General features: G+C 26.7%; 45 protein-coding genes, 1 tRNA gene and 1 rRNA gene (2 of these 47 only partly in view). 28 read left to right on the top strand and 19 right to left on the bottom strand.

Features of this window, described 5'->3' with window-relative positions:
• A protein-coding gene (locus EXC38_RS03645) for a valine--tRNA ligase (protein WP_318025087.1) crosses the window boundary here: on the top strand, positions 1-1,598 show its 3' portion. Its footprint begins 3,274 nt before the window's first position; only the last 1,598 of its 4,872 coding nucleotides appear in the window; the start codon falls outside the window, past its left edge; its stop codon occupies positions 1,596-1,598.
• A gap of 26 nt (positions 1,599-1,624) precedes the next feature.
• On the opposite strand, the gene EXC38_RS02385 is transcribed toward EXC38_RS03645, so the two are convergent.
• Complete coding sequence (locus EXC38_RS02385; RefSeq protein WP_129694675.1) at positions 1,625-2,503, bottom strand: 5'-3' exonuclease; 879 nt, start codon at positions 2,501-2,503, stop codon at positions 1,625-1,627.
• Complete coding sequence (dnaE, locus tag EXC38_RS02380) at positions 2,503-5,484, bottom strand: DNA polymerase III subunit alpha (protein ID WP_129694674.1); 2,982 nt, start codon at positions 5,482-5,484, stop codon at positions 2,503-2,505. The genes EXC38_RS02385 and dnaE overlap by 1 nt, the downstream gene beginning before the upstream one ends.
• Before the next feature lie 387 nt (positions 5,485-5,871).
• Here dnaE and EXC38_RS02375 point away from each other — a divergent pair, with 387 nt between their 5' ends.
• The 7 genes from EXC38_RS02375 (at position 5,872) to pip (ending at position 14,229) form a co-directional block, all read left to right on the top strand.
• The gene (locus tag EXC38_RS02375; protein ID WP_129694673.1) at positions 5,872-6,741 is read left to right on the top strand and encodes a DnaD domain protein; all 870 of its coding nucleotides are present in this window, start codon (positions 5,872-5,874) and stop codon (positions 6,739-6,741) included.
• Positions 6,742-6,759: 18 nt separating this feature from the next.
• Positions 6,760-7,674 carry a primosome protein gene (locus EXC38_RS02370; protein WP_129694672.1) on the top strand — a complete coding sequence of 305 codons (915 nt, stop codon included), beginning with the start codon at positions 6,760-6,762 and terminating at the stop codon, positions 7,672-7,674.
• Between the two features lie 183 nt (positions 7,675-7,857).
• Positions 7,858-9,138: a PhnD/SsuA/transferrin family substrate-binding protein gene (locus tag EXC38_RS02365; RefSeq protein ID WP_129694671.1), complete on the top strand. Its 1,281-nt coding sequence runs from the start codon at positions 7,858-7,860 to the stop codon at positions 9,136-9,138.
• A gap of 19 nt (positions 9,139-9,157) precedes the next feature.
• Positions 9,158-10,054, top strand: a complete 897-nt coding sequence (phnC, locus tag EXC38_RS02360; protein ID WP_129694670.1) for a phosphonate ABC transporter ATP-binding protein — start codon at positions 9,158-9,160, stop codon at positions 10,052-10,054.
• A complete protein-coding gene (locus EXC38_RS02355) occupies positions 10,047-12,242 on the top strand; it encodes a PhnE/PtxC family ABC transporter permease (RefSeq protein WP_129694669.1) in 2,196 nt (731 codons plus the stop codon). Before phnC ends, EXC38_RS02355 begins: the two co-directional genes overlap by 8 nt.
• 1 nt (position 12,243) lies before the next feature.
• A complete protein-coding gene (locus EXC38_RS02350) occupies positions 12,244-13,167 on the top strand; it encodes a DHH family phosphoesterase (protein WP_129694668.1) in 924 nt (307 codons plus the stop codon).
• Positions 13,168-13,296: 129 nt separating this feature from the next.
• A complete protein-coding gene (pip, locus tag EXC38_RS02345) occupies positions 13,297-14,229 on the top strand; it encodes a prolyl aminopeptidase (RefSeq protein ID WP_197723427.1) in 933 nt (310 codons plus the stop codon).
• 47 nt (positions 14,230-14,276) lie between these two features.
• Here the strand turns inward: pip and EXC38_RS02340 are convergent, their stop codons facing one another.
• The 5 genes from EXC38_RS02340 to EXC38_RS02315 all read right to left on the bottom strand — a co-directional run bounded on the left by EXC38_RS02340 (position 14,277) and on the right by EXC38_RS02315 (position 19,378).
• Entirely contained in the window at positions 14,277-16,655 is a 2,379-nt protein-coding gene (locus EXC38_RS02340; protein WP_129694667.1) for a DEAD/DEAH box helicase family protein, read from the bottom strand.
• The gene (locus EXC38_RS03640; RefSeq protein ID WP_318025086.1) at positions 16,642-17,571 is read right to left on the bottom strand and encodes a DNA methyltransferase; all 930 of its coding nucleotides are present in this window, start codon (positions 17,569-17,571) and stop codon (positions 16,642-16,644) included. The genes EXC38_RS02340 and EXC38_RS03640 overlap by 14 nt, the downstream gene beginning before the upstream one ends.
• Positions 17,559-17,975 (bottom strand): site-specific DNA-methyltransferase, encoded by a 417-nt coding sequence (locus tag EXC38_RS03635; RefSeq protein WP_318025089.1) that lies wholly within the window; start codon positions 17,973-17,975, stop codon positions 17,559-17,561. Before EXC38_RS03635 ends, EXC38_RS03640 begins: the two co-directional genes overlap by 13 nt.
• 5 nt (positions 17,976-17,980) lie before the next feature.
• Entirely contained in the window at positions 17,981-18,352 is a 372-nt protein-coding gene (locus EXC38_RS03630; protein WP_318025085.1) for a type III restriction endonuclease subunit M, read from the bottom strand.
• Between the two features lie 123 nt (positions 18,353-18,475).
• Positions 18,476-19,378, bottom strand: a complete 903-nt coding sequence (locus tag EXC38_RS02315; protein WP_129694663.1) for a nucleotidyltransferase — start codon at positions 19,376-19,378, stop codon at positions 18,476-18,478.
• A gap of 145 nt (positions 19,379-19,523) precedes the next feature.
• On the opposite strand from EXC38_RS02315, the gene EXC38_RS02310 reads away from it, so the two are divergent.
• The 9 genes from EXC38_RS02310 to EXC38_RS02270 all read left to right on the top strand — a co-directional run bounded on the left by EXC38_RS02310 (position 19,524) and on the right by EXC38_RS02270 (position 29,330).
• Complete coding sequence (locus tag EXC38_RS02310) at positions 19,524-21,683, top strand: helix-hairpin-helix domain-containing protein (protein WP_129694662.1); 2,160 nt, start codon at positions 19,524-19,526, stop codon at positions 21,681-21,683.
• Positions 21,684-21,830: 147 nt separating this feature from the next.
• The gene (gene nusA / locus EXC38_RS02305; RefSeq protein ID WP_060823353.1) at positions 21,831-23,444 is read left to right on the top strand and encodes a transcription termination factor NusA; all 1,614 of its coding nucleotides are present in this window, start codon (positions 21,831-21,833) and stop codon (positions 23,442-23,444) included.
• Positions 23,431-23,727 carry a YlxR family protein gene (locus EXC38_RS02300; protein ID WP_109246764.1) on the top strand — a complete coding sequence of 99 codons (297 nt, stop codon included), beginning with the start codon at positions 23,431-23,433 and terminating at the stop codon, positions 23,725-23,727. Before nusA ends, EXC38_RS02300 begins: the two co-directional genes overlap by 14 nt.
• Complete coding sequence (gene infB, locus EXC38_RS02295) at positions 23,688-25,493, top strand: translation initiation factor IF-2 (RefSeq protein ID WP_129694661.1); 1,806 nt, start codon at positions 23,688-23,690, stop codon at positions 25,491-25,493. Before EXC38_RS02300 ends, infB begins: the two co-directional genes overlap by 40 nt.
• Before the next feature lies 1 nt (position 25,494).
• Positions 25,495-25,821 carry a 30S ribosome-binding factor RbfA gene (rbfA, locus tag EXC38_RS02290; RefSeq protein WP_004416833.1) on the top strand — a complete coding sequence of 109 codons (327 nt, stop codon included), beginning with the start codon at positions 25,495-25,497 and terminating at the stop codon, positions 25,819-25,821.
• A 7-nt stretch (positions 25,822-25,828) separates the two neighbouring features.
• Positions 25,829-27,652 carry a tRNA uridine-5-carboxymethylaminomethyl(34) synthesis enzyme MnmG gene (gene mnmG / locus EXC38_RS02285; protein WP_129694660.1) on the top strand — a complete coding sequence of 608 codons (1,824 nt, stop codon included), beginning with the start codon at positions 25,829-25,831 and terminating at the stop codon, positions 27,650-27,652.
• Between the two features lie 2 nt (positions 27,653-27,654).
• Positions 27,655-28,086 (top strand): 23S rRNA (pseudouridine(1915)-N(3))-methyltransferase RlmH, encoded by a 432-nt coding sequence (locus EXC38_RS02280; RefSeq protein ID WP_004416836.1) that lies wholly within the window; start codon positions 27,655-27,657, stop codon positions 28,084-28,086.
• An 89-nt stretch (positions 28,087-28,175) separates the two neighbouring features.
• Positions 28,176-28,265, top strand: a tRNA-Ser gene (locus EXC38_RS02275).
• 186 nt (positions 28,266-28,451) lie between these two features.
• Positions 28,452-29,330 carry a TMEM164 family acyltransferase gene (locus EXC38_RS02270; RefSeq protein WP_129694659.1) on the top strand — a complete coding sequence of 293 codons (879 nt, stop codon included), beginning with the start codon at positions 28,452-28,454 and terminating at the stop codon, positions 29,328-29,330.
• 35 nt (positions 29,331-29,365) lie between these two features.
• Here EXC38_RS02270 and EXC38_RS02265 read toward each other — a convergent pair whose 3' ends face one another.
• Positions 29,366-29,896 carry a cysteine hydrolase family protein gene (locus EXC38_RS02265; protein ID WP_129694658.1) on the bottom strand — a complete coding sequence of 177 codons (531 nt, stop codon included), beginning with the start codon at positions 29,894-29,896 and terminating at the stop codon, positions 29,366-29,368.
• A gap of 168 nt (positions 29,897-30,064) precedes the next feature.
• Here EXC38_RS02265 and EXC38_RS02260 point away from each other — a divergent pair, with 168 nt between their 5' ends.
• Positions 30,065-31,801, top strand: coding sequence for an APC family permease (locus tag EXC38_RS02260; protein WP_223213796.1), 1,737 nt, complete (start codon positions 30,065-30,067; stop codon positions 31,799-31,801).
• 139 nt (positions 31,802-31,940) lie between these two features.
• Positions 31,941-34,799: a cation-translocating P-type ATPase gene (locus EXC38_RS02255; protein WP_129694657.1), complete on the top strand. Its 2,859-nt coding sequence runs from the start codon at positions 31,941-31,943 to the stop codon at positions 34,797-34,799.
• 519 nt (positions 34,800-35,318) lie between these two features.
• On the opposite strand, the gene EXC38_RS02250 is transcribed toward EXC38_RS02255, so the two are convergent.
• Positions 35,319-36,182 (bottom strand): diacylglycerol/lipid kinase family protein, encoded by an 864-nt coding sequence (locus tag EXC38_RS02250; protein WP_129694656.1) that lies wholly within the window; start codon positions 36,180-36,182, stop codon positions 35,319-35,321.
• Positions 36,183-36,266: 84 nt separating this feature from the next.
• Between EXC38_RS02250 and lepA the strand changes: the two genes are divergently transcribed.
• From lepA to EXC38_RS02235, 3 genes are read left to right on the top strand one after another with little or no spacing between them, the layout of a single operon-like run.
• Positions 36,267-38,069 (top strand): translation elongation factor 4, encoded by a 1,803-nt coding sequence (gene lepA / locus EXC38_RS02245; RefSeq protein ID WP_129694655.1) that lies wholly within the window; start codon positions 36,267-36,269, stop codon positions 38,067-38,069.
• 13 nt (positions 38,070-38,082) lie between these two features.
• Positions 38,083-38,982, top strand: a complete 900-nt coding sequence (locus tag EXC38_RS02240) for an MSC_0882 family membrane protein (RefSeq protein WP_129694654.1) — start codon at positions 38,083-38,085, stop codon at positions 38,980-38,982.
• Positions 38,983-38,984: 2 nt separating this feature from the next.
• Positions 38,985-39,209, top strand: a complete 225-nt coding sequence (locus EXC38_RS02235; protein WP_004416848.1) for a YneF family protein — start codon at positions 38,985-38,987, stop codon at positions 39,207-39,209.
• Between the two features lie 230 nt (positions 39,210-39,439).
• On the opposite strand, the gene EXC38_RS02230 is transcribed toward EXC38_RS02235, so the two are convergent.
• Positions 39,440-39,886, bottom strand: coding sequence for a hypothetical protein (locus tag EXC38_RS02230; protein WP_129694653.1), 447 nt, complete (start codon positions 39,884-39,886; stop codon positions 39,440-39,442).
• A gap of 154 nt (positions 39,887-40,040) precedes the next feature.
• The gene (locus tag EXC38_RS02225) at positions 40,041-42,449 is read right to left on the bottom strand and encodes a coiled-coil domain-containing protein (protein ID WP_220096542.1); all 2,409 of its coding nucleotides are present in this window, start codon (positions 42,447-42,449) and stop codon (positions 40,041-40,043) included.
• 281 nt (positions 42,450-42,730) lie between these two features.
• On the opposite strand from EXC38_RS02225, the gene EXC38_RS02220 reads away from it, so the two are divergent.
• From EXC38_RS02220 to EXC38_RS02195, 6 genes are all read left to right on the top strand, one after another.
• Positions 42,731-42,937 (top strand): hypothetical protein, encoded by a 207-nt coding sequence (locus tag EXC38_RS02220; protein ID WP_040543619.1) that lies wholly within the window; start codon positions 42,731-42,733, stop codon positions 42,935-42,937.
• Complete coding sequence (locus tag EXC38_RS02215) at positions 42,888-43,067, top strand: hypothetical protein (RefSeq protein WP_129694652.1); 180 nt, start codon at positions 42,888-42,890, stop codon at positions 43,065-43,067. The genes EXC38_RS02220 and EXC38_RS02215 overlap by 50 nt, the downstream gene beginning before the upstream one ends.
• A gap of 188 nt (positions 43,068-43,255) precedes the next feature.
• Positions 43,256-43,359, top strand: a 5S ribosomal RNA gene (rrf, locus tag EXC38_RS02210).
• Positions 43,360-43,461: 102 nt separating this feature from the next.
• Positions 43,462-44,640, top strand: coding sequence for an acetate/propionate family kinase (locus EXC38_RS02205; protein WP_129694651.1), 1,179 nt, complete (start codon positions 43,462-43,464; stop codon positions 44,638-44,640).
• Positions 44,641-44,757: 117 nt separating this feature from the next.
• Complete coding sequence (locus EXC38_RS02200) at positions 44,758-46,590, top strand: ABC transporter ATP-binding protein (RefSeq protein WP_129694650.1); 1,833 nt, start codon at positions 44,758-44,760, stop codon at positions 46,588-46,590.
• Entirely contained in the window at positions 46,583-48,469 is a 1,887-nt protein-coding gene (locus EXC38_RS02195) for an ABC transporter ATP-binding protein (RefSeq protein WP_004416858.1), read from the top strand. Before EXC38_RS02200 ends, EXC38_RS02195 begins: the two co-directional genes overlap by 8 nt.
• Positions 48,470-48,501: 32 nt before the next feature.
• Here EXC38_RS02195 and EXC38_RS02190 read toward each other — a convergent pair whose 3' ends face one another.
• From EXC38_RS02190 to thiI, 8 genes are all read right to left on the bottom strand, one after another.
• Entirely contained in the window at positions 48,502-49,194 is a 693-nt protein-coding gene (locus tag EXC38_RS02190) for a pseudouridine synthase (protein WP_129694649.1), read from the bottom strand.
• Complete coding sequence (locus EXC38_RS02185; RefSeq protein ID WP_129694648.1) at positions 49,194-50,507, bottom strand: M20/M25/M40 family metallo-hydrolase; 1,314 nt, start codon at positions 50,505-50,507, stop codon at positions 49,194-49,196. The genes EXC38_RS02190 and EXC38_RS02185 overlap by 1 nt, the downstream gene beginning before the upstream one ends.
• A gap of 17 nt (positions 50,508-50,524) precedes the next feature.
• Positions 50,525-51,754 (bottom strand): endonuclease, encoded by a 1,230-nt coding sequence (locus EXC38_RS02180; protein WP_223213795.1) that lies wholly within the window; start codon positions 51,752-51,754, stop codon positions 50,525-50,527.
• A 147-nt stretch (positions 51,755-51,901) separates the two neighbouring features.
• On the bottom strand, positions 51,902-52,024 hold the full coding sequence (locus tag EXC38_RS03610) for a hypothetical protein (RefSeq protein WP_268812632.1): 123 nt from the start codon (positions 52,022-52,024) through the stop codon (positions 51,902-51,904).
• Between the two features lie 64 nt (positions 52,025-52,088).
• Entirely contained in the window at positions 52,089-54,905 is a 2,817-nt protein-coding gene (locus tag EXC38_RS02175; RefSeq protein WP_004416866.1) for a DNA topoisomerase (ATP-hydrolyzing), read from the bottom strand.
• A gap of 15 nt (positions 54,906-54,920) precedes the next feature.
• Entirely contained in the window at positions 54,921-56,843 is a 1,923-nt protein-coding gene (locus tag EXC38_RS02170) for a DNA gyrase/topoisomerase IV subunit B (RefSeq protein WP_129694647.1), read from the bottom strand.
• 68 nt (positions 56,844-56,911) lie between these two features.
• Positions 56,912-57,313 (bottom strand): hypothetical protein, encoded by a 402-nt coding sequence (locus EXC38_RS02165; RefSeq protein ID WP_129694646.1) that lies wholly within the window; start codon positions 57,311-57,313, stop codon positions 56,912-56,914.
• Between the two features lie 25 nt (positions 57,314-57,338).
• Positions 57,339-57,671 carry the end of a tRNA uracil 4-sulfurtransferase ThiI gene (thiI, locus tag EXC38_RS02160; RefSeq protein ID WP_197723426.1) on the bottom strand. The gene runs 822 nt beyond the window's last position, so only the last 333 of its 1,155 coding nucleotides appear in the window; its start codon lies off the right edge, out of view; the stop codon is at positions 57,339-57,341.

Raw genomic sequence — 57,671 nt, 5'->3', positions numbered from 1 at the left:
AGTTTGAAGGAATGGATCGTTTTGAAGCAAGAATCGAAGTTGCTAACTTTTTAAAATCTAAAGGTTTTATCGAAAGAATCGAAGATGTTATTTCTAATGTTGGTTATAGTGAAAGATCTAAGGAACCAATTGAAATATTAGTTAAACCTCAATGATTTGTTAAAATGAAATCATTATCGGAAAAATTACTAAAAAACCTTGAATCTTCAGAAGGAGTTAAAATTATTCCTTATCGTTTCAAAGACAACTTAGTTAATTGAATGGAAAATGTCCACGATTGAACTATTAGTAGACAAATTTGATGAGGACATAGAATTCCCGCTTGATACCGTGATAACGAAGTTTTAGTACAAGTTGAAAAACCTGGCGATGGATGAATACAAGAAAGCGATGTTTTAGATACTTGATTTAGTTCTGCTCTAGCACCATTTGTATTCTTAGGCTGACCTCAAAGCATTGAGAAAGTAAAAAGATATTTTCCGACAAGTTTACTAGTAACTGGTTATGATATTATTTTCTTCTGAGTTTCAAGAATGTATTTCCAAAGTTTAGAATTTATGGATGAAATACCTTTCAAAGAAGTTTTATTACACGGTTTAGTTCGTGATTCTCAAGGAAGAAAAATGTCTAAATCATTAGGTAACGGTATTGATCCAATTAAAGTTATCGATCAATACGGTTCTGATGTTTTAAAAATGTCTTTAATTTTTAATTGCACCCCCGGTTTAGATATTAATTTTGGTGATGAAAAAATTCAAGCTGCAAGATTATTCATTAATAAAATTTGAAACATTGCAAGATTAGTTAAAAATGTACCTATTAATTTAGAAGAAAAAATAGATTACACTAAATTAGATGAATTTGATAATTGAATATTATCCGAATTTAATAATATGGTTGACAATATAGACTCAGCAATGGAAAAATATGAATTTACCGTTGTGTACAAACATATTCAAGATTTTATTATTAATAAATTTTCATCTTGGTATTTGGAATTTCTAAAGTTTAAAAATAATAATTATTTTATTCATTATTTATTTAGAGAAATTTTAATTGCTCTTCATCCATATATGCCATTTGTAACTGATTATTTATTTCAAGAATTATATAAAGAAGAATTACTAGAACACGAACCAACAGTTTACAAAAACCAAGAAAATTTTGATTTATCAAATGCAAACAGTTTAATTGAATTAATTACTGTTTTAAGAAAATACCGTGAAGATAAACAAATTTCTAAAAATCAAACATTAAATTATTTTGCTGAAAATATTGACTTATCTGAAGCTATTCAATTAATTATTTTTAAATTGGCTAATTATACTTTAAATCAAAATAACGACTTTTCAATTGCTACTTCTTTTGGTAAGGTTTATATTAAGCAAAGACAAGAAGATAAAGAAAATGAAATTATTGAATTAAAGAAATTAATTGAAAAAACAAAGAAAGAAATTTCATTTAATGAACAATTTATTAATAACCCTAAATTTATGGCTAATGCTGATGCTTCAAAGATTAAAGAAAAACAAGACAAACTAGAGTTTCATAAAAATAACTTGCTACATTATGAAGAAGAACTAGTAAAAAAACAATAAAAATTTGGCCCAAAGAGGCCAAATTATTATTTTTTTATTAACTTTATAAAGTTTTTTCTTATTGAGTTCAATTGAAATCTATCCATTATTTCAATAGCCTTATCTGACATACTTAAATTATTAATATCAATATCACTTAAATCAATATTGTCTAATTCAAAATCAGTAGCTAGCCTTGCAATTTTTTGATCTCTAAACGCTATATCTCTAAACTCTTCAAACTTAGATGCTCAAGTTGGCTTAATATTTTCTAAATTATTATATATATTATCTAATGTTTTGTATTCATTTAATAACTTAGCAGCTGTTTTTGGGCCAATACCTTTTATACCAAAAAAGTTATCACTACTATCACCGACAATTGCCTTATAATCTACAACTTGATATGGTTCAAAATCATAAATAGTTTTAAAGTTATCTTTTGTTAATATGTGGATAGAATCTTTATGCTTCTTAACAATCTTTGTATGATCATCAATTAATTGATTTAGATCTTGATCGGCAGAAAAAATAACTTTTTCCATTTCATGGTGTTTTAAACACACTTTTGCAATAATGTCATCAGCTTCATATCCAGGTTTTTCTAAATTTTGTATATTAACTGATTTTAATAATTCTTTAATTAGATTCATTTGTGCAAAAAATTCGCTTGGCATTTTAATTCTGCCCTCTTTATAATGGTCATACATTTCATGACGAAAAGTTTTTTCTTTTGCATCAAAAGCAATAAAAATATGACTAGGGCTTTGGTCAACAATTAAATTAAAAAGAGTTCTAAAAAATAACAAGATTGTATTTGTTGAAAAACCTTCATCATTTGTTAAAACAACATTACTTTTATTCATTGCAAAATAAGAACGATATGCTAAATATGTTCCATCTATAATTAAAATTTTTCTGCTCATTATTTAATAACCTCACATTCTTTTAAAAGAATCTTATTCTCATCTTTTCGTATAAATTTAATTTTTACTATTTTATTTTTTAATTTAATTAGTTCCTCATTAACTTTAAACATAAAGGCTACAACCTTATAAGTAGAATCTTGAAAATCAATTCTTTGATAAGGTCGACCTCTTTTATCATTTCCGATAACCACATTAATACATTGAACAACCATTACATATTCATTTCCAGCCCTTGTGTCAATTAATCGGTTATTTTCAATTTCGTAATTTTGAGTAGTAAAATTGTTATAAATTTGGCCTAACAACTCAATTTCATTTTGTTCAAGGTCTTTATCATTATCTTCTTCACAATTCAATGGTTCGTTATTTATAATCTGATTGATAATATCTTCATTTTTCTTAAATAAATTTTGTTGCACAAAAATAGATGAGTTTGAAGATGGATCAATTTCGCTAAGCATTGTTTTTTGTGATAGTTTAAAGTTTCTTAATGTATTGGCTTTAATTAAAGTTTCAAATGTACTTTTTCCAAATGATTTTATTTTAAATAAACTTAAATAGCAATCTAAAAAATTTTTATAACCATTATTTTCTTTTCTGTTATTAATAATTAGTTTAACAATTTCAGGACCAATCCCTTTTATTAAACTTAAAGGTAAGATTATCTTATTATTTTGAATAGTTGCTATATCGGAAGATAAATTTATGTCAGGGCTTAAAACTGTAATGCCCATCATTTTTGCTTCATTAGCAAATTTTGATACTGTTGTTTGAGCACCATTAGCACTAGTAATGCAAGAAGCAAAAAATTCTAATGGAAAATTAGCTTTTAAATAAGCCATTTTAAAAGTTAACATTGAATAAGCAACAGCGTGTGATTTATTAAAACCATAATCAGCAAATTTTTCGATAGTATCAAAAATTTTTTTAGCAACTTCTTCTTTGTAATTGTTATCTAAAGCTTTTGCAATAAAATGGTTTTTGATTTCAATCATTTCATTAGCTTGTTTTTTCGAAATAATTTTTCTTAGTAAATCTGCTTCTTCAAATGTCATATTTGCAATTTTTTGAGCAATTTGCATTATCTGTTCCTGATAAATAATGATTCCATATGTATCTTTAACAATTTCATTATATTCTTGTGAAATTAAAGGAATTTCTTCTTGCCCGTTTTTTCTTTTTGCATAATTCGAAACATAAGCCATTGGACCTGGACGATTTAAAGAAATAATTGCACTTATATCATTAAATGAATTAACCTTAATTTGTTTTAATGCTCTAATCATTATTGGGCTTTCTACTTGAAATATTCCGGCAGTATTACCAGATGATAATAAATCAAATGTTTTTTTATCATTGTAATCTATTGTTTCCCAATTAATTTCTTTATTATATTTTGCTTTAATCTCATTCTCAATTTGTTTTATTGTAGAAAGAGTTTTAAGTCCTAAAATATCCATTTTAATTAATCCAAAATATTCTAGATATTCCATACTTAATTGTGTTTGTTGAAAATTATCGGCATTTTCAAAAGTTGGCACTAAGTCAATTATTGGTTTAGCTGAAATAACAATTCCAGCAGCATGTGTTCCAATTTGGCGGTAAAAACCCGAAATTCTAGTAGTTTGATTAATTACATTGTTTGTAAATGTATTATCTAATGGATTAATTTGGTCAAGCTCTTTAATAAGGTTTTCATTTTTAGACGCTTCCTTAATTAAACTTGTGTCATCAGAAGAGATTAATTTCGATACCTTATTAATTTTGACAGGGCTAACATTATACGCACGTAGAATATCTCTAATTGCAGATTTTTTTCCTAATGTTGAAAAAGTGATAATATTAGCAACACGATCATATCCATATTTATTAACTAAATAATTAATAACTTGATATCTCTTATCATCTTGGACATCAACATCAATATCTGGCATAGAAATTCTTTTTGGATTTAGGAATCTTTCAAAAATTAAATTATATTTTATTGGATCAATTTCTGTTATTCCGAGTACATAAGAAATTAATGAACCTGCAGCAGACCCTCTTCCTGGCCCTATTGAAATATCATTCTCTTTCGCTCAATTAATTCAATCTTGAATAATTAAAAAATAATCTTCAAAATTTAGTTCGCTAATAATATCAAATTCTCTTTTTAATCTATTCTTATATAAGTCATTTTCAAAAAGTTTTCTAAGATTGTCTGATTTTTTAATTTTTTCTAGAATAATAAAGCGTAAATAATTTTTCGAATCTAATTCCTTATTGTTCGGATATGTAAGTAAATGGTAATTATTTTTAGAAAAAGGGAAAAATAAATTTTTCACTAATTTATTTGTTCTTTCGATAATTTTTTTAATTAATATATCATTATTTTCAACTTCAAAAAATAAAGGATTATTAAGTCTAATTGGTTTATTTTTACCATTCATTTTATTAAGTAGTTCAATTATTGCAAAATCTTGTGAATCTAATGTATTAAAATTATTTACAATTAAAACATTCTGAAAATAAGAACAAAAATCCAAATATTCATTAATTTCTTCAATATTAAAACTAATATAATAATTATTATTTTGAATAACTTGTTTTGTTATTTTGTAATAACTTAACTCTGGATTTTCAACAATAATTATGTCTTTATTTTTTTCTAATAATTCTTCAATATTTATTCTCTCATTTTTTAATAAACGATAAGAAATTTTGTGTAAATCAGTAAAAGCTTTCTTATTCTTAGCAAATAAAATAAATCCAAATTTACTATCTTGAATAAATAAATTTACTTCTAAACCAAAAATTGGTTTAATGTTATTTTGTTGGCACTTTATGTTAGCTTCCCCCAGACTAAAAAAATTATTTTTTTCAGTAAAAGTTAAATATTCAACATTATCTAAAATGGCTTTATTTATTGCATCATCAACGGTAATTGTGCTTTCTAAAAATGAGAAAGTCGTATTTAAATGAAGGTTAAATAATTTCATAGTTTAATTATAAATAAATAAAATTTTAAATTTTAAAAAGACGAAATATATTATCCAAAAAACCAAAGATTAAAGGGTTAATTTGGCAGTTATATTTTATAAAATTGCTTTTTCTTCTTAAAATTAAATGATATTTTTATATTATCCATTTTTATTAGTTTTTAGGGCCTGAAATATAAGAAATTATTGACAATTTTATGTAGAAAACTTACTTTTTTTTTAAAAAAATTCTTAAATTTAAATGATAAATGATTATAAGTTTGTTTATAAAATGCACTAATTTTTTTGGCATTTTAAAAAAAGTAAAAAAATGAGACTTTTTATTCTTTTGGTTTCATACAATTTATTCCATCAAGCAAATAAATTAGAAAATAGAAGGAGGATAAAATGAATCAAATTAAATTTTTAGTTGATAACTCAGCTGACATTAATTCTAATGACTTAATTAATTTAAGAACATTTTATACTCCAGTTATTGGTAGTCTTGGTTTAGCCTTATATCACCATTTATATGATTTATATAATAATGATAAATTAGCAAAATACAATTTATCGGAAACTTCTGAGTTTTTAGTTTTAAGTGAAGAAGAATTAAGGGAGACTAAAAATAAATTAGAAGGTATAGGTTTAATTAAAACATTTCAAGATAAAGAAGGAAATTTATTATTCAAATTACTTAAACCATTAAATGCTAATGAAATTGTGAAAAATCCTTTAGTATCTAGCATTTTAAAAAATAAATTTGGTGAGGTTAAGTTTAATAAATTGATTAAAGAAAAAGCTCTTTATTATTATGAATGTGAAAAATATAATGATGTTTCAAAAAACTTTTTTGAAGTTTTTGCTAATGAAAAAATCGAATTAAACCAAGATGAGTGTTTTGACTTTAAACTAGTAAATGAAAATGAACTTGTTGATAATTTAACTAGTGAACAATATATTTGCCACTATACTAGACGCGAACTAAGCCCCTCACAAATTTTAATGATTAAGAAAGTAAAATCTTTGAACTTTAAAGATAAGGCAATTAATAATTTTGTTAAATATTCACTTTCAGTTAATAATGCAATAGTATGTAACTATATTGAAAAAATAGCTAATGATTTTGCTAAAAGAAATCTATTTGAAGCCGATTTAATTGATAATGAGTTATCGCAGGTAATATTATTTAAGAATAAAAATAATGCTAATTATGAAAAAAATAGTTCTCAAATTAGTAATATTTCTTTAGAAGATGGGTTAGCATGAGATGATTAAAATATAAAAAGGAATTAAATGAAAAAACAGTTTTTAAATGATTTAATATCACTAAAAAAAGAAATTGATGTTGAAAATCTAAGGAAAGAGGTTTTATCTAAAGATTTTATTCAAGAAGAAATCAAAAGATTAAATTTAAACGATTTTCAAATAAATAAAGGTATGGGTGTTTTGCAAAGATATCATGATTTTTATATTCAAAATCACAAAAAACCCGAATATAAATTATTTGTTGATATTTATGGTTTTTTAGCTGAAGACTTTAGCAATGATACTAATTTTTTAAAACATCAACAATTAGATAATTTTTGATTAACTTCAATAACAAATTTAGATCCAATAATTCAAAAATATTTTGAACCGGGTCAAAAAGACAATTTAATGTCTTCATGAAAAAAAACAGCTAAAAATTATATTAATTCCTTACCAAAAACCCAGGAATCAAGAGATATTGAAAATATATTTAAAAAAATGTTGAGCAAAGGTGAATTTGATTTTAATATTTTATTTTTGGATCCAAATATTGTCGTAGGAAATGAAATTTTAAAATACATCGCCTCAATGAATGCAATTATTAATAATAAAACAGTCGCTTTTTTAAATACAAACGATTTATTTAATTATATTTCTTCTCATCAAGAAGAAAAACAATCAATTTCTTACTATATTAATAATGTTGATATTTTAATATTAACAAATTTAACACTAGGGGTTAAGCCACAATGATTCTTAGATTTTTTAATTAATATTTTTGAATCCCGTAGAACACACCATAAGCCAATTCTGATCTCTTCATCGCGTGATGTATTAAATAAGAGTGTAAAATTACTTTCAAATTACTATTACTCGAAAACAGAGGAAAATGAACTAGAAAAGGTTTTCAAATCAATGGTAAAAAATTACTTTAAATTTATTAAAATTTCTAAGGATTAATATATAATTATTAGGCCTTATAAAATTTAAATTTTTGAAATAATGTACATTTTGTAAAAACACCGCTAATTGTGGCGTTTTTTTATTTCGATTTTTTTATTTTACTATAATTTTTTTTGTTAATTAAACAAGTACAAAAAACAAAATTACATTCAATTTAAATTTAAAAATTTGAGGGAAAAAATGAAAAAATCAACAAAAAAATTCTTATTACCATCTATTATCGCAACTTCAGTTGTTCCAGTTACATTTGGTTTAATTTCATCGCAATGTACACCAACAAGTACAACACCTGAAACAATTAAAACAAGTGGATATGCTGACTCATTTATTAAGTTAGCAAACAAAAGTATTACAGTAGCAGGCGCATGATCAGATGCTAGATTCTATGCTGGAGAACACGCAAATGAAATCGAAGTTATCGGTGCAACGAAATTCATTTCAAACGACGGTGTTCAAGCTAGAGTTGGCCTAAAAGACGGAGATATTAAGGCTATTCAACAATTATTAATTAATGCTGTTAACGAAGCTCAAGTTGAAGCTAGTTCAGGAAAAGAAGGAAATCTAACTTATTTAGATAAAAATAACAAATTACAAAGTATTTTTAAAATTTATAATCACGATGGGTATACACCAGTAGGTTATGAATCACAAATTGCTTACGATGCTGCCGGAAATACTAAAAAAGCATATGTTGAAACACCAACTGGAGCAAGTGAATACATTACCTATAATTCTGAAACAAAAGCTTTTGCTACAGTAGCAGATGCAAAAGAATTCAAAATTCAATTTATACCTTCTTCAGATGCTACATTAGTTCAAAAAGCAACTGAAAAATTACAAGCATACATTGCTTCAAAAGGTATCACAAATGTTAAAATTTCAGTATCAAGCGATTACAATGCAGCTGCAGCAGCATTAAAAGCCGGATCAGTTGACGTTGCTTTCTTACCAATTGATACATGAGCAAAATTATCAGGAAACTCAAGCTTTATTCTACAAGCAGGTAGAAATGTTCAAATTATTGACCCTTATGCAAGTATTACAAATACTTCAGCTCCTAAATTTGATGATGAAAAATTATTAGTTGAAGCATTTAACCACTACAAAACATTTAATAATAATAACTTATACATCAATAAAGAAAGTGCTTCAAACCCTCAAGCTCCAACAGAAGGATATACAGCAGAACTTAAAACCCATGTTGACTCATTAGCTACAGGTGTAGAATTACCTAAAGTTGGTTTTTACCGTTCATACATTTACGCACGTAAAGATTCAGAACTATACAAAATTGTTATGAAAGCCTTAAAAGAACAAGGTTCAGATTGAAAATTAAATTGAGAAGATGTAAGTCAACACGTTGTTTACGGATACACTTCAACAACTTCAGCCGCTTCATATGTTTATCCAGAAATTTGATTTAAAAAACACTTCATTGGTTTTAAATCATTCTTAAAATAGTATTTTAATTATTTATAATATGAAAAAAAATACAAATAATAATTTAGACTCTCAAATAATAAATGAAGATTGAAATATTGTTTGAGAAAACGCCTCTAAAGTATACCCAAACGGAACAAAAGGATTGACTGATGTCAATCTTTCTATTAATCAAGGAGAGTTTGTTGCAGTTATTGGGTTATCTGGAGCTGGTAAAACAACTTTAATTAAAACAGTAAATAAAATTAGCGGTATTACATCAGGAACCTTAAAAGTTGGCCCATATGTGGTTAATGATTTAAAAGGTAAAAAATTAAGAAAATTTAGAACAAAAGTTGGGATTATTTTCCAAAACTATAACCTTGTGGAAAACATTTCAGTTTTACAAAACGTGCTTTCGGCAAGATTGCCTCAAATGAATAAATTAAGAGCATTTTTTGGATTTTACAGTAAGAAGGATATTGAATTAGCTTACCAATGTTTAGCTAAAGTTAATATTTTAGAAAATGCTTACGATATGGCTAAAGATTTATCTGGTGGTCAAATGCAACGTGTCGCATTAGCTAGAACTTTAGCTCAAAAACCTAAAATAATTTTAGCAGATGAGCCTGTTGGAGCACTTGACCCAATTATGGCAAAAAGTGTTATGGACGGGTTTTTAATAGCAAACAAATCAGAAAAAATTACGATTGTCGCAAACTTACACCACGTTGACTTGGCATTGCAATATGCAGATAGAATTGTTGGTGTTAAAAAAGGAAAAATAATCTTTAACGATAGTTGAGAGAAAGTTAACTTAGAACAATTAAAAGAAATATATGGTGAAAAATTAGAACAATTTGATGAAGAACAATTTATTGAAAATAGAAGAAAAAGACAAATTATTCAAAATGAAGTTCTTGAAAAAATAAAATTATTGGAAAAAAACAATGAATAAAACAATTAAACCAAACGAGGAAAAAGTTGAAACAAAAAGTAAACTAAAATTATTTGGTGAGTCTTTTGTCAACTATTTTAATCCAAAATTTATTGATATTAATAATCAAAAAGTTACAAAAAAATTTCCTTGATTAAAAATTTTTGGTGGTCTATTAATCTTTGCTTTAGTAATTACAATGATTGTAGCTATCAAACCAGATTTCCAAAACTGAAAAGAGTTTTGAAGACAAATTGGTCACTTTTTTGAAATAAATAAAAAAGCAGAAATTGGATCTGCAGAATTTACACCATATGAAACATTCTTACGTAGTTTAGAATATTTATGGATAACAATTTCTTATTCGATTTTAGGAACAATATTAGGGATATTAATATCAGTACCATTAGCCTTATTAAGTTCTAAAAACTTTATTAAAGATAAGATTATTTATCTTCCATTTAGAATTATAATGTCAATCATCAGAGCCGTACCGCCTGTTGTATTTGCCTTTATATTCTTCTTCTTATTTTCAAAATCATTAGCTGCAACATTTTCTATTGCAATCTTTGTTGCTTCATTAATGACAAAATGATTATATGAAGATTTAGATACATATGATACAAGTGCATATCAAGGTGCACAAGCAATAGGCAATAGCAAGGCTCTTGCATTCAAGAGTTCAATACTACCTTATTTAATGAAGAGAATTGTCTCTTATGGATTCTATTCATTTGAAATGGTTGTTAGATTTGCGGCAATTTTATCAATTGTTGGAATTGGAACCATTGGACAATTATTATCAGATCAATATGCTGTAGAAAATAACTTTTCTCATATGTCAATTGTGTTATGGGTTTTAATCACTTTAATGATTTTAATTGAAGGTCTTAACTTTACAATTAAAAAATACATTTTAGATTATTCACAAAAACACCCTAAAATTGATGAAAAACTACCTTATGAACAACAATTAGAACAACTTAAAAAACAAAAATCAAAAATGTATATTTTTAAAATATTTATTGTTTTATTAATTGTTGCTTTAGTTTTGGCTTCGCTTACTCAAATAGAATGATCAATAGGTAACTCAGTTAAAATTAGTCAATTCAAGCAAGGGATGAAAAAGTTATTTAATCCTGATTGAAGTTTATTTGGCGGAAATTGATCAACAAGTAAAACAAGTGTTATTCCTTTAGGTGTTGAAGCCTTTTTAGTTGCTATAGCATCGTCGATTATTGGATTATTTTTTGCTTTAATATTAGGTATTTTAGCTTCGAAAAATATTAATAAGTTTTTTGCTTACCCATTCAAATTAATTATCATCGTTTTACGTGCTATTCCAGCATTTACATTTGCTTTATTATTCTTGATTCTTTCAAAAGATTCAAAACTATTTGCTGGAGTTTTAGCACTAGGAATTCACTCAATTGGTATGCTTGGAAAACTAATAATGGAATCTGTTGAAAAAATACCAAATAAAGTATTTCAATCTTTAGATTCTCTAGGAGCTACTTGATTCCAAAAAGTTAAATTTATCGTTATTAAATCAATTCTTCCTCAAGCCTTATCAAACTTTTTATACAGAGTTGAAATTAACTTTAAAAGTACGGTAGTTATTGGAGCAGTTGGAGCTAGTGACTTTGGTTTCCAAATAAGTACTTATTCTTCAGATATGAATAACTGAGATAAATTATCTTCATATTTAATTTTTACAATTGTTGTACTTTTAGCATTAGAGCAAATTTCGAACATAGTTCGTTCAAAATTAATGACTGGATATTTCTTTACACAAGATGTTTGATTTAAAAAACTAATGAAGAGAAAAATGATTATGAAATCATTAGCTATTTGTTTAACAAATAATCAAAAATTTTTAAATGAAACCCGTTATGCAAAATATGTAATTGCTAAACATAAATTTGATAAATTATTTGTTTATAATTATTGATTAGATCACTCAATAGTTCCAAACAAGGAAATGCTTGAAGCATTAGAAATAAGTAAACAAACATATTTAAAAACTTATCGTGAGGCTTTATTGAAAATTAAATCAGATATTAATAATATTTATAAAGAAACATATAAATTAACAATGAGTAACCAATCAAATATTAAGAATTGATTTAAGAAAAATAAAGTAGCGAAAAAATCAGCTAACATTGCTGTTGATCATTATTTTGAATCTTATGTTATGGCGGTGGCTTAAAATGCAAAATCTAAGAGAAAAATTTATAGGCTTTTGAGAATATATTAAAAAGCCAGAAAATATTACGTTATGTACACATGTTGAACCTGATGGTGATACACTAGGATCAGCAATTGCATTAAAACATTTAATTTTATTAAATTTTGAAAATAAAAATGTACAAATATCAGGTGGCGATTATCCACGAAACCTACTTTTTTTACAAGATCAAAAAATTAAATTAGTAAGTAAGAAATTTTTTGATAATTCTTTGAAAGTTGTTGTTGATACTTCGACAAAACGGAGAATTTTTGATCAAAGAGTAAAAACAGAAGAAGCAATCAAAATTGATCACCACCCTTTTGAAGGAAAATGACTATTTGAAATTGGTGGAGATTTTTGGCCAGCAACTGGACAAGTAATGACCAAGATGGTTATGGAACTTGATTTAAAAGTTAATGAGAATGTTTTAGAAGGCCTAGCAGTTGCAATTATTACTGATACTGAGTTTTTTAAAGAAAGAAATGTCAATGAAGAAACTTTTGAATGCATGAGATTTTTATTAGAAAAAGGTTTAAATTACAATCTTTTACTAAAGAAAATGCAATTAAATGCTAAAGAAAATAAATTTATTTTTGATGCAGTAAGTAATTTAAAACAAAAAGGAATTGTATCTTATATTATTGTTGATCAAGTAGTTTCAAACGATATAGCAAGACCTTTAGTTGCTAAATTTGCTGAAGTTTCTAACACAGAAGTTTCACTAGTTTATTTAAAAAGATCACAAGGTGATTATCGTTGTGAAATTCGATCAAAGACTACATATGACGTTTCCAAAGTAGCTAATGAATTTTTAGGCGGTGGACACTTAAATTCTTCTGGTTTTATTCAAAAAAATTTAAAACAGCTAAACAAAGTTCTAAGCTTTATTAACAAAAATAAATAATAATCAATAAAAAGGTCTAGAAATTTTTTTCTAGGCCTTTAATTTATTTTTTAGCGCTTAATAATTCATTATTAATTATTCTTATATAATTTAATATTATTGAATTTATATTTATTGAAAGGAATGATTATGTTTGAACCTATTGAACCTTATAAAAGTGGTTATTTAAAAGTTAGTGATATTCATAGTATTTATTATGAAGAAGTTGGAAATCCAAATGGAAGACCAATATTATTTGTTCACGGTGGACCTGGGGGTGGAGTTTCTGAATCAAACCGTCAATATTTCGATCCTAAACATTATCGTATTATTTTATTTGATCAAAGAGGATGTGGAAAATCAATTCCATCTGCAGAAATAAGAGAGAATACAACCTTAGATCTAATTTCAGATATGGAAAAATTAAGAAAAGAATTAAATATTGATAAATGAATCTTATTTGGCGGTTCATGAGGTTCTTGTTTAAGTTTAATTTATGCTATTAATTATCCAGAAAAAGTTAGTGGGATGATTTTGCGTGGTGTTTTCTTAGGTAGATATGAAGATGACCAATATTTATATCAACAAGGAGCTTCTTATTATTTTCCCGAAGCCTATGAAGAATTTTCAGGATTTATTCCTAAAGATGAAAGAAATGACTTAATTAAAGCATATAATAAATATTTAAATAGTGATAATTTAGATGTTGCCTATAAGGCTGCATATCATTGAGCAAAATGAGAATTGGGTTTAATTACAATAGAGCCTTTAGCTGATATTGAAACTATTTTATCTAATTCAAAAAGTAATTTGGAATTAGCAAGACTGGAAAATCATTACTTTATTAATCATATTTTTTTAGAAGATAATTACATTTTAAATAATATTGAAAGAATTAAAAATATTCCAACAATTATTATTCATGGAAGATATGACATGGACTGTCGTCCTGAAGGAGCTTACTTTCTTCATAAGGAATTAAATAACTCAAAGTTAAATTTCGTTATAGCAGGTCATTCATCTAAAGAAGAAAAAATAGCACAAGCTTTAGTCGACGCTACTGAAGAATTTAAAAGAATATAGTAAAAAAATAACTCACTGCCTTATTTGCGAGTTATTTTTATTTATTCTTATATTGAATTAAACAAATCAATTAAAAAGGTAATTGGTTTTTCTTTTTCTTTATTTTCGTTTAATAATTTTTCAACATTTTTAATGGAACTAGACCCTTGAAAATTAATACTGTTTTTTTCTTTTTGATTTACTTTAGCAACAATTAAAGTTAAATTTTCATTGGAAAATTGGTCGAATAGTGGAACATTTTTATCATCAAAATATTTTTTATAACCTTTTAAGATATTTGAAATCTTAATAGATTTGTCATTTGAATCCTTGGTTTCAATATAAAAAATATGTTCTTGTTTACTTTCATTATTTAGGGATATTTTTATTATAAAGTCAGGAAAAGATTTAGAAACATTATTATCATCATCAAAATATTCTAAAAATAAACCATGAAAAACAGGATTCTTAGTTCAAATTTTAATCTTGTAATTTTGATCATTATTAATGATATAGTCTTTTAAGAGACTTAAAAATTTAGTTTCTACTTTTGAATCAAAATAATTAATATTAGAATTTTCTTTTTTACTTCTTAAATTTTCATATGCATATTTAGCATCCGGAATATCCATTTCCTTACTGTTTTCCTTAACTAATAAGTCATTATTATATGGTAAGGACTTTTCAGAAATTTTATAAATCTTGCTTTCGATTTTTGAACTATTAATAATTTCAGAAAATTTACTTTTAATTTGTTCCATTTTAAAAATAGATATTATAAGTCACATCAAATTTACTGAAAATAAATCATGAAGGCGATCATCCCTTTTACAAGTAAAAAACCAATTTTCAATAGCTAAAATAATGTTTTTTGAAAAATATGTTTTATTTTCTAATAAAAAATTTTCTTTATAAATTTCAAGTTCAATATTATTTTGAATTTTATTCGTTATTAATTTTTTATTACCATAGTTTTCTTCGCTAACAACGATAAATTTATATTTTTTATAATAATTATAATATTTATTAAATTCTGCGTTGAGTTGATTAATATCTAATAAAGATATTAAATCCTCTAAATATTTTGGATTATTTACTCTTTTCTTTATTTCAGATCTATCAATTGAACCAACTTTAAATTTTTCGTCTTTAAATTCGTTCTTTAAAACTAAAGTAATTCTTTGCCGGCTTGATTCTTGAATATTTGAATAATAATAATAGTTTAGAGCAATTGAACTATTTGAATAATCTGCTTCAGGATTTGGGTTTCTTTTTATTCTTCCTAAAGTTTGGGTATTTAAACTATCTGAAGAAACATTTCTAAGTTGGACTAGCATACAGGCTCTTGGAATATTTCAACCTGTAGCGGGGCCAATTTTAAAAATAATTACATCAATATCTGAGTGATTGTGTGATATAGATCTTAGTGAATTATTTATTAATCTTATTGAAGAATCGACATCGTTAGAACCAAAATATTTAACTCATGTTAGTCCATTTTTATTTAAAATTGAAATTATACTATTAATTTCTTTTTCGAATTCTTCATGTTTATTTTTATAATCATCGCGAACCTGTATTAGCATTGCCGGATTAATATTTTGTAAAAATGGTTCCTCTTGGTAATTTGCATACCTATTTTTTACTTCTTTAAATTTTTTACAAGCAAGCTCAAGAATGTCATTATTTGAAATCTCTTCTGATTTTAAAGAATTTATTCCTTCGTTATATTTAGAAACTTTTTTTAAAAGTATTATGTTATCTTCTTCTAAATCTTTTTCATTTAATAAAACTAAATCATTTTTTCCCTTTGGAGTAGCCGTCATTTTAACAATAAAATGCGCCGCATCTTGCATTAGAAGCTCAAACTTTTTACTTTCATCTTTTGTTTTGTTAAGTTGTTTAGACAAATTTTCTTCAAGTGAATAATCTAAAAATTTATTATTTTCTTTTTTAGCCTCTCCGCCATAATGTGCTTCATCTCTAATATAAATTAACTTATAATTTTCAGACTTTATTTGATTTATAAAGCCATTTATTGTTCCTTCTTCCGTAAAAATTCTACCTTTCCCAAAAGATTGGGTTCCCAAAATTAAAATATTATTTCTTTTTGCCATTATTTGATAATGACCGTCTTTAACTTTTGAATCTTTGGTCGAAGGAGACTCTTTTCTTTCTATTGTAATAAAGTTGTTATGAAGATATTTTTTGTAATCGTTTAAATTATCTAGCATTTGTTTAGGTAAATTTGCTGAAGATAATGTAGCAATTACAAATGTTAATTTTTCATTAGGAAATTTAGAAATTAATCTGTCTATCATATTAGTTATCATAAAAGTTTTTCCCGAACCTGTCGGTGCTTGAAAATCAATTATATTTTTTTGCAGAGGGTTAAATTTAGAAACTAATTCATTCACTGTTATTTCTTGACATTTACTTAGTCTCATATTTCTCACCATCTAATTTTTCTACTGGTTTTAAAGCAGTTAACTCTCTTAAGATATCTAAAGTTTTTAAATTAGTTGAATTTAGTTGAAAATCATCCAATTCTTTTAAGTAGGCTTCCTTTATTTTTTTATTACCCTCTTCAATATTAAATAGTGAAGTATTAAAATATTTAATATCAAAAACATTTAAATTTGATTGAAATGGATTGTTATTTTTAATTCATTCAAAATTAGTTTCCCCGTTAGAACCCATACCTATATTGATGCGATACAATCTTTCATAACAAACATTAGTACCAATACTATTTTCATTATTAGTTACTAATGTAAAAGTTCTATTTCCACCATCTTCACGATTTAATTCTAAAACAGCGTGTGCTGTAGTGCCTGAACCAGCAAAAAAGTCTAATATACGAGCATTTTTGTTATCAGAAGCCATATTAATTAAATATTTAATTAAATTTTGTGGTTTAGGAAAATCAAAAGTGTTTTTATCACCTAGTATATTTATAATATCTTCCCCACCTTTTTGTGAATAAATATTATCGATAATGTTTTCAAAAGGCTGACCAGCTTCGATTTTTTCTATTTTGTGTGTTTTAGGGTTGAATTTCACAAATTGATATTGTTTTCTTTTGGCAACTCAATAGCCTTCAGTATTTTTTACACACTCAATAAAACCCAATTCTTCACCTTTTTTATAGGTTTCATAATTTCAAGTATAACGAGCAGAGCGCGGCTTAATAATATTTGAATATAATTTGAATAATGAACCATCAGGCGCTTTAATTTCATAGTCTAGTGATGGTGTATATTGAAAACTACCAGTTGATGAAGGACGGTGTAAATCTGTTAGTTTATAATATCCTCTTTGTTCAAAGTGTTTATCTTTTAATTTGTAACCTAATTTATTCAATTTTTCAGCATCATGTTTAATGTAATTGAATATCTATTATTAATATTTTTAGCATAAACCAATATATATTCAGTGTTTTTAACAATTGAATAGTTAAATGAGGTATTGCCACCAGGTCCTCTTTTTTTAATTCACACTAAATTTGCAACAAAGTTTTCTTCACCAAAAATTTCATCCATTAAAACTTTTAAATAAGCTTGTTCTGAATCATCAATTGATACAAAAATAACACCATCTTCTTTCAAAAGTTGGCGTGCCATTATTAATCTTTCATTTAACATGTTTAATCAGCCGGTTCTACTAAATTTATCGCGATATATAAATTTAGAACTTGCAACATTATCTTTTTCAGATAGATTATTACCGTCTGTTCTTGATGATTCGGTATTGTATGGAGGATCAATATAAATTACATCAAAATTAGAAGAGAAGCTCTCTCTCTCTCTCTCTCTCTCTCAATGCTTATCAAATTTTTTAAAGCATCGTAATTTTCTCCAATAATTAAATTATTTTGATTTTCATTAAATTTATTTTGAAATGAAAGTTTTTCATTTCTAACTAATAAGGCTACTTGCGATGAATCAACAGAAGGTGCTACATCAAAAGTAAAACCTAATTTCACTCTCTTAATTAAAAATTGATAAACATTCTGTAAATTTTTATCGTTATCATCAAATTTATTAATTATTTCCTTAATTAAATTTTTTTGATCTTGATTTATTTCGTTTGATATGCTAAGATCTTCAGCTTTTTTAAGATATTCTTCTTTTAAAGAAGCCATATATTCCTCCATATAATTTTTAATATATTAACTATTATACTTTTTTAAAAAATAAAATAATTACAAAAAATAAAATGAAAGAAATCTAATTTTAAACAGTTGTCTTGTTTCAAAAAAGCAAGACTATATTTTTTTAAATCTCTTTTTTAAAACATATAAATATACTCTTTGTATTCTTGATTTAGTATACCTTTTAGATGTACAAAGATCAATAAATTCTTGATAAGTTTTTGCTTCAATATTTTTTTTAAAAAGATTTTCCATTCCTTCACTCACGAGCTTAATATTAGCTAATTTATTAGCCGATAATTTTCGAACTATTTTTTGAAATTTTGAATATGTATCTTCAATTCTTTTTACTTTTTTAATAACTAACGGTGAGTATTTTGAAATATCTTCACCATTTTTTATCATTTCTCTTAATTTAGTTCCTGAAGCATAAAATGAATTTACTTTATCTGCGCCATGTGCCACAGATCTTTGAATACAATCAAGCTTAATATTTAAATTATTATTAATAATATATTTTGTATACTCAAAACCTAAAATATCTTTTGGTATTTCTTCTTCTTTTAAAAATAATTTTAAAGATTCATAACAAGCGAAAATAAACGATCTACCACTCTTTAGAATCTTTTTAACATTTTGGTTATAAATGGATTCATTTTCTTTTATTAATCTCGCTGCTTTAATATATTTATTTATATTATTGCTATCTGAAGTTCCAAAAAATAATATATCAATTCCTGCCTTATTTAATGTTTCTATTGATCCTTTAGCAAAAATATGAGCTGCTTGCGTTGAAGTTTCAAAATCAAGTTTAATAACTTTATTAACTCCATATTTTTTACATATTTTTTTTCTTTGGGCAAAAGAAGCACAAGCAATTTCGCCTCGTTGTGTATAGTTTGATGATAAAGCAACAATAATTTTAGAGTTAGGATATTTTTCTTTTATTTTGTTTAATAAATAAATATGACCATTATGAAATGGGTTAAATTCAGCTATTACACCAATTTTTAACATATTAAATTCCTCCTAACTTTTAAAATTTATTTATTAAATTATAAATGAGATATCTTAAAAAAAATTAGGAAAAATAAGAGAAAAAATTATTTTCATTATAATTTAAAATACTTATAAGCACAATAGAAAAAACTGGAGAATTATTATGGTTGATATATCAATAAAAAATGTTGCGAAAAAATTAAATATTAAGGATGAACAAGTTAAAGAAACACTTACATTATTAAGCGAAGGGGCGACAATTCCTTTTATTTCACGTTATAGAAAAGAAGTAACAGGCGGATTAGATGAAGAACAAGTTGCACAAATTAGCGAACTATATGAATATGATGTTGAACTTTTAAAAAGAAAAGATTACGTTAAAAAAGTTCTTGATGAAAAGAAACTTTTAGACCCTGAAATTAGTAAAAAAATTGATTTAGCACAAACTAAACAAGAAGTCGAAAATATTTATGAACCTTTTAAAGTCGGAAAGAAAACAAAAGCAACAGAAGCTTTAGCTTTAGGTCTTGGTGCACTAGCTGATTTAATAATGAGTAATAAAGAAGAAAACTTTAATGTTTATTGTGAAGCCAATAAATATGTTAACGGTGATACTTTAAAAGATACTGAGCAAGTTATCGAACAAACTAAATTTATTATCGCCCAAAATATTTCTCAAGATATTTCAGTTCGTGAATATGTAAAAAGTCAATTGTTTAATTATGGAAGCATTGTAACTAAAAAGAAAAATACTGAGGATGAGAAAGAAACATTTAAACAATATTATGACTATAGTGAAAGAGTAAAAAGTATTCCAAACCACCGTGTTTTAGCAATCACTCGTGGTGAAGACAAAAAAATATTGTCATATACAATAGAGTTTAATGAAAAAGTAATTATTTATTATTTGAATAACAAGTTTTTTATTAACAAAAGAACTGCAAAAATTGTTATCGAAGCAATAAAAGATGCCTTAGATCGTTTAATTTTTCCTTCAATAATAAGAGAAATTAAAACAGATTTATTTGAAAGAGCAGAAAAAGAAGCAATTGAAATTTTTGCACAAAATTTAGAAGATTTATTATTATCTCCAGCTACTAAAAATAAAAGTATTTTGTCAATTGACCCAGGTTATACTAATGGTTGCAAATGTGCAATGTTAGATGGGAATGGAAATTATCTAGAAGGTTTCATCATTTACCCTCACGGAAGTTCAAAAGAAAAGTTTATTGAAGCAGTTAAAAAAATAAATCAAATTTTAAATAAATACTCAGTAGATTTAATTGTGATTGGAAACGGAACCGCTAGCCGTGAAACAGAAGAGTTTGTTGATAAATTATTAACCTTAAGAAGAGAAAAGAACTTGAATTTAGAAACAAAATTTGCTATCGTAAGTGAAGTGGGCGCATCAGTTTATTCAGCTTCAAAGATTGCTCAAGAAGAATTCCCTGATCTTGAATTAGAATTTAGATCAGCAATAAACATTGGAAGAAAATTTCAAGACCCATTAAATGAGTTAATTAAAATTGACCCAAAATCATTAGGTGTTGGTCAATACCAACACGACGTCAACCAGAAACAATTAGCATCGAAATTATCTTTTAAAGTTGATAAGGCAGTTAATATGGTTGGAGTTGATTTAAATACAGCAACTAAATATATTCTAGAATATGTTTCGGGCTTATCAAAAACCATAGCACAAAACATTGTTGATTATCGTAATGAAAATGGTTCTTTTAAATCTAGAAATGAATTAAAAAAAGTTAAAGGCTTAGGACCAAAAGCTTATGAACAATCTGTTGGTTTTTTAAGAATTTATGATTCAAAAGTTTTCTATGATAAAACAAATATTCATCCTGATTTATATGATTTGGCTGACCGTGTAGTAAAAGAATTATCTTTAGACTTAAAAAATATTGATAAGGAAGTTTTACTATCAACTAATAAAAAAGAACTGTCACAAGAGCTTGGCGTAAGTCAATATGATATTGATTTGATTATTGATTCATTATTAATGCCTGGGAAAGATATTAGAGAAGACAAGCCTGGTTTTATCGTTAATGATAAAATTTTAAAATTTGAAGACATTCAAGTTGGGCAAGAAATTATCGGACAAGTTCAAAACATTACTAATTTTGGTGTATTTGCTTACATTGGATTAAAAGAAAATGTTTTAATTCATATTAAAAACATGAAAAAAACTGATAATCATTTTATTAATCACCCAAGTGAATTAGTTTCAATTGGTGATAACTTAAATATTAAAATTATTGATATAGATAGAAACAACAATAAAATCCAAGGTAAAATAATTTGAAAATAAATACACTTTTTGCACATTTAAACACCTTTTTTGTTTATAAAATTCAAAAATATATTAAAATTACTTTATACTGTTTTTAATTAAGATTAAAAAGGGTTGGCGTAAGCCGATCCTTTTTGCAATTAAATATACGTAAAAGGAGAAAAAATGAGTGTTAAATCAAGTGAATCAGAACTAAAAGCAAGCCAAATATTTAATGCTATTTATAATGTTTCACAAATTAAAAAAATCGATGAAGAAGCAGTTATTCAATTATTTAAAAGAGCGGTTGAACAAGTTATTCTTGGTCAATACGATCCTGATGCTGAACTTGAGTTTATTATTGATCGTGATAAGAAACAATTTAAAATCATTAACCATACCAAAATTGTTACTGAAGAACCTAAAACTGATGAAGAAAAAGATAACTTTTGTACATGCATAGAAATAACAGTAAAGGAAGCACAAGCAATTAACCCTTCTGCAGAAGTAGGAGATATGATTTCTGATGAAATAGATTTTGAAAGATTTCACAAAAGAGATTATCAAAAAATTCTAAGTATCTTCAACCAACAAATTAGAGAATTAGAAAAACAAATGACTTTTGAAAAATATAGTCAATTAATTGGAAACATTGTTAAGGCAAAAATTACTAACATCACTAAAACTGGAACATTAATGGAATTTTATGATGGCACAGTTGCATATATGCCACCCTCAACAACTAACTTGAGACTTTTAGCTAATTTAAGACCCGGTGATTTATTAGATGTTTATATTGAAGAAGTTAAACCTGAATCTAAAAACGCACAAGTTTTAGTTTCTTCTGTAGAATCAAAACTTTTAAATAAATTATTTGAACAAGAAATTCCCGAAGTTGCGGCTGGATATGTAGAAATTGTTAAAGTTGTTAGAATACCTGGCGAAAGATCAAAAGTTGCAATTAGAAAAACCGAAAGTGCACCATTTGCGTTAGAAGAACTTGGTACAGTAATTGGTAAAAACCATGAAAGAATCGAAGTAATTTCTAAACAATTAAAGAATGAAAAAATTGACGTTGTTTTATATAACGATGATAAGAAAAAATTTGTTATGAATGCTGTTAGCCCTTCGAGAGTAATTGACATTGTTGAAAGAGAAGATTCAACTCCACAGTTTAATAGTTTCACTGTTATTGTTCCAAATGCACATCATACATTAGCAATTGGTAAAAAAGGTCAAAATGTTAGATTGGCTTCAGAACTAACAAAAAGTCGCTTAGAAATTATTAGTCAAGATCAAGCGGATCAGTTGCAAATTAAATATTCATTTGAAAATGCTAATATTACTGAAGAAGAAGCAAAATTAAAATACGAAGGTAAAAGACTTAATCTTAAATCAATTACAACAAGAAAAAATCCTAGAAAATCAAATGATTCAATTTTAGATTCAACATTTAATATTTCGGAATTTGATCAGGATTTAGCAGAACTAAGACAAAAGGCTCAACAAACTGATCAAGTTTTTGAAAAACAGTTATATGATTCAATTTCGGATGAAGATATTGAAAAAACATGATTAGATATGCAAAATGAACTTAATAATTCTGATTCAGAAATCGATGACTTATTAGATGTATATTCAGAAGATATTAAAGAAGTAGAAATTAAAGATAAGGCTCAAATCGAAGCTGACTATGAAAAAATTACATCAACTAAAATGAAGGACTTTAAGAAGGACGATGATTTAAGTGCTGGATTAGAAGATCTTGATTTAGGTGATTTAGACAATGAAGACTGATAAAAAATATAGTCGTAAATCAATAGTTGATGGAAAAATTTATCCGGTTTCTCAACTTGTAAGATTTGCAAAAATAAATAATGAATTTTATTTTGATCCAAACTTAGAATTAGAAGGTCGTGGAACATATTGTCTTGATAATCAAGAACAAATTGATACTTTATTTAAAAAGCATTTACTAAATAAAGCATTTAGACAAAATATTGAAGAGTCAGTATATGAGAAATTAAGAAATGAGGTGAATAAATGGCTAAGCAAAAAAACAATAAAAGAACTTCCAATGTAGAAAATATTAAGGAGAAATTAAATACAGTTGAAACAAAAGTACAAGACGGTGTATTTATTTTTAGTGGCCCTATGACTGTTGGAGATTTTAGTAATAAAATTAATCAAACAGCAGCTAAAGTTTTAACTTACTATTTCAAAAAAGGAATCATGAAAACAATCAACACTTTTCTTAATGAAGAAGAAATAGCTGAGTTATGTTTAAATTATGATCTTGACTTTAAAAAAGAAGAAACTGTTGATGCTGAGAATTTATTTGATAAATTAGAAGTTATTAATGATCCAAAAGATTTATTTTCAAGACCACCTATTGTTACAATTATGGGGCATGTTGACCATGGTAAAACAACATTAATTGATCAGATTAGAAAAAGTAATATCCTTTCAACCGAATTTGGTGGAATTACCCAACATACTGGTGCTTACCAAGTTGAATATAATGGTAGAAAAATAACTTTTTTGGATACACCTGGCCATGAGGCATTTACTGAAATGCGTTCTAGAGGAGCAAAGGTTACTGATATTGTTATTATTGTAGTTGCTGCTGATGACGGTGTTAAACCTCAAACAGTTGAAGCAATTGATCACGCTAAGGCTGCAAATGTTCCAATAATAATATTTGTTAACAAAATGGATAAACCCGGAGTGGACGTAGAAAGAATTAAGAGCCAATTAAGCGAACATGATATTGTTTGTGAAGAATGAGGCGGACAAAACCAATTTATTTATGGTTCTGCTATGTTAAATCAAAACATCGACTTATTATTAGAGTCAATTTTCTTACAAGCAGATTTATTAGACTTAAAAGCTAACTTAAATCGAGATCCATTTGGAACAATTATTGAATCAAAAATTGATAAAGGTAGAGGTGTAGTTTCGACAGTTATTGTTGAAAACGGAACATTACTACCACGTGATTTTATTGTTGCCGGTGGTCAATATGGAAATATTAGAAGTCTAACTTCAGTTGAAGGTAAGCCTTTAACAAAAGTTTTACCTGGAACTCCTTGTGTAATTACAGGTTTAAATAAAAACCCATTATCTGGAGATAGATTTATTGTTATTAGTGATGAAAAATTTGCAAAAAAATTAGCTGAAGAAAAATCTTTTATTAATAAGCAAAAAGAATTAAGTGAAAAAAATTCATTCTCAATTAAAGATGGACAAAAAACTTTAAATATTATTATTAAAACTGACGTTCAAGGAACAGCTGAAGCAATTAAGCAAACTTTATCAAAATTAAGAAATGATGAAATTTCACTTAATGTTATTCGTGCAACAGCTGGTGAATTAACCAAGGCTGATTTATTATTAGCCGAAACTTCAAATTCACGTGTTTATTTATTTAATATTAACGCATCAAGTGAAATTAAAAAATTAGCAGAAAATAAGAAAATTAAAATCGCTTCACACAACATTATTTATAAAATAGTTGAAGAATTAGAAGCAATCATGAATACATTAAAAGAACCAGTTTATGAAGAAAGACAAATTGGACTTGCAAGCGTTATTCAATTATTCTTTTATTCAAAAGTTGGAACAATTGCTGGATGTAAAATGTTAGAAGGGCAAGTAAAAGAATTTTGTAAGGTTGAAGTGTTTAGAAAAGGTAAAAGTATTTATAAAGGTTCAATAAGTTCTCTTAAAAGAGAAAAGAATGATGTTAAAGTTGTAGAAAAAGGTTTCGATTTTGGTACTCACATCAAAGATTTTGATAAAATAGAAGTAGATGACGAATTAAAATTTTATGAGGATGTATTAGTTTAATATGAACACAATTGTACACGAAAGAAAAAGCCAATTATTATTAGAATTAATTGGAAATAGTTTTTTTGAATTAAAAGATTTTGATGTAACAAACATCGCCATCAACGACGTTATTTTATCAAATGACGGTTCACACGCCAAAGTATACATTACTTTATTTAAAGATAAAGAAAGATACTTTGACAAAGTGACTTCAATGACGCCATTTATTCGTTCTGTTGTCGCTAAAAGTTGAAAATACAAAAAATTACCAGAATTAGTATTTTTAATTGATCAAGTGGAACCAGAAGCTGCAAGAATTGAAAAAATATTAAAAGAAATCAAGTAGTAAAAAAATGAATAATATGTATGACGCTATCGTAATTGGTGGTGGACATGCCGGAATCGAAGCAACTTTCGCATTAGCAAAAAGAAATCTAAAAGTAGCTTTAATTACTTTAAACACTAACAAACTAGCAATGTTACCTTGCAACCCTTCAATAGGTGGATCAGCAAAAGGGATTATTACCCGTGAAATTGATGCCCTGGGAGGAGTACAGGGTATTTTTGCTGATATGGCAATGATTCAAATTAAAATGCTTAACACCTCAAAAGGTCCAGCTGTATGATCACTGCGGGCACAAATTGATAAAGAAAAATATTCAGAAATAATTTTAGAAGCAATTAAGAAAGAACCAAATATTACTTTAATTGAGGATGAAGTTTCTGATTTAATTGTTGAAAATAAAAAATGTCTTGGTGTTAAAACTCTAGCAAATGGTGAATTATTTGCAAAAGCCACAGTTATGACCACTGGTGTTTATATGAATTCACGTATTTTACGTGGAAAAGATATCAAAAATGATGGTCCTGATGGCGAAAAAAATAGTTCAACATTATCACAAAATTTAGCTAAATACGGTTTTGAAATTCAAAGACTAAAAACTGGAACACCTTGTCGTATTTATACTGATAGTATCGATTTTTCTAAAGTCGAAAAAGAGGTTTTGGATAAAACAGAATTATGCTTTTCAAGCAGAAGCAATATTAAATTAGATGAACAAACATCTTGTTTTCTAACACACACAACTTTAAAAACTAAAGAAATAGTTTTAAAAAATCTAGATAAAAGTTCGTTATATTCGGGAATTATTATTGGTGTTGGCCCAAGATATTGTCCAAGTATCGAAGATAAAATTGTAAGATTTCAGGATAAAGATACTCATCATGTCTTTTTTGAACCTGAAACTTCAAAAGGTGACATTATGTATATTAATGGTTTATCTACATCAATGCCAGTTGATGTCCAAGATGAAATGATTAGATCTGTTCCTGGTTTAGAAAATTGCCGTATTCAAAAATATGGTTATGCTATTGAATATGACGCTATTAATCCTTTAAATTTATATAAATCATTAGAGTCAAAAATAGTTGAAAACTTCTTTTCAGCTGGTCAACCTAATGGAACAAGTGGATATGAAGAAGCCGCTGCTCAAGGATTAATTGCTGGAATAAATGCTGCAAATAAGATTCAAAATATGCCTTCTATGGAAATAAAAAGAAGTGATGCCTATATTGGGGTTTTAATTGATGATATTGTTACAAAAGGAACAACAGAACCTTACCGTATGTTAACAAGTCGTGCAGAATATCGTTTATTACTAAGAAATGATAACGTTGATGAAAGATTAGTTCAATATGCATATGATAATAAAATGATTACTAAAGATGAGTATGAAAAAGTAATTACAAAATATCAAGATATCCAAAACAAGATTGAAGAGTTAAAAAATCAATACATTTCTTCAAAAAGCGATTTGGGAATTAAATATAATGTTGTTAATGGACAATCATACTTAAAATTACTTTCAAACCCAGAAGTAGACCCAGTTGATATTCTTGGCGAAAATTATCCATATATTAATGAGATTACCATTCAAGTTAGATTATTTGGATATTTAAAAAAACAAGAAAGTGCTGCCGAAAAAATGATTCGTTTAGAAAATCTAAGATTACCTGAAAATTTAGATTACTCTCTAGTAGATAATTTAGCTACCGAAGCAAGACAAAAACTTGAAAAAATTCGTCCAACAACAATCGGACAAGCAACACGTATTAGTGGAATAAATCCTGCCGATATTCAAATGTTAATGTTTTATTTAAATAACCGTAAAAAATAATTATGAAAATTAATTTAATAGCAGTTGGATCACTAAGTAGTGATAACAAAAAAATATACGATTCTTATATTAAAAAAATAAGTTTTTTAGCAACAATAAATTTAATTGAAATTAAAGAGGTTGTTAATGAAAATATTGAAATAAAAATTGCTAAAGAAACTGAATTAATTTTAAGTAAAATACCAAAGAATTCAAAAGTTATTTATTTATCATTAAAAGGAAAACAAATGACCAGCGAAGAATTTTCAGATCTTTTTATTGAAGATAATTTAACTTTTATCGTTGGCGGATCAAATGGTGTTGATGAAAGTAAATTTAATAATAAAATTTCTTTTTCGAAAATGACTTTTCCCCATCAAATGTTTCGTTTAATGCTAATCGAACAAATTTATCGTGGCCTGGCAATTAAAAAAAATATTAAGTATCATAAATAAAAAATAAAGTTTAAGTTTTCTAAGGCTTAAACTTTTTTATATTATTTAGTTTATAATTTATTTTTAAGTAAAGAAATAAATTATAAAATGGGCAATTACCCAAGTGGCCGAAGGGGACAGTCTCGAAAATTGTTAGGAGTTAATAGCTCGCAAGGGTTCAAATCCCTTATTGCCCGCCATATCATTTAATGACCTAAGAAAAAAACTATAAAAATCTGTAAAGAAAGTTTTATAGTTTTTTTATTCAAATTAAGATAAAAACAACAAATTTTGAACTTTTCATTAATTAAAAAAACTAATAAACAACATTTTTTTGAAAAAGTTTAAAATAACATAAAAACAAAATTAAAAGTAAAGGAAAAGCAATGTATAAATTTATTGAAGGATTAAGTATAACTTGAGAACGCCCCAAAGCATATGGGTGATTTCATTTAATTTTTCTATTTGCTTCAATTTTATTAGCCACTTTAATGATATTTTTTATTAAAAAAGATAAAGATAATAAAATCGCACTTTGAAAATTAAAAATAATAATAGGGTTATTTTGGTCTATTTTATTTGTTATAGAAATTTTAAAACAATTATTGGCAATAGGACATAATGATACCGCAACAAAAACATGAGTATATGATATTTATAACAAAACATCATTTTTTCCTTTTGTTTTATGTTCAACCCCATTATATGTTATTCCGATATACTTATTTATTCCCGAAGGAAAAGTTAGTGAAGGCATTTTATCTTATCTTGGTATTTTTACATTATGAATGGGCGGATTTGTAATGTTTTATCCTGGTGATGTGTTTACTACAAATAGATTTATTTCATTTCACTCAATAATTTACCACTCTCTATTATTTTCTTTGGGTTTATTTTTAACTATAAGACATACTGTTAGATATCATTGAAAAAACTTTTTAGCTGCTTCACTTATTTTTCTAATTTTGTATAGTTTTGCAATTATTGGAAACGAAATAATTTATCAATTAAGAGACAACGAAAAATTTACTTGATCAAAGGGAATAAATTTATTTAATATGAGTCATAGAAAACCAAACCCTATGGTTTCAAATATTAATTTCTTAGCTAAATTAAAACCTTGAGTGTTAACAATTTTATATATTCCATTTACCTTTGTAGGTGTCTTTACTTTATGAAATACGATGAGTGGAATTGGTTACTTAGTAAAATTTATTGAATCAAAATATAAAAAAAATAAACAAACTCAGATAATTAACTCTTAAAAAAAGGCTACAACTTTTTATAGTTGCAAGCCTTTTTATTTAATAATTATTCCACCATTTGCCATTAATTTTAAAGCAAAGTCATGATATTCTTTTCTATTATGATTTTCAGAATCAAAAGTATCAACTAAATTTTTAAAAACAATAACATCTTTGTTTAAATGTATTGAATTTAAGTAGGTTTTTAAAGTCAAGGCAAATTGTAAAACACAAATATCTGTACAACATCCTATAATCTCAAAAGTATCATAATCTTCAAAAATTGATTTATCTTTAATTGCTAGAAAAGAATTTGTAGTATTTTTATTAATAATTTCCTTGGCAAAAGGTTTTAGTAAATCTTCAATTTCAGCTTCATCTGTATTGTTTAAACAATGAATTGGATATGATTCCATTTCAATGTCGTCTTTTGAATGTGAATCGCATAAAAAAACAATCTTTTCTTCTTTGTTTTTTTCTAGAAATTCGGCTATGTTTGGAACTAAATTATTTATATCTTTACTTGCCAAAGGCCCAATTGTGCAAAAACCTTTCAACATATCAACAACAAATATAATTTTTTTCAATTTTACATACCCCCTGTTTCAAAATTTATTTGTAAAAAGCCCTTATAATTAACAATAATTTTAACATTTTGAAAAAAATAATATAATTTTAATTGGATACATCTGTTGTGGGACATAAGACATATAAATGTTGGTGTATCTAAAGTTCGAATTTTATTTATTATTTATATGAAAGGAAATATTATGGCCGAAGAACAAATGGTTGTTACTTCAGACTCAAAGAAAAAAATTGGTTTCTTTGCAGCTATCATGGTTGTTATCGGTGCTACAATTGGTGTTGGTATATTTCTAAGATCTAAAAACGTTCTAGAATATTCAGCAGGAAACATCGCTTTAGCATTAGTGACATGATTAATCGCTGGTTTTGCTGTAGTTACTTTAGCTCTAGCTCTAGTTGAAGTAGCTTCAGGACGTAATGACAACTTAGGTATGATTGGTTGATCTAAGGCATTTAACACTTTAGCAATTTACAAAGCTAATAAGTTCTTTATGACTTACCTATATCTTCCATTTACATACTTCTTTATGCCTTACTATGTAATAGTTCAATTCCAAGATGCTGTTGGTGGATTTAACCTAAACACCAACTTTGGTGGTTCTACATCAGCTCCATGACTATACTTTGCTATTGGGCTATTATTAACATTATGAATGTTATTTTCAGCAGGTCTAAGTGGACGTGCAGGAAACATTCAAAACTTAATAATCACATCAGTTAAGTTTATTCCTTTAGTAGCTATCGTTATTATTGGATTTATCTTCTTTGCACAACGTTTAGGTGCAGGAGATCAAATTTGAACACCTATTACTAAAGAAACTTTATTTAATAAAGAATCTACATCATTCTTAAAAATGACACCAGTATTAGGTATTTTTGGATCATTAGCTGGTATCTTCTTTGCATTTGACGGATTCTACGTTTCAGCTGGTATTCAATCAGAAATGAAGAACCCAGAAAAAACTCCTGCTGCTCTAGTTATTGGTTTATTCTCAATGACAGGTATTTACATCCTAATCGCTGCAGCTATGTCATTAGGTGCTAAATCAGGTGGTTTCTATGACTTTGGTGACTTACTAGATGGTAAAGGTCACAAGTGAGCATTTGGTTTACTAAACGTATTCATCGCTTGTGGTGTTCTAGGGGTTCTAAACGGATTCTCAATGTGAGCAACTCGTTTTGTAGAAGACTTAGTTAAGGAAGGAGAAATCTACATCCCTGCTAAAGCTTACAGATACATGAAGAACAGTAAAACACCTATTGTTGGTGCTCTATTCTGTCTATTCTTATCATTACCATTCATGGTTATCTTCACAGTTATCGGATCATACGCTTACATCGACTTCTGAGACGTAGATAACGCTACTGGTGGTGTATACGGACATAACATTGGTAAGTTATTATCATTCTCAGACTTAATGGCTGACTGAATGGCTGTATTCGCATTCACATTCATTGCTCTAGCTATCGTTGGTGTTCTAGAAAACAGAAAGAAAAACTTCATCGCTGTTCAAAAGAACAAGCACACAGTTTGAGCTGGTATTACAGCTGTAATCATGGTTATGGTTACCCTATTATTCAAAATGTTAGACCCATTTGTATCATTAGGATTAACATTAGCACAATACTTCCAAGGTGACGATGCTGCTAAAGCTAAATTAGTACCAGATCTAATTGGATATGGTGCAACTTCAGGTCTATTCATTGTTTACATGGTAATTATGTTTGCTGCAACTCCAATTGAAAAACAAATTGCCTTAGCAAAAAAAGTAAAATACGAAAAAATTCTAGCTGGCGAATACTGCCCATGTAAAGCAGAAGAATACTGCCCATGTGTAATCGCTGACATTAAAGAAGCTCAAGAATTAAACAACTTAGTTCTACACTCATACGAAACAGCTCGTTAATAAATTTTTTCGCGTAAAAAAGGCTGGTACTTAATAATAAGTGCCAGTTCTTTTTTTATTTTCTTTTATTTTGAATATAAGTAAAAATAAGGTAAAATTGTTTAAATAAATAAACTTATAAAATAAAAGTGAGTAATACATGAAAAAACAAAAAATTGAAGAGTATCCAAAAATAGAAGATAATATGTTAGAAATAAATTTAAAACAAGGTCTAACAAACGAAGAAGCTATTAATAGACAAAAAAAATACGGTTTAAATGAGTTAAAGAAAACAAAAAAAATTAATCCTTTTTTAGTCTATTTATCACAATTTAAAGATGTTTTAGTAATTATCTTATTATGTGCTTCTTTACTGTCTTATATTTTTGCAATTATTAGCGGTTCAAAACACAACTGAAATTTTAATTCTGAGTTAGTAGTTGAATTTGTTGAACCCTCAATTATTTTATTTGTTGTATTAACTAACTCCTTAATAGGTGCAATACAGGAAATAAAATCTGCAAAAGCAGTTGATGCCTTAAGTAAATTAAATCCGTTGCAGGCAAAAGTTGTAAGAAATGGTGTTTTGGTTTCAATTGATTCTAAGGATGTAACAATTGGAGACGTCGTAATGTTAGAGGCTGGAGATGTTGTTCCTGCTGATGGATATTTATTATTTTCATCAAATCTTTCAGCAATTGAATCTTCATTAACTGGAGAAAGTGAACCTTCTATAAAAGATTATTTATCAGAAAGAGATTTTTCATTACCATTAGCAGACCGTAAATTTATGGTTTATTCTTCTTCAATAATAGCAACTGGAACTGCTTATTATGTTGTTAGTGCTATTGGCTCACAAACTGAGTTAGGTAAAATCTCTGCTCTTGTTAGTCAACAAAAAGAAGCAATGAGTCCATTACAAATTAAGATAAATAAGCTAGGTAAAATTTTTGGATATGTAGGTATTGCATTATTTTTAGGAAGCATGTTAATGCAAATTCTTTTTGCAATTTCTAATACATCGCATTATAAAGAATTATATTTCTGAAGCACGGTAATTGTTAATGGTGTTTCATTAGCTGTTGCGGCAATTCCTGAAGGTTTAATTGCATTTACCTCAATTATTTTAGCCATTGGGGTACAAAGAATGGCCAAAAAGAAAGCGATTGTTAAAGATTTAATGGCTGTAGAGTCATTAGGAAGTTGTGCTGTTATTTGTTCAGATAAAACCGGAACTTTAACACAGAATAAAATGACAATTGTTGATTTATATAATTTAGAAAATGATAAATTAACAAATTCACAAATGAATAACAATTATTTGAAGTTAATTGAGTTTGGTTCGTTATGTTCTGAAGCTAATTTATCATTTGAAAATAACGAATATAAACCCGTGGGTGATCCAACTGAAGTTTCATTTTTATATGAATTAGAGAAATATTCACAATATAAAACTAAGACAGAGTTGGTTTCACAATATGAAAGAATTCATGTTTGACCTTTTGATTCAGATCGTAAATTAATGACATCAATTAACAAAATAAATGATAAATTTATGGTTATTGTTAAGGGAGCGCCTGATGTTTTAATTAATAAAACTACACTTGAAAAGAATAATAAAGAAAAAGTATTAAAAGTTAATAATGAATGAGCTAATCAAGCTTACAGAGTATTAGCGATTGCTTCAAAAGAAATTAGCAAGAAAGAACTTGATGAATTATTCTTAAAAAATAATGATTATCAATTAAATTACTTAGAAAATAATTTATCTTTTGATGGTTTAGTTGCAATGATCGACCCACCGAGAGAAGAAGCAAAAGCTGCAATATCAATTTGTCGTCAAGCAGGAATCAAGCCTGTTATGATTACTGGCGATAATATTAATACAGCAATTGCAATTGCAAAAAGTTTAAATATTTATAATGATGGTGATTTAGCTATTAGCGGACTTGAACTAGAAAAAATTAGTGATGATGAACTAACAAATAATATTGATAAATATTCAGTTTATGCTCGTGTTAAACCTGAAGATAAGTTAAGAATCGTTAATGCTTGACAAAAAAGAAACCAAGTTGTTGCTATGACAGGTGATGGGGTAAATGATGCACCGGCGCTAAAAGCGTCAGATATTGGTTGCGCTATGGGAATTACTGGAACCGAAGCTTCGAAACAAGCGGCCAATATGATTTTAGCAGATGACAATTTCACAACAATTGTTTCTGCAGTAAAAAACGGCCGTTCAATATACCAAAAAATTAAAAATGTAATTCAAAACTTATTAATAACATCAATCGCTGAAGTTATTCTTGTTTTCTTAGGATTATTAATATTTAAATTTGTTTTTAAAGATTGAAGCGAATTAAAAGGCAAAGAAATTTATATTCTTTCAGCAACCCAGTTATTATGAATTAATTTATTTACCCACGGATTTCCAGCAATAGCATTAGGCCTTCAAAATTCAAAAGAAGATTATATGAATAAGCGTCCTATTTCAAAATATGAATCTATTTTTGCTAATGGGATGGGTTGAAACACCTTATGACAAGGAATTATAATTGGAATACTATCAATGGTAGGTTATTATTTAGGTGCTTTATGAGCAAAAAACAATGGCGATAGTGGCGAAAATATAATAAGGGCAGCATCGACTATAGCATTTTTAGTTTTAGGAATAACTGCAACATTTAATTCAATAAATTTAATGTCTAAAAAACCAGTTATTATGTCTAATCCGTTTTATTATTGAAAAGTTTATGCTTCAGTTATTTTTTCATTATTCTTTTTATTACTAGTAGCATTCATTAACAAAATAAGCGTTGTGTTCAAAGGTTATGAAAAATTAGAAAATTCTCCAACATTAATAGCTTATGGACTAGGTTTACCATTAATTTTAATACCTATTTACTTTATTCATAAAATCATATTATTATTAATTGAAAAAAAGAATCAAAAACAAAATACAATTAAAAATTTTGAAATGATTTTAACACCAAGAGAAAGAAAACAAGCTAAAAAATAAGTAAAATTTAAACAAAAATTTTTATTTTTTTTCAAATCAGTTCCATCATTATATAAATGATGTAATAATCAATTATTACAAAGTAAAAATTAATATGAAATTTTGTGAAAAATGCAAAAAAGTTTATGACAATAGTGTTTCATTTTGTCCATACTGTGCTGCAAATTTAATTGATGTTGAAAAAGATTCACAATTTTGTAATCTCTTAATAAAGATACAACATTAAAAAACAACCACGTAAATAGCAATAATTCTACTAATGAAATTGAAAAAAAGAAGCAAACCCTTGATCAGTTTCAGGCTTTATACTTGCTTTTTTTCTTGCATTATTAGGTTTTATTTTTAGTATTGTCGGTTTTTTAAATCGCCAAACTACAATTCTAAAAAAAGGGCTTTCAATAGCTGGAATAATTATTTCATTATTGATTTTTTTCAGCGCAATTTTAATTACTATTGCATCACGAAGATAAGTTTAAAAAAATATTTGGGAACTTCCAAATATTTTTTTAAATCTATAACTTATTTTTTGAATTCTATAACTTTCCCTGTTTCAAAAATTTCGCCATCTATTTGTGAAAAATTGCTCGGTATATTTTCTATTTTTATTTCTCTACCAAACAACTGTTCAACATTCTTTATTTTCGTATGTAGCCCACTATAAACTAAAGCAAAAGCAGCTAAAAGTTTGGCAAGTTTCATACTATGAATAACAATCACGCACAGTTTATCAGATAATAAATTTGCCTTTGGTGCTATTTTCATACCTTTACCATAATAAGGGCCATTCATAATAGATACTAAATACACATTATTATAAATGTATTCTTTTCCATCAACTGTTATTTTAATATTTTGTAATTTCTTATATTTCTTCAATGAATCAATTGCCACTTTAAAAAATGAAGCTTTTTCATTATTACCTTTTTTCTCATTTGTAGTTTTTGCAATTAATGCATCAACTCCAAATCCTACGCCATTTAAAAAACTTCTTTCTAAATTATTAGATTTAATAATTGGTAAGTTTTTAATAAAAGAATTGATTTTATAAAGATTTTGTGCAACTTTTATTACATTTTTATTAACAGAAATATTTCTTAAAAAATCATTTCCTGTTCCAGCTTTATAAGCATATATTTCGGGATTATTTTTAATTAGACGTAATATATTAGTGACGTGAGTTAAAGTTCCATCGCCACCAATAATTACAATTTTGTCTTCATTATTAATTTTTTCTAAAAATTTTTTGTAATTTTTTATTTTAACCATGTCTAAAACATTTAAGATTGGATCATTAATGTTTTTGACTGCTAAAGAAACAATATTATAAATTTTGTTTTGATTTTTTCCACTTTTAGATAAAGAATTGTATAAAACATAAAGCATAAAAGTATTATATAAGATTAATATTAAAAAGAGATTAAAAAATATTTATAAAAAATTATATTTTATAAATATAATTATAAAAATATGACAAATCCAAAAATTAGAAATTTTGCAATAATTGCTCACATTGATCATGGTAAAAGCACATTAGCCGATCGTATTTTAGAATTTACGCAAACAATTACTAAACGTGAATCTAAACCTCAAATTTTAGACTCAATGGACCTTGAACAAGAAAGAGGAATAACAATAAAATTAAACGCCGTTCAAATTAAGTATAAAGACTATATTTTTCACTTAATTGATACACCGGGGCATGTTGACTTTACATATGAAGTAAGTAGAAGTTTAGCTGCTTGTGAAGGCGCGCTTTTATTAGTAGATGCTACACAAGGAATTCAAGCCCAAACATTAGCTAATGTTTATTTAGCAATTGAAAATAATCTTGAAATTATTCCTGTTATTAATAAAATAGATTTAGTTAGTTCAGATCCTGATCGTGTAAAACAAGAAATTGAGCATATTATTGGCATAGACGCATCTGATGCAATTTTAATTTCAGCAAAAACTGGAATAAATATAGATCAGGTGATTGAAGCAATTATCAAAAGAATTCCAAGCCCTAAAGAAGCAGATCCAAATAAACCTTTAGAAGGTTTAATTTTTGATAGTTACTTTGATAATTATCGCGGAGTTGTTATTTATACACGTATATTTAATGGTGAGGTTAAAGTTGGTGATGAAATTTACTTTATGCAAACTAAAAAAACCTATACTGTTACTGAACTTGGGGTAAAAAATCCGCAAGAAGAAAAAAGAGAAAAATTATCTGCTGGAGAGGTTGGATGAATTGCTGCATCTATCAGGGATGTAAGGGACGTAGCAGTTGGAGATACAATAACATTACTTAATAATCAAGTAGCATTTCCGTTGCCTGGTTATAAAAAAATGAAGCCTGTTGTTTACACCGGGTTTTATCCAGTTGACACTAGAGATTATAATGCATTAAAAGATGCTCTTGAGAAAATTAGTTTATCTGATTCATCTATTGTTTGAGAGCCGGAAACTTCTAAAGCTTTAGGTTTTGGATTTAGAATTGGTTTTTTAGGCTTGCTTCATATGGACGTTTTACAAGAAAGATTAGAAAGAGAATTTAATTTGGATATATTAGCGACTGCCCCATCTGTCGAATTTGTTATAACATTAACAAATGGAGAAGTTGAATATATTACTAATCCTTCATTATTTCCTGACCGAAGCCTTATTAAAACAATTGAAGAACCATATATTCGTGCTTCAATCATGCTATCTGAAGAATATATTGGCCCAATTATGGAATTATGTCAATCTAAACGTGGTAAATATATTGATATAGAATACTTAGATGATAAACGTCGCAGACTTATTTATGAATTGCCACTAAATGAAACAATTTTCGACTTTTTTGATTTAATGAAAAGTTATTCAAAAGATTACGCTTCATTTGATTATGAACATATTGGCTTAAGAGAAAGTGACTTAGTAAAAGTTGATATTATGCTTAATGGTGAAAAAATTGATGCACTTGCTTTAATAGCACATCGTGATTTTGCTTATAACAAAAGTCGTGAACTAGCTGAAAAATTAAAAGAGGTAGTTCCAAGAAAAAACTTCGAAATTCCAATACAAGCAGCAATTGGCGGTAAAATTATAGCAAGGGAAACAATTAAAGCATATCGAAAAGACGTTACTGCTAAATTATATGGTGGCGATGTTACTAGACGTCAAAAACTTCTTAAAAAACAAAAAGAAGGTAAAAAACGTATGAAACAAATAGGTAGTGTTGAGGTTCCCCAAGAGGCATTCTTAGCAATCTTAAAAACCGACAATTCAAATAATAAAAAATAAAAGGAGGTGTTTCATGGATATTAAACCACTTATTACAAGTGAAGGACAAAATGTCAAACAAATTGAAGAAAAAACAATGGTTACAAACAATATGTCTGATATTGAAATTAAAACCAAGTCAATAAGTTCAAAAATTAGAAAAACATTAGATCCTGAAGGAATAATTCCTAATGGAATTTATAAAGTATTTCGAAGTGAGAAGAACATTAAAAGTTTTAATTTGATAATTTTTTCTTTAACTTTAATTGCTTCATTAACATTATCCTTACTTTTTGCCTTCTATCCGACTTTATTCAGTAATTTCTTAACTGAAGGTGTAACAAAAATTCCTTGAGGATGATATATTGCCCCGGTTTTATTTGGAGTTATATCTTTAGTTTTATTCATAATGGATGCTATTGAACTAAATGGAATCAAAAAATCCGTTGAGTATTATCGTGAACAACTGAGTGAAGGAATTACTTTTACGCCACCCTTTGTTATTTCTTTATATGAAAAATTAATGAGAAAACAAGTTAGAAGAACATGATTAGTTGTTGCTATTTTGTTTTATGTTGGATTATTTACTTTAATATTTTGAGCTCTAAAAGATGTAGAATGAAAAGTTTTAAATTTTAAAAAATGAATTCATGATACATTCTCTAATCCAGACCTTGTTGTTTATATTCTTTGTGGTATAATGCTAATGGTATTATTTTTATTCATTATCGGCACTATTCATCGTAAAAAGAGAATGGTAGATATCCAAATGTTTTTTGGGAATGAAGTAATGAATTATACAGAATTATCAAAAGAAAGATCGGCTGCACATAAGTTTTGAGCAAAAGTTTTCTTTTTAAGTATTTTAATTCTTCTAGTTATACCTATCATTATATTGTTAATAGTTAAAAAATTTGTAAAGAGAGGAAAATAAATATGCCTACATGAGGAATTGTTTTATTAGTTATTTTACCCTTATTATTTGCAGTTATAGGTGCTATTGCAGCCATCTTTATTACTAAAAAGAAGTTTGAAAAGCAATTAAGAGAAAACCCACCTATTAATGAAAAAATGATAAGAGTTATGTTCCAACAAATGGGACGTAAAGCTTCAGAAGCACAAATTAGAAATGTAATGCGTTCAATGAAAAACGCAAAATAAAATATAGGTCATCCTATATTCTTAAATTAAAAATTCAAGTGCAACACATTTAAAGTAAAATTTAGATGTGGAACTTGAATTTTTTATATTAATTAAAAAAAAGAAAAAAGTTCCATTGGAATATAATGAACCCCAAAAGTTTTTCCAAATTACTTGGTCCAACTTTTGGGGTTCATTATAATTCTTTAACTTTTATTAAATTATCTTTGTATTGTTTATCTAGAAGTAGATTAATTCCCTGATTTATAGGATGTTAATGCCCTTTCGGTTTCTGCACTGAGTAATCATTGATTTAATTCCGCCGCTTTTTGAAGAAGTAATTCTCTGGTAGCTGCTGAAGAAATTACTTCAGCTTCTATTTTGTCAATTTTACTTTGTAATTCGTTTTTTATTCGCGAATATTCAGGTCGGTTAAGCTGTTTTTGAATATAATCATTAACATTTTGTTTGACTGCTTCATATTTATATCTTGCTTCACTAATTAAATTATCAATTTTATTACGAGCATTTTGTGCATGTAGTCTAGCATTATACAATGCAGAAGCTTTTTGATTTCAAAATTCTGCTGTTTTAGCTTCAGCCAAAGCATCGGAGACTTCATTTATTATTTTCTCAATTTTATTTTTTAGTTCTTCTTTAATATCAGAATATTTTGGTTCAATTAAATGATTAACCATAATATTAGCTTCTTCTAATCTAGTTTCATACGAATAAGTTGAATTATCAAGATAATACTTTTGTTTTGAAACTTCTTCATAAGCACCTAATAAAATTTCTAGAGCAGCTCTTAAACCGGATCAATCCTTAACATAATTTTCTGCTTCGTCTTTTTTAACCTCTAATTTTTTCTTTTAATTTTTTATAAATATCTCTTTGACTTAGTAGTTCTAAAAGTCGATCTACTTTTATTTCAAGGGCATTATATTCATTTGCTAGTTTATTAATTGTTTCAAATTCTTCTTTAATGCTTTTTACACTACTAGCAAGTTCAATAATAGTTAGTTCTAAATCATGATTGTTAGCTTGGCCTTGTTTTGTTAATTCATTATTAGGAAATAGTTCATTAAGTTTAGTATTAATTTTATCTTTTAAACTATTTAAATGATTTTTACCTTCAACATTTGATTTTAATGTTTCCAATAAAGCTTTTTCCTTTAATAATTGTTGTCATAAATTATCTCTATTGAAAGTTTCAATTCTTGTTTTTGATAACAAACTATATAAATCATCAGCTCCTTTTTCTAGAGATGAAATGTTTTCTAAATTAGTAGAAGTTTGAATTCTATTAATCTCATTTTCTAATTGAACAGAAAGAAAAGAGTATTTTAAATCACTAGCAATTTGTTTTTTATATTGCAATGTTTGATTTAATTGTTGTTCATAAAGATCTCTAGCAGCTCCTAATTTGTCTAATTCATTTTTTTTAGATTCAGCTTTTTCTTTTATTTTTTCAACTAAATCTTCTAATTTTCAAGTAGCATCATGGTAATCATTCTTATTTGATGTATCAGTTATACCATTTTTAATTTTATTAATCTTTTGATCTAATTCTGCTTTAATTTCTTCATATTTAGGTTTATTAAGTTCGTTTGATAAATCTTCAGCTTTTTTCAATTGTGATTTATAAGCATCTTTAGCTTCATCTAAACTTTGCTTTAGGATTTTGAATTCACGCATTGCTTGTTTAGCTTCTTGAATAGCATTTTCCAAACTAGTTGTTGCATTTTCATAATCAGTTTTGGTTGAAATATCATTTAGTCCAGAATCAATGTTGTTTAATAGTTCACGTAATTTACTCCAAGTAACTTGAAATTGGTATTCTGCATTTAGGTATATAGTATCAGTGCTTAATTCTTCAATAAGCTCTTCTGTTTCTGCTTTTTTAGCTTTATATGCATTTTTTGCAATTTCTAATTCAACTAATTCACGGTCTTTAGTTTTTTTATCTTTTTTTGCTAATGAAATAGCATCATTCAAGATTTGAATTGCATTTTGGAATGATTCATGAGTTGGGTTTTTTATAACTAAATCTGTTGCTTCAGAAATTTTTTGATTTAATGTGCCTTTAATATGACTATATTCAGGTTTAGATTCTAATTCAAAAGCTAGAGCTTGCGCTTCATTATGTTTATTTTCATATGGAGCAACATAAGGCAATAATCCAATAATACGAGATTCTCAACTATTAACAGCTTCTTTTAGTGTTCAAATTTTATTTTTTAATTCAGAAATAGGTAATCTAGTATACTCTAATTTATTTTTATCACTAAAATTATTAGCTTTATAATTTTCAAGTTTAGTTTTTAAATTTGTTAAGTATGGCTTATTATCAACTTTTGCAATTAAACCATTTAGTTTTTCTAATAATTTATCAAATTCTTGATATTCAAAATCTCTTTGTAGTTTTAAAGATTTTGCTTTTTCAATAACTTCATTTAACTTGGCAGTTCCTGTTTGATAAAGTTCTTTTTGTTTTTTAGCTTCTTCAGAAGCGTTTACAACTTCATCTTCAATTTCATCAATAAGTTTTTGTAATTCCTGTCATTCTAAAATAAATTCAGGATCATATAATTCTCAAGCTGAATTTGTTGCTTCAGTAAGTTTATTATTAAAGTTATTAATTGCATCTTCTAAAGTTTCATTTGAATTATCTATCACGGTTTTTTCATTATTAGCAACGTCAATTGCTTTATTTAATTTTTCAGTTGCTAGTTCGTAATCTTCTTTTGAACTATTTTCATTGATATTTTTTGTTGCTTCAGCAATATCTTTGTCCAATTTATCTTTAACAATCTTATATTTGTCATCTGTTAATTTAGATGATAAATCTTCTGCAGATTTTTTAGCTTCTTCATATTCTTTTTTTGATTTATCTAAAGAACCATCATTAATGTCAATTTGTTGTTTATCTTTTTTGACTTCTTCGATATCTTTGCTTAAATTTTCTATTTGTTTATCATAATCTTCTGCTTTGCTATCTTTAGTTAAATTTTTATTTGTTTCATCTAGTGCATCTTGTAATTTTTTTCTAATATCTTTATATTTAGGATCTAATAGTTTATCTAATAATTCCTTAGTCTCATTTACTTTTTCCCCGAATTTCTTTTTTGAAAGTTCTAACTTATTTTCTAGGGGTAAATTTTGGTCTTTCAAAATTCCAACAACTGTGGTAGCTAGCGCTGCTGTAGCTGCTGCTGTTAAGAATGTTAAACCAATTACTAATTTTCTTGATTTTTTCAATTTTACCTCTCAAATTATGTGTTTATCTGTTGTATTTTGCAAAATATATTTTTTTCAAAAATATTGCCAATTAATTTTAACTAATAAAATTAAAAAAAAAAAAAAAAAGAACTTTTATTGAGGAGTTTTGGCGAAAGTGCAAAAAATGTCTTTTTTTAACTTAAAATAGGACGTTTTTTTGGATAAAAAATGAAAATTGATAAAAATTAAAAATATGGCGCCAGATTACTTACGTATACTGGAATGCCATATTTTTAATTTTTAAAAGAAACTCTGATTCAATGGCAAATGGACTAAAAACCATTATTAAAGAAAACAAATTAAAAATTAAGAGTATAACAATGGACAACGGATCTGAAAATGTTAAATTAAATACTATTGATAACAAAATTGATATTTACGTTTGTCATCCTTATTGCTCTTTTGAAAAAGGTTCTATTGAAAATTGTCATAAATTTATTAGACAATTTATACCAAAAGGGGGTTAATAGAAAATATGCTTTAATTGATGAATTTGTTTTAAAAATGCAAAACGAAATTAATTCTTTAAATCGTAATTATAAAGACTTAAAAATTCAAACTTTCGCCTCAAAAATGTTTGAAGATCAAAATATATAATTTAGAAACACTTAAGCTTTTACAAAGTTGTTTTTTAGCATATAATTTTTATGTAAGAACAGTTGATTAATTATTAAAATATGTATTTTTACAAAAACAGAAATAACTGGAACGCCAATGTTTTAAATTTTAGAAACAAAAAAATAAAAAAAATTTAAATAAAAAAAATTTTAGTATATAATAATACGTACAGCAACCATAACGAAGGGGCCCACCTGATTCCATTCCGAACTCAGCAGTTAAGACCTTCCGTGCCGACAATACCGTAAGGGAAGATAGGTCGTTGCTTTTTTTATTTCTTTTTTAATAATTAGAAAACTTTCATTTAATAAAATTTTGATATATTAACTATTTATAATATAATTTTTAAAATTAATTTTAGGAGTATATTAGAATGAACAAAATATTAGTTATTAATGCGGGTTCTAGTTCAATTAAATGAACTTTATTTAATCATGAGCTGCACGTGGAAGCAAAAGGTGTTGCTCAAAGAATTAAAATGGCTGAAGGAATTTTATCTTTTAATTATCAAGGCAAAAATGAAGATTTTCATATGCCACTTCCTTCATTTTTAGAAACTGTTAAACAATTGGTTAAAAAATGAGAAGAATTTCATATTATTCATGATTTTGATGAAATTGAAAAAGTTGCTTTTAGAATAGTGAATGGCGGCCCACATCTGCAAGAAACAACATTAGTAGATGAAGAAAAAATTAACTTTTTAAAAGAATCAATTGATTTAGCACCTGTTCATAATCCTGGTGCTATTGAAGCAATTGAAGCATTTAAAACATTATTACCACACGCAAAAATGTCAATGCATTTTGACACTTCATTTCATCAAACTTTACCTAAGTTAGCATATTCTTATCCAATAAACCAAAAATTAAGTGAAGAGTTAAATATTCGTAAATATGGATTTCATGGTTTAAATCATCACTACATAACTCAAAAATGTCAAGAATTATTTAATAAAGAAAAAGTGAATATTGTTAGTCTGCATATAGGTAATGGTGCTAGTTTATGTGCTATTCAAAATAGTCAATCAATTGATACTAGCATGGGATTTACCCCCTTGGCGGGCGTTATGATGGGAACTAGATCAGGTGATATTGATGCTTCAATTATTCCTTATATTCTTAAACATACTAATTTAAAATTAGAAGAAATTTTTAAAATTCTAAATGAACAATCGGGAATGCTGGGTGTTTCTCAAGTTTCTTCAGATATAAGAGATGTTCAAAAAGTTAAACACGAAAATGAGCAAGCTCAATTTGCGCTTGATTTATATACTCAAAAAATTGCTGATTATTTAGTTTTATATTTAAATAGAATTAAAGAAAAAGTTGATGCAATCGTTTTTACAGCGGGCGTTGGAGAAAATGATAGTAATATTCGTGCTGAAGTTATCAAAAAAGTAAACTTAATAAATCTAAAAATAGATGAAAACAAAAACCAAGGAAGGGATTTTGGTGATTATAAAATAATTTCAGATGATACCAGTTCTATCCCTATTTATGTAATTAGGGCAGAAGAAGAACAATTTATTGCCAATGAGGCTATTCATTTATAATTAATATTAAAATAAGACTTACTTTTTATAAAAAAACCTTATTTTTTTATTATTATAATTGGTCAAAGAAATTTAATTATTTAGAGTATAATTGCAATTATTAGTAAAGGAGTAAAAATGTTTAAACTATATAAATATATGGCTAAAAAGTTAAAATATTTATCAATTTTAACAATATTTTTAACCACTATTCAAGTTATAGCTTTTTTGTTTATTCCGATTTTTATTGGGCAGATATCTTCGTTAATTGCTCAAAGAGCTTTTATGGTAGCTAATTCACATTTACCAATACCGGATTATGTTGATGTTACTATCCTAAAAATGTTCAAAGTAACCGGAACAATTAATGAAGCATTGACCTATTTTTCTATTTATTTTGCTATTGCATTACTAGTTGGTACAATAGCAACTTTAAGTGCTTCATTGTTAGCTTCCTATATAGCAAACTTAGGAACTAAACAAATAAGACAAAAACTTTGAGAACACTTAGGAAAACTTTCTGAAAAAGATATTGAAGATTTTACACATTCTAAAATTCTAACAAGATTTACAATAGATATGAGCAGAATTCAAATGGGTATCAATGTTTCCTTAAGATTAACCATTATTGGCCCATTTAATTTAATTTTTGGACTTGTATTTTCATTATTAACTGATATGCAATTGTCAATTACTTTAGGAATTCTAGTTCCAATTTTAATGTTAACAATGATTATAGCAGGAGCAATAATTGGCCCCCTTTTTTCTAAAGAACAAAAAATGTATGAAAAACTTAATAATGAATCACAAGAAAGTATTTTGGGGGTAAAAGTTATTAAATCTTATAACCTCGAATCTTTACAAAATGAAAAATTTGAGGATAAAAATAAGCTTTGAACAAAATTATCAAAAAGATCTTGAAATTCTTATAACCTAGCATTTGCATTTGTTAACCTTTTCGCAAATATAATTACGGCATTAGTTTTACTTGCAACCGGTTATATAGCTAAGAAAAATGTGCATGACATATCTGAATATAAAGAAATTATTTCAAATGCTGCTACTTTTACTAATTATGTAATGTATATTACTATTGGTGTGATTATGTCTACTTTTATAATTTTTACTTTAGTAAGATCAGTAGTTTCTTCAAGAAAAGTAAATGAAATTTTTGCTAAAAAACCAGATATTGATTTTATAATTTCTGATAACAAAATTACCGAAGGACATGTTAAATTTAGCGACGTTTCTTTTAGATACTACAATGATTCAGAAAAAAATGTTTTAGAAGATATTAATTTTGAGGCAAAACCGGGTGAAATTATAGGTATCATTGGGCCAACGGGTTCAGGGAAAAGCACTATTGCCAAATTACTTAGTTTAGACTTTAAACCAACTTATGGTTCTTTAAAAATAGATGGTAATGATATAAGAGAAATAGATACCTTATCAATAAGAAATTCAATTTCTCATGTTTATCAAAAACCTTTATTATTAAGTGGAACTATTAAATCAAATTTATTAATGGCAAAACCAGATGCTAGCGAAGAAGAATTAATTGAAAGTATTCAAAATGCTTGCGCTTATGATTTTGTTTATAAAATGAAAGATAATTTAAATTCAGAAATTTTAGCTAAGGGTTCAAATTTATCTGGAGGACAAAAGCAAAGACTTTCAATTGCTCAAGGATTAATTAAAAAACCAAAAATTTTAATTTTAGATGATTCTACTTCTGCACTAGATGCAAATACAGAACTTAAAATTAAAAGAAATTTAAGAAAGAATGCTTCGGAAAGAAAGTTTGTCACAATCATTATTGCGCAAAAAATTTCTTCAATTATGGATGCTGATAATATTTTAGTTATTGATAATGGAAAGATTATTGCCCAAGGTAAACATAATGATTTAATTGAAAAATGTTCTTTATATTCCGAAATAGCTAAAACACAATTAGGAGGAGAAGATGCATAATTTAGACCCATTTAAAAAGATCTATGATCCTAATTTAACAAAAGAACAGAAAAAAGCAATAATGAAACAACAAAAACAACTTAAGTGAGATAGCTTTAAAAAATTAATGGGGTATTTAAACTATAAAAAAGGAATGCTTTTCTGAATCATTACTTTCGCAATATTATCTGCGGCCTGTTTATCTGCCGGAACCTTTTTACTTGGTTACATAATGGATAATTTCTTAACTTATGATTTCTTATTTGGAACAAACCCAACAACGTTACAAGAAAATTTTGATGAATTTAAATTTTTAGGTTATTTCTTCTTATTAATTACAATTTATATTTTTCAACAAATATTTTCTTTTTTATCTAATAAACTTTCAGTTGAATCTGGTGTGTTATCTTCTGCTATAATTCGACATGATGCTTATAAATCTTTAATGAAAATGCCTGTATCATTTTTTGAATCATTAAATACAGGTGAGTTAATGTCAATTTTAACTAACGATGTTGATAATTTGGCTAACGGATTAGCTGGTAATTTTAATACAATTATTATTACTGTTGCAACAACAATCTTTTCATTTGGATTTATGTTTTATTATTCAGCATACTTAACTTTAATTACAATCGTGTTATTTCCATTGTTTCTATCGTTAATATTCTTTTTTATGAAAAAAGCAATGCCACAGTTTCAAAAACAACAAAAACAAATTGCAGATCTAAACGGATTTATTGAAGAAAATCTTGCAGCGCATCATTTAATTAAATCTTTAAACTATGGCGAAGCAATTAATGAGGCATTTGATAAAAAGAATAATAAACTTTATAAATCATCATTAAAAGCATCGATTTATACTGGTGTTATCTGGCCTTATGGTAATGTTGTTATTAACTTACTTCAATTAATAATCGTTATTATAGCAGCCGCATTTGCGGAAGCAAATATTGGAACGGGTTCAAATACAACCTTTACACCTGGTATTATTATGGCATTTGTTTTATATATAAGAATAATGGCAAATAACGTAACAGGGGTTTTTGAAAATATCGCGCAAGTACAAATTATGTCTGTTTCTTCTGTCAGATTATTTAATTTAATTAATCTTAAACCTTTAGTTGATGAAGATAAATTAGGTTTAATTGACAAAGAAATCAAAGGAGAAATTAGTTTTGAAAATGTCAATTTTTCATATACTAATGATGAAAATAATTTACAACTTAAAAATGCTAATTTTAAAGCTAAAAAAGGTCAAATCTTTGCAATTGTAGGTCCTACTGGAGCCGGAAAAACAACAATAATTAACTTATTAAGTAAATTTTATTTACCTAATAGTGGAACAATTAAAATCGATGATTATGATATAACACAAATTAATGAAAAATCTTGAAGAGATCAAATATCAATAGTTTTACAAGATACATTCTTATTCAAAGCTACTATTATTGAAAATTTAAGATACGCTAATATCAATGCAACAAAAGATCAAATAATAGAAGCATGTCATATCTCTAAAGCGCATGAATTTATTGAAAAATTAGAAAATGGTTATGATGAGATAGTTGAAGAGGGCGGAGCTAACTTTTCGCAAGGTGAAAGACAGTTATTAGCTATTACAAGAGCGATTTTGGCTAATAAAAATATTTTAATACTTGATGAGGCAACATCAAACATTGACACCAGAACTGAAAAAATTGTTCAAAAAGCAATGAATGAACTAATGAAAGATAAAACATCATTTATTATCGCTCACCGTCTTTCAACAATTCTAAATGCAGACCAAATTTTAGTAGTCAATGAAGGCAAAATTATTGAATCAGGAACACATAAAGAACTTTTAGCTAAAAAAGGTTTTTATGAAAAAATGTATAATTCTTCATTTAGCGAGGATTAAAGAAAGTAAGCGCGCGCTTACTTTTTTCTATATTAAAATATCTTATTAATTTCATTAAAATCAATTTCTCTTAATTGGCCTAATTCTAAATTTTCATCTAATTTTAAGTTGCCAATTGAAATTCTTTTTAAATAAATAATCTTATATCCGAAAAACTCGAGCATTTCTTTTACTTGATGAAATTTACCTTCGTAGATGGTTATAAGACCACAATTTTTGTTAAGAAATTTAAAGTTATATTTTTTAACAACATAATTATTTGAAATGGTTATAGGTTTAGGATAATGGGATTTTATTTTTATATCAAATTCTTTATCAACTTCAAAATAATATTTTTTAGGTATTTCAAATTTAGAGTTCATAATTTGATGACCTATTTTACCATCGTTACTAATAATCAATAAACCTTCGGTATCCTTATCTAATCTTCCATAAGCAAAAAATCTTTTTGGATCTAAGTTGATAATATCAAAAATAGTTTCGTTTTTTGAGTCATAATTCGCCACTACATAACCAGAAGGTTTATTAAAAATAAAGTATTGTTTGTCTTTGTATATAATTTTTTCACCATCTATTGTTAGCTTGTCTTTATCTAAATCAATTACAACAGGTTTTAAAATTACTTTATCGTTTAAAAAAACGCGACCGTCTTTAAGAATTTTTTTGCAATCATTTCTTGAAACATCTAAAAATTGACTAATAACTTTTTCAATTCTTATTTTCATTATAGTTCATCTTGCATTCTGTTTAAGGCATTAATATATATTTCTAAAGATTCTTTAATTTCTTTAAAAGTAAAGTATTCATTAGGACCATGCATTAAGTGCATATATTTTGTTGAACCAAAAGCGACACAGTTTTTTACAATACGCGCGTATGTACCCCCACCAATTGCTAAAGGTTTTTCTTCAATTTGCATGCCTTCATTATATGTTTCCATTAATAGTTTTATTAATTTGCTATCTGGATCCATAAACATTGAATTCTTAGTTCCTACTATTTCTAATTTTACGTTAGGTAAATTAACATCTAAATATGAATTTATTGCTTTTGTAACCTCTTCAATGCTTCTTGTCGCTGGTACTCTAAAATCAAATGTTACAACGTGCTTATTATCGAAAGTTCTTATAATACCTAAATTGGCTGATAGTTTACCTGAAAAATCATCGAAATCTTTGAAAATGTTTTTTAGTGTATAGTCTTTATTTGCTAAATTATTTTCAATAAATTTAATTAAATCTTGATTTTTTAAGTCTGGATAATTTTTACTTAATTCTAATAAAGCTTTTATTATTGCATTATCACCTTTTTCAGGTGTTGAACCATGGCCACCTTTTCCTAAAACAAGAAAATCATTATTATTGAATTGATAATTAATCTTATCAGGTATTTGGTTAGCTACATCACCTGCATTAATTTTTAAACCTTCTATTTTATTAAAAATAAGATTTGCTTGGTAAATTAATTTTTCTGCAAAAATTAAAGGTCATTCGCCATCAGGTGTATAAGAAACAAAGGGATGGCCAAAATCATTTAAGTAATATTTCATTGATTTCATTGTTGTTTCTTCAGAAATACCGAAAACTAAACGAATTGTTCAATCTTTATGAATTAAGTTATTATCTAAAATATACTTCATAGCATAAAGGTTGATAATTGCAGGGCCCTTATCGTCTAATGAACCTCTACCGATTATTTCATTTTCAGTAATTACTGGAACAAAGGCACTAGTTTTTCATTGATTCTCATCACCGGCAGGAACAACATCAAGGTGTGCTAAAATGCCTAGAATTTTAGACCCATTTCCAATTTGGGCATATCCATATCTATTTTTTGAATCTTTATATGTTTCAAATCCAAAATCTTTTGCTAGTTTTAATGCATATTCTAAAGCATCATCAACATTTTTACTAAAAGGATATTTTTCATCATTTTCTTGTTCGATGCTAATTGATGGAATTCTACATAAATTAGCTATATGTTGAATCATTTCATCAAATTCTCTTTTATTTTGTTGATATTTAATATATTTTTTCATTTTTATACTTCTTTTTATTAATTAATTTTTACTAATTTCTTAGCGATACCTTTATTTTGAAAAACATAATTATTGTCGTTTTCAAAAATTACTTTTATTAATTCAGGATAATCTGTAAATGGATTTCTATTATGTTGATGTTTGTAAATTCCATTATTTCTGTCAATATCAAATTGAGAAATACCATCCATCTTATGTCATTTTAAATATGTTTTTAAATATGAATTATTGATTGTATATTTTCCATTTTGTCTTACAAAAACTCTGTTAGAAGAATGATTATTATTAATATTTTTATCGCCATAAGTTAATACAAAGTAGAAAAATACTCTAGCAATATCACCCTTAAATTCATCAATTACTTCAAATACTTGTTGATTATCTTCAACACCGACGCCTAATTTTGAACCATTGCTTGAAACAATTCTTCCATTTTTAGTTTCACCGTAAGGAAAATTCCCATGAATAGCATTTACTTTTTTATCTGATGGTCAAACATGGTGAGCATCATTTCTCATTGGTGCTTGTTTTCTAAATCATGACTGGGCAATAATATGTTCACGATTCATACCTTGACCTTCAGAATTTCCTTGATCTCTATATTTTCCAAATTCAAAAGTGTACTTATCTTTTCCACCAATGATTTCTGTATATAAATCTAAAACTGTTCCATCATTTTCATAATATTTGTCAACAAATGCATCACGGTATGTTCGATGTAAATCATCATAAGAACCAGTTTTACCTCTATTGTTTTTTTGAATAGTAAATAACTGTTCTCTTAATCTATCTCCACTTAGTCCATCTAATGAACTATAAAAATCATCTGAACTATCGTATTCAATTTTATAACCATGATTTGTAGTTACAGCCTTACCATTATTAGGATCTGGTTCTGGCTCTGTATTTGGATCTTCAGGTTGAGGTGTTGGTGATTCATTTTTTTCTAAAGCAATTTGCGCTTTAACTTTATTATCTAAAGTTTCGATAAATTCAATATTTTTTTTAAAATCGTTTGTTTCTTCTAAACTTTCTAGAAGTAAAAATTCTTCATTAAATTCATTTTTCTTAGTTTCGGTTTTAACTAGCGATAAATTGTTTATTAGTTCAACTTTTTTATTTCAATATAAATATTTTTCAGTCGAATCATCCTTGTGTTGACAAGATGCTGAAATAATAAAAGTAGCAGGCATTGTTAAACCTAATCCGCATAAAACTAAATATTTAAAAGTTTTTTTCTCATGCATATCATTTTTCCTTAAAAAATAAATTGTTAGCAATATAAATTATATTAAAAATATTTATCTTGTGTTTTGAATTTAAAAATGGACAGATTATTTTTTATAAAAAATAATAAAAAACATATAAAGAAGACCTTTATATGTTTAACATTATTATTGTGATTCCGCTTGTGCTTTTCTTGCTTCTCTTCTTAAATCACGTGCTCTTTCTTTTGCTAATTTGTGAGCTCTTTTTTCTGCTCTAACTTTATTAGCTAATCTAACGTCTTTTCTCACAATTAATCCTTTCGTAATTTATTTTTATCATCATTAGGTTTAAAAAGATATTTATAAATTATATCTATTTTTTCTTAATTTGTTTAACTTTTTCCTCAATCAAATCAAGATTAATATTATCAAAAGCCTTAAGCTTTTCTTCAAACGTTAAATTTGTTTTCGATTTAGGTTTATTAATTTCTTGATTTTTTATTTCCACAAAATCATCATTAGTTTCAAAAAGTTGAATTTGGTCATTATCTTCTATTTTTAAACTGATATCATTTTCATCATCAGAAATATTTGGTAATTCAGAATGATAATATCTTTTGAATAATGAAGTTTCTGTTGTTAATTCAAGATTATTTTCTAACTCTTTTTGTTCTAAGTAAAATTTTTTTAATTTTTCTTTCTCTTGATTATCAACATCAATTAATTCATTAATTTTTATATGTTGAATTAAATAACCTGAATTATTGAAGTTTTGTTCTAATCTAATTAGTTTGTCTTTTTTAGATTTATCTTTTAGTAATTTATCTAAGTACAATCTTTCAGTTTCATTATCTTTATTTGTTATTAAAAGTTCTAACTCTTTAGTATTAACTTCTAGCGATTTAGGAATGCAACTTATATCTCTTAAAAAACTGAATAATTTTGTTCCACGATTTGTTCTATTAGTATATTCAATATCAGCCATTTTTCATTGCTTACACATTCCACCCTCAGTAAGCATTGTTACATTATTTAATTTTGAACATGTTGTAAAGGCTGAAACAAAAGTTTTTTCTTTAGTTTGTAACTTAGGTAATATCTTAATTCCTTGAGCTCTCAATGCTAAATCTGTTGTAAAAATATTTTCATTTAATAAGAAATAAGAACCGTTATTTAAAAGAATAAAAATGTCTTTTTCATCATTTCCAATTTTTACATCAATTAATTCATCATCTTCATTTTTGAAGTTAATACACATTCTTTTCTTATTAAATATCTTTGAATCAAAGTTACTAATCTTTACTTTTTTTCCATAACCATATTTACTAATTAAAATTAAATTAATATATGAATTATAAGAAGTAATTTCCATTATCCGAATAACTTTTTCTTGACTTTCCAAATTAACTATTGAAGAAACGTGAGTTCCCAATTCTTTTCATGAATTATCTTTTAAATTATGTGCTTCAATAACAAAGAAATTGCCTTTATTTGTAAAAAATAGAAGTTTTGATAATGAATTTATTTTGTCATAATATCTTATCGTATCATTCTCTTTTAATTTGTAGGTTTTTAAATCGTTAGAATTGAATGTTTTATTGCTAATCTTCTTAATGTATCCTTCTTCCGAAACAAAGAAGTAAAAATCTTCATTTTTAGTTAATAATTTATGATCAACTTCCTTACTTATTAATTCTTCGCTTATAATGGTTTTTCTTTCTTTTGCATATTCATTTTTAATTTCACTTAATTGGCTAATTAAGAACTTATCAAATTCAAAACTGTCATTTAATAATTTTTCACATCATTGAATTTGTGTTTCCAGATTTCTTTTTTCTTCCTGAAATTCGATTTGATCCATTCTTGAAAGTTTGTAAAGTCTTAATTCAGCAATAGCAGTGGCTTGAATTTCGCTAAAATTAAATCTTTTCATTAAAGCAAGAATAACACCTTTTTTTGAGTTATCACTTTCTTTAATTAATTTGACTACTTCATCTGAAATTTCAGCAACACGAATAAAACCTTCAACAATTTCATGACGTAATTTATATCTTTGTAAATCAAATTTAATACCATTTGTGTTAACTAATCTTGAATGCTCTAAGAAAGAAAATAAAGCCCTATCTAGTGAAAGTAAACAAGGAGCGTTTTTATATATTGCAAGCATATTGTAGTCATAGTTAATTCTTAATTTTGTTTTATTCATTAAATATGTCAAAATAGCTTCTGGATTTGAATTTTCTTCTAGCTCAATATAAATGGATAAACCGTTTCGATCTGATTGATCTCTTATCTCTTTGATTCCTGAAATAGTTTTGGAAGAAATAATTGAATCAATTTCAAAAACCATTTTTGATTTAATTACACCAAAAGGAATTTCAGTTATTTCAATCCCGACAATATTTCCTTTTTTGTCCTCAATAAATTTATATTTTGATGAAAGTGTTATCTTTCCTCGACCAGTTTTAAAGGCGTCAATTATTCCTTTTGTACCATAAATAATTCCACCAGTTGGAAAATCGGGTCCCTTGACATAATTCATTAATTCATCAACAGAAATGTTTGGTTTTTTAATCATCGCAATTAAGGCATCAATTAATTCGCCTAAGTTGTGAGGAGGAATTTGAGTAGCAAATCCTGAAGCGATACCTAAAGCACCATTTACAAGTAAATTTGGAAATAAGGTTGGTAAAATAACTGGTTCATATTCAGAGTCATCAAAGTTAGGAACCATTGTAACAACTTTTCTCTCTAAGTCTTTTAACATTAGTTCAGTTATTTTTTCAAGTCTTGACTCGGTGTAACGCATAGCAGCAGCAGGGTCATCATCAATTGAACCTTTATTACCATGCATTTGTACAAGAGGATAATTACTTTTTCATTCTTGCGCCATTCTAACCATAGCTTCATAAACAGAACTATCACCATGTGGGTGGTACTTACCTAATACATCCCCAACAATACGTGCTGATTTTTTAAAAGGATCTTTATTTCTTAATTTCAAATTTCACATTGAAAAAAGAATTCTTCTTTGAACTGGTTTTAATCCATCTCTCACGTCCGGAATTGCTCTTTGTTGAATAACATATTTAGAAAACCTTGAAAAACTATCACTCATGATTTCAATCATGTTTTTTTCGATGATATTTTCTATAACTTCATCATATTCATTTTTTCTTTTCTTATCCATAATTCACCTCCTTCACTATTTTTTATTAATTTCAAATTCATCAATACTTGAAAAATCAATATTATTATTAATTCAAGCCTTTCTTGCCTCAGAGTCATCACTCATAAACGTTGTAATATTTCTTTCGGTTAAGCCTTGATGATCAATATTTACCTTAATAATAGATCTTGTTTTAGGGTTCATTGTTGTTTCTCATAATTGATCGGCATTCATTTCCCCTAACCCTTTATATCTTTGAATTTCGTAGTTATTATATTGTGAAGTAATTTCTCTTAACCCTTCTTCATCTCAGGCATAAAAATTTTTATTATTAGAATTCTTAATTGTAACTTTATATAAAGGAGGCATTGCTATGTAAACCATCCCTGCTTCAATTAATTTCTTCATATATCTTCAGAAAAAAGTCAATAAAAGCATTTGGATATGAGCTCCATCGACGTCGGCGTCAGTCATAATGATAATTTTTCCGTATTGTGAATTCTTAACATCAAAATCTTCACCAATTCCTGCACCAATTGTATTAATAATTGTTGCTAACTCTTCATTTGCTAAGATGTCAATCAATTTGGCTTTATCAGTGTTCATTACTACCCCTCTTAAAGGTAAAATAGCTTGAGTAACACGATCACGCCCCATTTTAGCTGAACCTCCAGCTGAATCACCTTCGACTAAAAATAATTCTTTAATTGATGCATTTTTAGTTTGTGCAGGAGTTAATTTATTTGAAAGAATTTTTTTATTATCTAATTTATTTTTTACTTTTCTTGCTTCATTTCGAGCATTTCGAGCAGCCATTCTTCCTTCGTAGGTTCTTTTAATTTTTTCTAATATTTTATCTGCTTCAGATTTATTTTCATTCAAGAAGAATGTAAATTTTTCACTAAAAAAGTCTTCAACTGACTCTCTAGCTTCAGGAGTTCCCAATTTATCTTTTGTTTGACCAACAAATTCCAAAATATTTTCAGGAACTTTTAAGGAAACAACGGCAATAATTCCTTCACGGACATCTAGACCATCAAAATTAATTTTAGTTTTTGAGTTATTATTTTTTGAATACCACTCATTTATAGTTTTAGTTAAAGCTGATTTAAAAGCGGTTTCATGAGTACCACCGTCTCTTGTTTTAACGTTGTTAACAAAAGAATAAATTGTTTCATTATAGTTTTCTGTATATGCTAATGATATTTCAATTTCAATCCCATTTTTTGCAAGTCCTGATGCAAAAAACACAGTACTTATAAATTTTCTTCCTTCACCAACAAAGTTAATATATTCTTTAATTCCCTCATTTGTTTGAAATACAATATTTTCATTAGTATTTTCATTTATATAATTAATTTTCAAATTAGAAATTAAAAAACTTGCTTCTCTAAGTTTTTCTTTAACAGTATCAGATGAGAATTTTGCTTTCTTAAAAATATCATAGTTTGGTCAAAATTGTACTTTAGTTCCTTGTTTTAATGTTGGGCCGATAATTGAAGTTTTTTGAGTAATCTTTTCTTGTTGGAATGCAGTAAAATACTCTTTTTTATCACGATAAACAGTAACTTCCATCTTTGAACTAAGTGCATTAACTACGGAAGATCCAACTCCGTGTAACCCTCCACTAGTTTTGTAAGCCCCTTCTCCAAATTTTCCACCAGCATGTAATTCAGTAAAAACCAATTCGACACCAGTTTTACCTGATTCGTGTTTGCTAATAGGAACTCCTCGACCATTATCTTCAACGATTACTGAACCGTCTTTTTTTAGAATAACTTTAATATTATTTGCAAAACCTGCTAGGGCTTCATCAATTGCATTATCAACAATTTCTCAAATTAAATGGTGTAAACCATTTGAATCCGTTGACCCGATATACATCCCTGGTCTTTTAATAACAGCATCTAATCCTTTTAAAACTTTTAAATCTTTTGCTTCATAATTGGTTGTGTTCATAAATTTAATTATATATATTTTGATTATATTTTATTAAATATAAAAAAATAAAGCACTATTAAAGTGCTTTAAAGTCTTATGTTTTTATTGTTTTCTTCAAAATATTCATTAGCCATTTCAATATCGCTTTGCAATATTTTTTCGCCTAAATAAAATTTAGCGGTATTGTAAACTCTTTGACTTTGAGTTACTCTATAAATCTTCAAAAATGATTTTTTTACAATAATTCTCATTACTATAAAAACTATAATAAATATTATTGTTAAAAATGGTGTAATAACACACATAATTATAAAGTTAGTAAATGTTTTAAATGAAGATGTTGTAGCATGAAGACCAAAATATAATCCCCAACCAAATAGTAGAGACATTGGGATAACTATTAAAAAAGTAAAAAGGACTATATATGCAATATAAAACTTTTTTAATTTAGGATAATCTTTTAATTTGTCTGATAATTTTTTCCCCATTTTAATTACCTCAAAGTTTAATATTTTATAGTATAAATTTTTTAATTTCTACTTGCTTGATAATTTCATCTTCAATTTTTTCAATTTGATCTAATTCATTTTCTAGTTTTCTAGCTTCTTCTCTTGTTGGTTTTGTCACTGGAAAGCGCGGTGCAAAAAGTTCACATGTTTCACAAGCTTTTTGTATTGAGATTTCCATAGTTCCTAGTTTTTCTGCTATTTTAATTGTCTCATTTTTATCAAAGGTTAATAGCGGACGAAAAATTGGTAAATTGCAAACTTCTGAAATAGTATAAATTGATTCTAATGTTTGTGAAGCAACCTGTGCTAAATTTTCACCATTTGATAAAGCTTTAAT

Origin of the sequence: Mycoplasmopsis arginini (assembly GCF_900660725.1) — a bacterium.
Lineage (GTDB): Bacteria > Bacillota_I > Bacilli_A > Mycoplasmatales > Metamycoplasmataceae > Metamycoplasma > Metamycoplasma arginini.
The sequence above is the reverse complement of the archived record's forward strand: the minus strand, read 5'-3'. Positions and strand labels throughout refer to the sequence as shown.